This window comes from Janthinobacterium leeuwenhoeki, from assembly GCF_051380795.1.
Classification (GTDB): domain Bacteria; phylum Pseudomonadota; class Gammaproteobacteria; order Burkholderiales; family Burkholderiaceae_D; genus Janthinobacterium.
The window spans coordinates 1-54,628 of the sequence record NZ_JBNYXT010000014.1; the positions used below are offsets into that span (position 1 = coordinate 1).

General features: G+C 61.3%; 54 protein-coding genes, 2 tRNA genes and 1 pseudogene (1 of these 57 cut by a window edge). 28 read left to right on the forward strand and 29 right to left on the reverse strand.

Annotated elements, in window-relative coordinates; all coding sequences use genetic code 11:
* Nucleotides 1-278 precede the first annotated feature (278 nt).
* From ACQ4WS_RS13035 to ACQ4WS_RS13045, 3 genes are all read right to left on the reverse strand, one after another.
* Nucleotides 279-2,033 carry a GspE/PulE family protein gene (locus ACQ4WS_RS13035; RefSeq protein ID WP_436476849.1) on the reverse strand — a complete coding sequence of 585 codons (1,755 nt, stop codon included), beginning with the start codon at nt 2,031-2,033 and terminating at the stop codon, nt 279-281.
* 47 nt (nt 2,034-2,080) lie between these two features.
* Nucleotides 2,081-2,869: a class I SAM-dependent methyltransferase gene (locus ACQ4WS_RS13040; protein ID WP_436476851.1), complete on the reverse strand. Its 789-nt coding sequence runs from the start codon at nt 2,867-2,869 to the stop codon at nt 2,081-2,083.
* Nucleotides 2,870-2,964: 95 nt separating this feature from the next.
* Nucleotides 2,965-3,477 carry a glycine zipper 2TM domain-containing protein gene (locus ACQ4WS_RS13045; protein ID WP_034785134.1) on the reverse strand — a complete coding sequence of 171 codons (513 nt, stop codon included), beginning with the start codon at nt 3,475-3,477 and terminating at the stop codon, nt 2,965-2,967.
* Between the two features lie 400 nt (nt 3,478-3,877).
* Here ACQ4WS_RS13045 and ACQ4WS_RS13050 point away from each other — a divergent pair, with 400 nt between their 5' ends.
* The 5 genes from ACQ4WS_RS13050 to ACQ4WS_RS13070 all read left to right on the forward strand — a co-directional run bounded on the left by ACQ4WS_RS13050 (nt 3,878) and on the right by ACQ4WS_RS13070 (nt 9,205).
* Nucleotides 3,878-4,276 (forward strand): barstar family protein, encoded by a 399-nt coding sequence (locus ACQ4WS_RS13050; protein ID WP_436476853.1) that lies wholly within the window; start codon nt 3,878-3,880, stop codon nt 4,274-4,276.
* A gap of 156 nt (nt 4,277-4,432) precedes the next feature.
* Nucleotides 4,433-5,041 (forward strand): phosphoribosylglycinamide formyltransferase, encoded by a 609-nt coding sequence (gene purN, locus ACQ4WS_RS13055; RefSeq protein ID WP_071075772.1) that lies wholly within the window; start codon nt 4,433-4,435, stop codon nt 5,039-5,041.
* A 21-nt stretch (nt 5,042-5,062) separates the two neighbouring features.
* Nucleotides 5,063-6,382: an RsmB/NOP family class I SAM-dependent RNA methyltransferase gene (locus ACQ4WS_RS13060; protein WP_436476856.1), complete on the forward strand. Its 1,320-nt coding sequence runs from the start codon at nt 5,063-5,065 to the stop codon at nt 6,380-6,382.
* Between the two features lie 122 nt (nt 6,383-6,504).
* The gene (locus ACQ4WS_RS13065) at nt 6,505-7,863 is read left to right on the forward strand and encodes a mechanosensitive ion channel family protein (protein ID WP_436476858.1); all 1,359 of its coding nucleotides are present in this window, start codon (nt 6,505-6,507) and stop codon (nt 7,861-7,863) included.
* Between the two features lie 172 nt (nt 7,864-8,035).
* Nucleotides 8,036-9,205, forward strand: coding sequence for a DesA family fatty acid desaturase (locus tag ACQ4WS_RS13070; RefSeq protein WP_436476860.1), 1,170 nt, complete (start codon nt 8,036-8,038; stop codon nt 9,203-9,205).
* Nucleotides 9,206-10,016: 811 nt separating this feature from the next.
* Here ACQ4WS_RS13070 and rpmG read toward each other — a convergent pair.
* The 3 genes from rpmG to radC form a co-directional block, all read right to left on the reverse strand.
* On the reverse strand, nt 10,017-10,184 hold the full coding sequence (gene rpmG / locus ACQ4WS_RS13075) for a 50S ribosomal protein L33 (RefSeq protein WP_010400929.1): 168 nt from the start codon (nt 10,182-10,184) through the stop codon (nt 10,017-10,019).
* A gap of 22 nt (nt 10,185-10,206) precedes the next feature.
* The gene (gene rpmB, locus ACQ4WS_RS13080; RefSeq protein ID WP_010400928.1) at nt 10,207-10,443 is read right to left on the reverse strand and encodes a 50S ribosomal protein L28; all 237 of its coding nucleotides are present in this window, start codon (nt 10,441-10,443) and stop codon (nt 10,207-10,209) included.
* 247 nt (nt 10,444-10,690) lie between these two features.
* Nucleotides 10,691-11,365: a RadC family protein gene (gene radC, locus ACQ4WS_RS13085; protein ID WP_436476862.1), complete on the reverse strand. Its 675-nt coding sequence runs from the start codon at nt 11,363-11,365 to the stop codon at nt 10,691-10,693.
* 120 nt (nt 11,366-11,485) lie between these two features.
* On the opposite strand from radC, the gene ACQ4WS_RS13090 reads away from it, so the two are divergent.
* The 6 genes from ACQ4WS_RS13090 to ACQ4WS_RS13115 all read left to right on the forward strand — a co-directional run bounded on the left by ACQ4WS_RS13090 (nt 11,486) and on the right by ACQ4WS_RS13115 (nt 16,886).
* A complete protein-coding gene (locus ACQ4WS_RS13090) occupies nt 11,486-11,941 on the forward strand; it encodes an FKBP-type peptidyl-prolyl cis-trans isomerase (protein ID WP_070224501.1) in 456 nt (151 codons plus the stop codon).
* A 10-nt stretch (nt 11,942-11,951) separates the two neighbouring features.
* Nucleotides 11,952-12,899 (forward strand): 4-hydroxy-3-methylbut-2-enyl diphosphate reductase, encoded by a 948-nt coding sequence (gene ispH / locus ACQ4WS_RS13095; protein ID WP_436476865.1) that lies wholly within the window; start codon nt 11,952-11,954, stop codon nt 12,897-12,899.
* A 297-nt stretch (nt 12,900-13,196) separates the two neighbouring features.
* The gene (locus ACQ4WS_RS13100) at nt 13,197-14,126 is read left to right on the forward strand and encodes a branched-chain amino acid ABC transporter permease (RefSeq protein WP_436476867.1); all 930 of its coding nucleotides are present in this window, start codon (nt 13,197-13,199) and stop codon (nt 14,124-14,126) included.
* 21 nt (nt 14,127-14,147) lie between these two features.
* Entirely contained in the window at nt 14,148-15,365 is a 1,218-nt protein-coding gene (locus tag ACQ4WS_RS13105; RefSeq protein ID WP_436476869.1) for an ABC transporter permease subunit, read from the forward strand.
* 13 nt (nt 15,366-15,378) lie between these two features.
* The gene (locus tag ACQ4WS_RS13110) at nt 15,379-16,152 is read left to right on the forward strand and encodes an ABC transporter ATP-binding protein (RefSeq protein ID WP_071075779.1); all 774 of its coding nucleotides are present in this window, start codon (nt 15,379-15,381) and stop codon (nt 16,150-16,152) included.
* Between the two features lie 11 nt (nt 16,153-16,163).
* A complete protein-coding gene (locus tag ACQ4WS_RS13115) occupies nt 16,164-16,886 on the forward strand; it encodes an ABC transporter ATP-binding protein (protein WP_436477022.1) in 723 nt (240 codons plus the stop codon).
* Nucleotides 16,887-17,009: 123 nt separating this feature from the next.
* On the opposite strand, the gene ACQ4WS_RS13120 is transcribed toward ACQ4WS_RS13115, so the two are convergent.
* Nucleotides 17,010-18,032 (reverse strand): PEP-CTERM sorting domain-containing protein, encoded by a 1,023-nt coding sequence (locus ACQ4WS_RS13120; RefSeq protein ID WP_436476871.1) that lies wholly within the window; start codon nt 18,030-18,032, stop codon nt 17,010-17,012.
* A gap of 170 nt (nt 18,033-18,202) precedes the next feature.
* Here ACQ4WS_RS13120 and ACQ4WS_RS13125 point away from each other — a divergent pair, with 170 nt between their 5' ends.
* Nucleotides 18,203-18,592 carry a transposase gene (locus ACQ4WS_RS13125; protein ID WP_436476873.1) on the forward strand — a complete coding sequence of 130 codons (390 nt, stop codon included), beginning with the start codon at nt 18,203-18,205 and terminating at the stop codon, nt 18,590-18,592.
* A 275-nt stretch (nt 18,593-18,867) separates the two neighbouring features.
* Here ACQ4WS_RS13125 and ACQ4WS_RS13130 read toward each other — a convergent pair whose 3' ends face one another.
* Nucleotides 18,868-19,431 (reverse strand): phasin family protein, encoded by a 564-nt coding sequence (locus ACQ4WS_RS13130; protein ID WP_436476875.1) that lies wholly within the window; start codon nt 19,429-19,431, stop codon nt 18,868-18,870.
* Nucleotides 19,432-19,780: 349 nt separating this feature from the next.
* Between ACQ4WS_RS13130 and ACQ4WS_RS13135 the strand changes: the two genes are divergently transcribed.
* The 3 genes from ACQ4WS_RS13135 (at nt 19,781) to ACQ4WS_RS13145 (ending at nt 22,692) form a co-directional block, all read left to right on the forward strand.
* A complete protein-coding gene (locus tag ACQ4WS_RS13135; protein ID WP_436476877.1) occupies nt 19,781-20,707 on the forward strand; it encodes a DMT family transporter in 927 nt (308 codons plus the stop codon).
* 15 nt (nt 20,708-20,722) lie between these two features.
* On the forward strand, nt 20,723-21,442 hold the full coding sequence (locus tag ACQ4WS_RS13140) for a nitroreductase (RefSeq protein WP_436476878.1): 720 nt from the start codon (nt 20,723-20,725) through the stop codon (nt 21,440-21,442).
* A gap of 176 nt (nt 21,443-21,618) precedes the next feature.
* On the forward strand, nt 21,619-22,692 hold the full coding sequence (locus tag ACQ4WS_RS13145) for a serine hydrolase (protein WP_436476880.1): 1,074 nt from the start codon (nt 21,619-21,621) through the stop codon (nt 22,690-22,692).
* 66 nt (nt 22,693-22,758) lie between these two features.
* Here the strand turns inward: ACQ4WS_RS13145 and ACQ4WS_RS13150 are convergent, their stop codons facing one another.
* Nucleotides 22,759-23,538, reverse strand: a complete 780-nt coding sequence (locus tag ACQ4WS_RS13150; protein WP_046685991.1) for an IclR family transcriptional regulator — start codon at nt 23,536-23,538, stop codon at nt 22,759-22,761.
* Nucleotides 23,539-23,691: 153 nt separating this feature from the next.
* On the opposite strand from ACQ4WS_RS13150, the gene ACQ4WS_RS13155 reads away from it, so the two are divergent.
* The 8 genes from ACQ4WS_RS13155 (at nt 23,692) to ACQ4WS_RS13190 (ending at nt 30,532) form a co-directional block, all read left to right on the forward strand.
* On the forward strand, nt 23,692-24,075 hold the full coding sequence (locus ACQ4WS_RS13155) for a diacylglycerol kinase (RefSeq protein WP_436476883.1): 384 nt from the start codon (nt 23,692-23,694) through the stop codon (nt 24,073-24,075).
* Nucleotides 24,076-24,205: 130 nt separating this feature from the next.
* A complete protein-coding gene (locus tag ACQ4WS_RS13160) occupies nt 24,206-25,210 on the forward strand; it encodes a sulfate ABC transporter substrate-binding protein (protein ID WP_436476885.1) in 1,005 nt (334 codons plus the stop codon).
* Between the two features lie 53 nt (nt 25,211-25,263).
* Entirely contained in the window at nt 25,264-25,830 is a 567-nt protein-coding gene (locus tag ACQ4WS_RS13165) for an RBBP9/YdeN family alpha/beta hydrolase (RefSeq protein ID WP_436476887.1), read from the forward strand.
* 42 nt (nt 25,831-25,872) lie between these two features.
* On the forward strand, nt 25,873-26,511 hold the full coding sequence (locus ACQ4WS_RS13170) for a peroxiredoxin (RefSeq protein WP_436476888.1): 639 nt from the start codon (nt 25,873-25,875) through the stop codon (nt 26,509-26,511).
* Nucleotides 26,512-26,782: 271 nt separating this feature from the next.
* Nucleotides 26,783-27,592 carry a sulfate ABC transporter permease subunit CysT gene (cysT, locus tag ACQ4WS_RS13175; protein WP_070224513.1) on the forward strand — a complete coding sequence of 270 codons (810 nt, stop codon included), beginning with the start codon at nt 26,783-26,785 and terminating at the stop codon, nt 27,590-27,592.
* Nucleotides 27,589-28,515, forward strand: coding sequence for a sulfate ABC transporter permease subunit CysW (gene cysW, locus ACQ4WS_RS13180; RefSeq protein ID WP_436476890.1), 927 nt, complete (start codon nt 27,589-27,591; stop codon nt 28,513-28,515). The genes cysT and cysW overlap by 4 nt, the downstream gene beginning before the upstream one ends.
* A 1-nt stretch (nt 28,516) precedes the next feature.
* Entirely contained in the window at nt 28,517-29,587 is a 1,071-nt protein-coding gene (locus ACQ4WS_RS13185) for a sulfate/molybdate ABC transporter ATP-binding protein (RefSeq protein WP_436476892.1), read from the forward strand.
* A 12-nt stretch (nt 29,588-29,599) separates the two neighbouring features.
* On the forward strand, nt 29,600-30,532 hold the full coding sequence (locus ACQ4WS_RS13190; protein ID WP_436476894.1) for a CysB family HTH-type transcriptional regulator: 933 nt from the start codon (nt 29,600-29,602) through the stop codon (nt 30,530-30,532).
* Here ACQ4WS_RS13190 and ACQ4WS_RS13195 read toward each other — a convergent pair.
* From ACQ4WS_RS13195 to ACQ4WS_RS13220, 6 genes and pseudogenes are all read right to left on the reverse strand, one after another.
* Nucleotides 30,529-30,882: an MmcQ/YjbR family DNA-binding protein gene (locus ACQ4WS_RS13195; RefSeq protein ID WP_436476895.1), complete on the reverse strand. Its 354-nt coding sequence runs from the start codon at nt 30,880-30,882 to the stop codon at nt 30,529-30,531. The two genes, ACQ4WS_RS13190 and ACQ4WS_RS13195, sit on opposite strands and share 4 nt — an antisense overlap.
* Nucleotides 30,879-31,490, reverse strand: coding sequence for an immunity protein Imm33 domain-containing protein (locus ACQ4WS_RS13200; protein ID WP_436476896.1), 612 nt, complete (start codon nt 31,488-31,490; stop codon nt 30,879-30,881). The genes ACQ4WS_RS13195 and ACQ4WS_RS13200 overlap by 4 nt, the downstream gene beginning before the upstream one ends.
* A gap of 151 nt (nt 31,491-31,641) precedes the next feature.
* Complete coding sequence (locus ACQ4WS_RS13205; protein WP_436476898.1) at nt 31,642-34,062, reverse strand: TonB-dependent receptor plug domain-containing protein; 2,421 nt, start codon at nt 34,060-34,062, stop codon at nt 31,642-31,644.
* 336 nt (nt 34,063-34,398) lie between these two features.
* Nucleotides 34,399-34,743: pseudogene (locus ACQ4WS_RS13210) on the reverse strand (aldo/keto reductase); the annotation flags it as partial.
* A gap of 274 nt (nt 34,744-35,017) precedes the next feature.
* Nucleotides 35,018-35,983, reverse strand: a complete 966-nt coding sequence (locus tag ACQ4WS_RS13215; protein WP_436476899.1) for a GGDEF domain-containing protein — start codon at nt 35,981-35,983, stop codon at nt 35,018-35,020.
* A gap of 456 nt (nt 35,984-36,439) precedes the next feature.
* Nucleotides 36,440-37,489, reverse strand: coding sequence for a quinone-dependent dihydroorotate dehydrogenase (locus ACQ4WS_RS13220; RefSeq protein WP_436476901.1), 1,050 nt, complete (start codon nt 37,487-37,489; stop codon nt 36,440-36,442).
* Nucleotides 37,490-37,693: 204 nt separating this feature from the next.
* On the opposite strand from ACQ4WS_RS13220, the gene ACQ4WS_RS13225 reads away from it, so the two are divergent.
* Nucleotides 37,694-41,005 carry a S41 family peptidase gene (locus ACQ4WS_RS13225; protein WP_436476903.1) on the forward strand — a complete coding sequence of 1,104 codons (3,312 nt, stop codon included), beginning with the start codon at nt 37,694-37,696 and terminating at the stop codon, nt 41,003-41,005.
* Nucleotides 41,006-41,080: 75 nt separating this feature from the next.
* On the opposite strand, the gene ACQ4WS_RS13230 is transcribed toward ACQ4WS_RS13225, so the two are convergent.
* Genes ACQ4WS_RS13230 through ACQ4WS_RS13240 form a run of 3 tightly spaced genes read right to left on the reverse strand, consistent with a single transcriptional unit; the run spans nt 41,081 to nt 43,190 of the window.
* The gene (locus ACQ4WS_RS13230) at nt 41,081-41,803 is read right to left on the reverse strand and encodes an arginyltransferase (protein WP_436476905.1); all 723 of its coding nucleotides are present in this window, start codon (nt 41,801-41,803) and stop codon (nt 41,081-41,083) included.
* Between the two features lie 60 nt (nt 41,804-41,863).
* Nucleotides 41,864-42,580: a leucyl/phenylalanyl-tRNA--protein transferase gene (gene aat / locus ACQ4WS_RS13235; protein ID WP_436476907.1), complete on the reverse strand. Its 717-nt coding sequence runs from the start codon at nt 42,578-42,580 to the stop codon at nt 41,864-41,866.
* Between the two features lie 31 nt (nt 42,581-42,611).
* The gene (locus tag ACQ4WS_RS13240) at nt 42,612-43,190 is read right to left on the reverse strand and encodes an NUDIX hydrolase (protein WP_436476909.1); all 579 of its coding nucleotides are present in this window, start codon (nt 43,188-43,190) and stop codon (nt 42,612-42,614) included.
* A 185-nt stretch (nt 43,191-43,375) separates the two neighbouring features.
* Between ACQ4WS_RS13240 and ACQ4WS_RS13245 the strand changes: the two genes are divergently transcribed.
* A tRNA-Met gene (locus ACQ4WS_RS13245) sits at nt 43,376-43,452 on the forward strand.
* A 141-nt stretch (nt 43,453-43,593) separates the two neighbouring features.
* Nucleotides 43,594-43,670, forward strand: a tRNA-Met gene (locus ACQ4WS_RS13250).
* A gap of 47 nt (nt 43,671-43,717) precedes the next feature.
* Here ACQ4WS_RS13250 and ACQ4WS_RS13255 read toward each other — a convergent pair.
* Nucleotides 43,718-44,518: a helix-turn-helix transcriptional regulator gene (locus ACQ4WS_RS13255; protein ID WP_436476911.1), complete on the reverse strand. Its 801-nt coding sequence runs from the start codon at nt 44,516-44,518 to the stop codon at nt 43,718-43,720.
* 110 nt (nt 44,519-44,628) lie between these two features.
* Here ACQ4WS_RS13255 and ACQ4WS_RS13260 point away from each other — a divergent pair, with 110 nt between their 5' ends.
* Entirely contained in the window at nt 44,629-45,825 is a 1,197-nt protein-coding gene (locus ACQ4WS_RS13260; protein ID WP_436476913.1) for an MFS transporter, read from the forward strand.
* Here ACQ4WS_RS13260 and ACQ4WS_RS13265 read toward each other — a convergent pair.
* The 7 genes from ACQ4WS_RS13265 to ACQ4WS_RS13295 form a co-directional block, all read right to left on the reverse strand.
* Nucleotides 45,822-48,128, reverse strand: coding sequence for a xanthine dehydrogenase family protein molybdopterin-binding subunit (locus tag ACQ4WS_RS13265; protein ID WP_436476915.1), 2,307 nt, complete (start codon nt 48,126-48,128; stop codon nt 45,822-45,824). The genes ACQ4WS_RS13260 and ACQ4WS_RS13265 overlap by 4 nt on opposite strands.
* Nucleotides 48,125-48,601 carry a (2Fe-2S)-binding protein gene (locus ACQ4WS_RS13270; protein ID WP_436476917.1) on the reverse strand — a complete coding sequence of 159 codons (477 nt, stop codon included), beginning with the start codon at nt 48,599-48,601 and terminating at the stop codon, nt 48,125-48,127. Before ACQ4WS_RS13270 ends, ACQ4WS_RS13265 begins: the two co-directional genes overlap by 4 nt.
* A gap of 151 nt (nt 48,602-48,752) precedes the next feature.
* Nucleotides 48,753-49,538 carry an anti-sigma factor family protein gene (locus ACQ4WS_RS13275; RefSeq protein WP_436476919.1) on the reverse strand — a complete coding sequence of 262 codons (786 nt, stop codon included), beginning with the start codon at nt 49,536-49,538 and terminating at the stop codon, nt 48,753-48,755.
* Nucleotides 49,535-50,056 carry an RNA polymerase sigma factor gene (locus tag ACQ4WS_RS13280; protein WP_436476921.1) on the reverse strand — a complete coding sequence of 174 codons (522 nt, stop codon included), beginning with the start codon at nt 50,054-50,056 and terminating at the stop codon, nt 49,535-49,537. Before ACQ4WS_RS13280 ends, ACQ4WS_RS13275 begins: the two co-directional genes overlap by 4 nt.
* Before the next feature lie 19 nt (nt 50,057-50,075).
* On the reverse strand, nt 50,076-50,447 hold the full coding sequence (locus ACQ4WS_RS13285; RefSeq protein ID WP_436476923.1) for a COG4315 family predicted lipoprotein: 372 nt from the start codon (nt 50,445-50,447) through the stop codon (nt 50,076-50,078).
* A gap of 57 nt (nt 50,448-50,504) precedes the next feature.
* Nucleotides 50,505-51,422, reverse strand: a complete 918-nt coding sequence (locus tag ACQ4WS_RS13290; RefSeq protein ID WP_436476925.1) for a DNA-3-methyladenine glycosylase family protein — start codon at nt 51,420-51,422, stop codon at nt 50,505-50,507.
* A 67-nt stretch (nt 51,423-51,489) separates the two neighbouring features.
* Nucleotides 51,490-52,497, reverse strand: coding sequence for an XdhC family protein (locus tag ACQ4WS_RS13295; protein ID WP_436476927.1), 1,008 nt, complete (start codon nt 52,495-52,497; stop codon nt 51,490-51,492).
* A 100-nt stretch (nt 52,498-52,597) separates the two neighbouring features.
* On the opposite strand from ACQ4WS_RS13295, the gene ACQ4WS_RS13300 reads away from it, so the two are divergent.
* The gene (locus ACQ4WS_RS13300) at nt 52,598-52,738 is read left to right on the forward strand and encodes a hypothetical protein (RefSeq protein WP_162835767.1); all 141 of its coding nucleotides are present in this window, start codon (nt 52,598-52,600) and stop codon (nt 52,736-52,738) included.
* 31 nt (nt 52,739-52,769) lie between these two features.
* On the opposite strand, the gene ACQ4WS_RS13305 is transcribed toward ACQ4WS_RS13300, so the two are convergent.
* The 3 genes in view from ACQ4WS_RS13305 to coaBC are tightly spaced (at most 25 nt apart) and all read right to left on the reverse strand, a layout consistent with a single transcriptional unit that may run on beyond the window.
* The gene (locus ACQ4WS_RS13305; RefSeq protein WP_436476930.1) at nt 52,770-53,873 is read right to left on the reverse strand and encodes a M48 family metalloprotease; all 1,104 of its coding nucleotides are present in this window, start codon (nt 53,871-53,873) and stop codon (nt 52,770-52,772) included.
* Nucleotides 53,874-53,883: 10 nt separating this feature from the next.
* On the reverse strand, nt 53,884-54,333 hold the full coding sequence (gene dut / locus ACQ4WS_RS13310; RefSeq protein ID WP_099762451.1) for a dUTP diphosphatase: 450 nt from the start codon (nt 54,331-54,333) through the stop codon (nt 53,884-53,886).
* Nucleotides 54,334-54,358: 25 nt separating this feature from the next.
* Nucleotides 54,359-54,628 carry the end of a bifunctional phosphopantothenoylcysteine decarboxylase/phosphopantothenate--cysteine ligase CoaBC gene (gene coaBC, locus ACQ4WS_RS13315; protein ID WP_436476932.1) on the reverse strand. The gene runs 951 nt beyond the window's last position, so 270 of the gene's 1,221 nt are visible here — the last part of the coding sequence; the start codon falls outside the window, past its right edge — the gene reads right to left on this strand; it ends in the stop codon at nt 54,359-54,361.

The following is a 54,628-nucleotide window of genomic DNA, read 5'->3' on the forward strand; positions in this document are numbered from 1 at the left end:
GGCGCCAGAAATAGGTCACCCTTGGAAAAAGCGCATGCCAACACTCGACGCCACGGGGAAGCCACCTCAGGCAAGGTTCTGAATGCGAAAAAATCCCTCCGTTTCGCTGAACCCGGGAGACATTTCTACTTGGGACAAAAGGGGACATTTCTATTTAGCGTTGACAGGCATTTGTTAGGCATTTGTTAGACAGGGATTTGTTAGCGGGATTTGTTAGCGCGTGTTAGCGCGTTGTTAGCGCATTCCTGCGGAAAGTCCTGTGAGGAAGTACAGGCCTGTCAATGCAGGGCTGCCGTGAGCTTCAGCACTTCGTCGATGCTGGTCGTGCCATCGATGATCTTGCGCGCGCCGGCGATGCGCAGCGGCGTCATGCCGTCGAGGATGCTCTGGCGGCGCAGCATGTGCAGGTCGGCGCCTGCCTTGACCAGCTGGCCGAACGTTTCCGTCACGTTCAGCAGCTCATAAATGCCGGCGCGCCCCAGGTAGCCGCTGTGCCGGCACAGGGCGCAGCCGACGGGGTGGTATGCGGCCTGCGGCCGTTCCAGCTGGCCGCCCGTCAGGCGCTGCCATGCGGCGGCGTCCGGGGCGGCGCCCGGCTGTTTGCAACCAGGGCACAGGCAGCGCAACAGGCGCTGCGCCAGCACGCCGGCCAGGCATGCTTCCAGCAGATAGGCGGGCAAGCCCAGTTCCAGCAAGCGCATGACGGCCGAGGGCGCGTCGTTGGTGTGCAGGGTCGACAGCACCAAATGGCCCGTCAGCGCCGCCTGGATGGCCATCTCGGCCGTGGCCAGGTCGCGGATTTCTCCGACCATGATGATGTCGGGATCTTGCCGCATCAGCGCCCGCACGCCATCGGCAAACGACAGTTCGATGCCGGCCTGGGTTTGCACCTGCATCTGGTTGAAGGCCGGTTCGACCATTTCGATGGGGTCTTCCACCGTGCACACATTGACTTCGCTGCCGGCCAGCGCCTTCAAGGTGCTGTACAGGGTGCTGGTCTTGCCCGAGCCGGTGGGGCCCGTTACCAGCACGATGCCGTGCGTGCGCGCTGTCAGCTGGCGCCAGCGTTCGGCGTCCGCGGGCGGAAAACCCAGGTCAAACAGGCTCTTGACGGCCACTTCCGGGTCGAAGATGCGCATGACGAGCTTTTCGCCGAAGGCTGTGGGCAAGGTCGACAGGCGCAGCTCGATTTCCTGGCCCTGCGCGTTGCGCGTCTTGATGCGACCATCCTGCGGGCGGCGTTTTTCCACCACGTCCATACGCCCAAGCAACTTGATGCGCGCCGTCATGGCCAGCAATACCACGGGCGGCAATTGGTAGGCCTGGTGCAGGCGGCCGTCGATGCGCAGGCGCACCAGGCCCGCGTCGCGCTTCGGTTCCAGATGGATGTCGGAAGCACGCTGTGCAAACGCGTATTGCCACAGCCAGTCGACGATGCGCACGACGTGCTGGTCGTTGGCGTCGAGACTGGCCTTGTTGCGCCCCAGTTCCACCAGTTGTTCGACATTCTGGCGCAGCGCCAGGTCTTGCGTGGACGCTTGTCTGGCCACCTTGACGGAACTGGCCAGGCTGAAGAATTGCGCGATGGCGTCGGCGATGTGCAGCGGGTTGGCGATGACCAGGCTCAGCTTGCGCGGCGCCAGCTTGCCCAGTTGCGCCTGCCAAGCCAGCGCGTAGGGCTGGGCCGTGGCGATGACGATGCGCTCTGGCGTGCTTTCCACTGGCAGGATGTTGAAGCGGGCCGCATAGCCGGCCGTCATGACGTCGGCCACCTGGCTGAAGTCGATGCTCAGGGGATCGATGCGCACATACGGCAAGCCGGCGCGCTGCGCCAGCCACGCGCACAGGGTGTCGAGGGTCAGCCCGGCATGGGCGATGCTGCACAGCGGATGCAAGGGTGGTACCGGCAGCAGGGCGGCCTGGGCGCCGATGGCGGCCGCTTGTGCCGCGTCGAGCAAGCCGTCTTCCTGCAGCCAGGTCAGCAGTTGCGGCAGTTGCAGCGGCGTGTCGGAGGCAGGAGGGGAAATGGGCATGGCCGGCGCCTTTCAGGGCTGCCGGCATTGCGTGGGCGTACCGGCGCTTACAGGGTGCTGACGATGCCCTTGACCCAGGTCTTGGCGGGCAGCTTGGTCTCGGCAACGATCTGCTTGGCCCGTTCCAGCAGGGCGGCTTGCGCTTCGGCATCGAGTGACACCTTCGTCTTGAAAGCGATCGCCACCACGTTCCCATCATGCACTTCTGGCAGGCAGATCACCTGTGCAAACGCAAACTTCATCGCCTTGATGTTCTTCGCGTAGCTGGGATGGTCGCCAAACAGGTTCACCGTCATGATGCCGTGCGGCGCCAGGCAGGCGCAGCAGGCGGTATAGAAATCGGCACTGTCGAGCACGGGACCGCGCGCCGTGGCGTCGTACAGGTCCACCTGCAGGGCGTCCAGGGTGCCGTGGTTGGCCTCGTCGTTGACGTAGTCAAGCGCATCCATCTCGCGCACGTGCAGGCGCTCGTCGTTGGGCGGCAGCTTGAACATCGAGGCGCAGATGGTGATGACGGACGGGTTCAGTTCGATGGCCTCGACTTGCGCCTGCGGAAACTGGCGGTAGCAGAACTTGGTCAGCGCGGCCGTGCCCAGGCCCAGCTGGGCCAGGCGCTGCGGCTGCCCGATCCACAGCATCCACGCCATCATCTGCTGCGCGTATTCGAGCTCAGGCCAGTCCGGCTTGCGGATACGCATGGCGCCCTGCACCCATTCCGTGCCGAAATGCAGATAGCGCACGCCATCCATTTCGGACAGGGTGACAGGGGCATAGCGGGGCTTGCGCGCGGGGCGCGAGGATTCGACTTGTTCGATGGATTTTCGTTTGATAAGCATAAGGCGGCCTGAAAGTGTGCCGCATTATAGCCCGTGCCGAGGCGCCATAAAAAATGCCAGCCGCTGGGGCTGGCATGCTACGGGCTGCTTGTTGCTTACTGCTGTGCAGGTTCAATTGACACGCGCAAGCGGATGCGCTCGCCCGGATCGTAAGACATGATGCTCGTGTAGTTGCGGCCGCGGTAGTCGTAGGTGACCTGGTAGCCATTGTTGCGCGACTCCCAATGGTCGACCTGGCGGCATTGCTTGACGGCTTGTTCCTGCATGCCGCCCTGGTAATTGTTCTGGTTGTCGACACGGTCGCCGACGACGGCGCCGGCAATCGCGCCAGCGGCGGCGGCTGCCGTGCGACCATTGCCGCCACCGACCTGGCTACCGAGCAGGGCGCCGGCGATACCGCCGACGATGGAGCCGCCAGCGCTGCGCTGTTGCGGCGGCGCCTGCACTTGCACGTATTCCGTGCGGCATTCCTGGCGTGGACGGTTGATCTGTTCCACTTGCGGCACGACGCGCACGACCTTGCCGAAATCTTCAAAGTCGGCGGCCTGGGCGAGTGGCAATGCGCCGATACAAAGGGCTGACATCATCAATTTGGCTTGCAAGTTCATTTGTAACCTCATTATGTAGAGAATCTTTCAGGGTATTTTTTACAACTTGGGACTATAGTAATCCCGCCAGACGGGGGCAAGTGTTTCGCATGGCAACAAAATGTAACAGCCCAAGCCCCTTGCCCCACAGTCTGTAACATGCACTTTCAATCGATACATGATGTTGGATGACTTGAAACTAGCGGTTTGTAACAAATCTTGCGTTTGACATCATATTCGGGTTGATTCATGCAGGACAACACGTTACCCTAGTACGCGTATGGCTTATATAAAATCGCACTGAATCGCATAAAAGTTGATACAGATCGAATCACCGCGTGCGCATTGACCCGCGTGCGGGGATGCAATAAGAAGAGCAAATAGAACAAATCCATACATAACAGGTCGATTTGAGGGAAAAATGAGTTTGTTACTAACCGTGCCGCCCAACCTTGTCCAGTCCATCCGTGCCTTTCGCGTGACCGAATTGCAAGACGAGGCGATCCGTCTCGGGCAGCACTTTTTATATGCGCATTGCAACGCTGGACAGACCAAACAACAAGTCATCGGCATTATTGCAGAAGCATTCCTGTTTCCGAAAAACCTGGCGAAAAATTTCGATGCCCTGCGCCTGTGCCTGACGGACACCATGTCCAGGGCCGGCACGCAGACGGGTTTCCTGGTGGTGCTCGAGCAATTGCCAAATACGCAAAAATTCGACAAGGAAGCGCGCGAGATCCTGCTCGACGTGTTCCGCGACGCGGCCGACTACTGGGCCGAGAAGAAAGTCCCGTTCCGCGTCTTCTATTCGTTCGAGTAAATACTTACTCTTGCTGCGACGCCACCAGACCGGTCTGCCGCGCAGGTGAGAACCGGCATCTTCGGGCGGCAGGGGCGCGCCGGCGCTCATGTTGCGCCGCAACAATAATACCGGCCTTTCTAGATTCGCATCGCCATAGCGGGTACAATGCGCGCTATGAAAAATATCGTTATCCTCATTTCCGGACGCGGCAGCAACATGGAAGCGGTCGTGCGCGCGGCGCAAGCCGAGCAATGGCCAGCCCGTATTGCCGCCGTCATCAGTAACCGGGCCGATGCCCAGGGACTGGTTTTTGCCGCGGAACATGGGATAGCGACGGCAGTCGTTGCCAACAAGGATTATGCCAGCCGCGAACAGTTTGATGCGGCGCTGCAAGCCGTGATCGACGGCTTTGCCCCCGACCTGGTCGTGCTGGCCGGTTTCATGCGTATCCTGACGCCGCCCTTCGTAGAACATTACGCGGGGCGCATGCTCAATATCCACCCGTCGCTGCTGCCGCTGTTCCCGGGCATGGCGACGCACCGCCAGGCGCTCGAGGCGGGTGTGACGGAACACGGCGCGACCGTGCATTTCGTAACTGCCGAGCTCGATCATGGCCCGGCCGTGGCGAGCGCGAAAGTCCCCGTCTTGCCCGGCGACACAGAAGACAGCTTATCGGCGCGCGTGCTGGTACAGGAACATCTGCTTTACCCGCGCGCCATCCGCCTGTTCATTGACGATAAACTGTCAGTCGAGCATGGCCAGGTCCGCGTGGACCCTCAATAAAATATTATAGGAAGAATAACAATGAGATTGCCACCAGCGATACTTGCCAATGCTGAAGAAGTATTGCGCGAAATTTTACGTTTCACGGCCCCGGCCGACACCACCCTGTCGCGCTACTTCCGCGACCATCCGCGCCTCGGTTCGCGCGAACGCGGCGCCATCGCCGAAGGCATTTATGCCGTGCTGCGCAACAAATCGTTCTTCACGGATTTCGCCGAAGCGGGCAGTGGCCCGACCATGCGCCGCCTGACCATCCTCGGCCTGGCAGAAGCCGTCGGTGCGGACTCCCTGGGCGGCTTGACGGAAGAAGAAGTCGAATGGCTGGAACGCATCACGCAAATCGACCGCAGCCTGATGCCGTCGAACATGCGCGCCAACATGCCGACCTGGTTGTTCGACAAGCTGATCGCCCAGTTCGGCGAAGCGGAAACCATGAAGCTGGCCGATGCGCTGAACGCGCCGGCGCCGCTGGACTTGCGCGTCAACTCGCTCAAGGCCACGCGTGAAGACGTGATGCTGGCCCTGGCCGAAGCACCGATTCTCAGCACGCCGACGCCCTATGCGCCACTGGGTTTGCGCGTGATCAAGAAGCCTTCGCTGCAAAACATGCCTTTGTTCCAGAGCGGCGCCATCGAAGTGCAAGATGAGGGCAGCCAGATACTGTCGCAAATCGTCGGCGCCAAGCGCGGCGAGATGGTGGTCGATTTCTGTGCCGGCGCGGGCGGCAAGACGCTCGCATTGGGCGCGCTGATGCGCAACACGGGCCGTTTGTACGCCTTCGACGTGTCGGAAAAGCGTTTGGCCAAGCTGAAGCCGCGCATGGCCCGCAGCGGCCTGTCGAACGTGCACCCGGTGCAGATCGCGCATGAGCGCGATGCCAAGATCAAACGCCTGGCTGGCAAGATCGACCGCGTGCTGGTCGATGCGCCGTGTAGCGGCCTGGGCACCCTGCGCCGCAATCCGGACGTGAAATGGCGCCAGCAGCCGAACTCCATCGTCGAATTGCAAGCCAAGCAGGCCGCCATCCTGGCCGGCGCGGCGCGCCTGGTCAAGGGCGGCGGCCGCCTGGTGTACGCCACCTGCAGCTTCCTGAACGAAGAAAACGATTTTATCGCCGAGCAATTCCTGGCGGCCCATCCGGACTTCACGCTGGTGCCGATGAGCAAGGTACTGGCCGAACAGAAGATCGAGCTGGAAATGGGCGACTACCTGAAATTGCTGCCGCATCTGCATCAGACCGACGGCTTCTTTGCCGCCGTGTTCGAGCGCAAGGTCATGCCGAAAAAAGTCTACGCCGATGAAAAACCGGCCGACGACGTTGACGCTGAACCAGCCGAATAAGGCTGTCACGGGCCGCCGCTGCACCCTGCAGTGGCCGCTTTCAATGCCGCCAGCCCGCCTGGCGGCATGGGCTATATGCCCATCCGTACCACTTCTGTCCCACCTTCCGGACCTCTTGTGCCATGAATGAAACCCCGCTGCTCAATCTGATCACTGACTTTGTCGACGACTTCCGTCAACCGGCCATCCTGTGGCAGGCGCTGGTCATCGTCGCCTGCCTGGCGCTGAGCTGGCTGCTGGTGCGGCAGTTGCGCGTCTTCCTGCATCGGCGGGCGGAAGCGGCCGCCGTTCCGGCCACGCCGGAAACCTTGCAGCGCACGGATAGTTTCATCCGTATCCTGACGCCCGTGCTGGCGGCCATGCTGCTGGGCATTGCGCAGCATTTCCTGGTCAAGTTGCAGTCGGTGAATCTGCTCAGTATTGCCATTCCACTGTGCACCTCGATGGCGCTGGTGCGCTTCGGCTTTTATGTGCTGCGCCGCATTTTTGCCCGTCATGGCGACATCAGTCCCACCATGCTGCTGCTGGAAAAAATATTCACGGTCGTGGTGTGGGCCGGGATGGCCTTGTATATCACGGGCCTGTGGCCGGAACTGCATACCTTCCTGGAAAGCATCGTCGTGCCGCTGGGACGCAACAAGGTGTCCGTGGCTGCCATCTTGCAAGCCGCTATTTCGGTGGCCGTGCTGCTGGTGCTGGCCATGTGGGCCGGCACCTCGCTCGACGAGCGCCTGATGAAAATGCAGGGCCTGCACACTTCCTTGCGGGTGGTGATGTCGCGCATGGGCCGCGCCGTGCTGATCCTCGTTTCCGTGCTGGTCAGCCTGTCTCTGGTGGGCATCGACCTGACGGTGCTGTCCGTGTTTGGCGGCGCCTTCGGCGTGGCGCTGGGTTTTGGCTTGCAAAAGATCGCCGCGAACTTCGTCTCCGGTTTCATCATCCTGCTCGACCGCAGCCTCACCATCGGCGACATGATCACAGTGGGCCAATTCACGGGCAAGGTCACGCAAATCAATACGCGCTATACTGTGTTATTGGGTGGCGATGGCGTTGAATCCATCGTGCCGAATGAAATGCTGATTTCCGGCGGCGTGCAGAACATGTCGCTGAGCAATCGCATGGTCTGGCTGTCGACGGCCGTCTCGGTGGGCTATGAAACGGATATCGATGTCATCTTCCCCTTGCTGGAAGCGGCGACGGCCAAGGTGCCGCGTGTGTCGCAAAGCAATCCGCCATCGGCCACCCTCGTGCGTTTCGGCGCCGACGGCCTCGATGTGCAGATCGGCTTCTGGATCGCAGATCCGGAAAACGGCACCGGCGGCGTGAAGTCGAATGTGAACCGCGCCATCTGGCGCACTTTGCAGGAACATAAGGTCACTGTACCGTTTCCGCAACGTGAATTGCGTATTGTTGCTACGCCTCCTGTCCCGCTCGCGGGTGCGGCAGAGGGTGAGTCCACGCCATCCGGCACACAGCCTTAACCCCGCTGCCTGCCTCTGATTTTGCCTGATCGCACCCATTAGGGCGTACAATCACGCCTAAAATTAACTCTGCCGGACCTCCAGAGTCACTGGAGCGACCGTGCGCACGCCCTGACCACTTGGAGTAGCAGTAATGACATTGAGTTCCGTTTTACACGACGTTTTGCAGTTCATGGCAACTGGCATTACCGATCTGTCCGCATGGCAAGTTTTCCTGTACACCATGGTGGTCACGCATATCACGATCGCCAGCGTCACGATTTACCTGCACCGCCACCAGGCCCACCGTGCGCTGGAATTGCACGCTATCCCCAGCCATTTCTTCCGTTTTTGGCTGTGGTTGACGACGGGCCAGGTCACCAAGGAATGGGCGGCCATTCACCGCAAGCACCACGCCAAGTGCGATACGGAAGAAGATCCGCACAGCCCCGTGACGCGCGGCATCAAGAAAGTCTTCTGGGAAGGCGCCGAGCTGTACCGCGCTGAATCGAAGAATATGGAAACCATGGCCAAGTACGGCCACGGCACGCCGACGGACTGGATCGAGCGCAATCTGTACACCAAATACAGCTGGCTGGGCGTGGTGTCCTTGTTCGTCATCAATTTCGTGTTGTTCGGCGTAATCGGCATTTCCGTGTGGGCCGTGCAAATGATGTGGATACCGATCACGGCAGCCGGCATCATCAACGGCATCGGCCATTACTGGGGCTACCGCAACTATGACTGCGCCGACGCGGCCACCAACATCATTCCCTTCGGCATTCTGATCGGCGGCGAAGAGTTGCACAACAATCACCATACGTATGCGACGTCGGCCAAGCTGTCGTCGAAGTGGTATGAAATCGATATCGGCTGGGCATATATCCGCGCGCTGGAAATGCTGGGCCTGGCCAAGGTGAAGAAATTGGCACCGGAACCGAAGTTCTCGCACGGCAAGCTGGAAGCGGACTTCGAGACCTTGCAGTCCGTCATCGCCAACCGCTACGATGTGATGGCCAAGTATGCGAAATCGATCAAGCACGCGTGGAAGGAAGAGCTGGAGCACCTGAAGCACAAGGCGGAACTGGAAAAGCGTTTCCTGAAATCGTCGCGCAAGCTGATGCAGCGCGAACCGGGCAAGCTGGCCGATGCGCACCATGAGCAGTTGTCGGAATTGTTCCAGCACAGCAAGGCGCTGGAAACCATGCACCACATGCGCGTGGAGCTGGGCGCCATCTGGGAGCGTTCGCACTTTACGCGCGAGCAATTGCTGCAAAAGCTGCAAGACTGGTGCACGCGCGCCGAAGCGTCGGGCATCAAGTCGTTGCAAGAGTTTTCATTGCGCTTGCGCAGCTATGCGTAATTAACACTGCGCCATATCAAGGCCCTGGATTCCAGGGCCTTTTTTTCGGTGCGCCAGGCATGGCGCGACGCGCGCGAGCGCGGCTCGACTGACTGTGGTGGTTAGTTGAGTGACTTGGAGGTGAAAGTCCTCTGCACACCCGGCAAGGGGAAGTGCTAGCTGAACGGCAAGGGTGTCCGTCGCAAGGCGGAATCTGAAGGAAGCCGCAGGCAAAATGCTGGTCTGACGCACAGGAAGCGGATTAGGCGGCGTAGCGGGGTAAGCAGTCCGATATCTGTAAAGCCCGATACTTGCACGGAACGCTATGACGTAGATCCGACAGACATAAGCATGAAGGTCGCGCGAATTACCCTGGGAGGCCCATCAATCTGCCTCGTGCTACCGGCATCGCAAGGTGCCGGGATGGATTGGTGGGAGTCAGCAGAGGCCATATTAGCCGCTCGGAACCGGAGTGGTGAAGGGCCGAACCTGACATGAGTGGACAGTCACGCGTGCTCTCTGAGCGGGCAGGGCGCAAGCCTCTGATAAAGGAGGGCCTTGGTCAATGGACGAGACCGGAAGTCTTTGCCGTAACCGAGGTGCTTGCAGACCGACAGGCGACACGACGCACGAAACCAAGCTCGCTGGGGCAACCCAGTAGTCAGGAAACGCCGGATACGTGATCCGTACGTCCGGTGTTGTGGGAGGACGGCGGGGGCAACCCCGCCTCCTACCCGATCCCCGCGTAAAGCGGGCGAGAATACGGGCGAGAAAATCAGGGCGAAAAAAAACCGCTCATCGGAGCGGCTCTTTTTACAGAACACAATATCAATTACTTGATTTTGGTTTCTTTGTACGTTACGTGCTTGCGTGCTTTAGGATCAAATTTCATGATCTCCATTTTCGCAGGCGTCGTACGCTTGTTTTTGGTAGTCGTGTAGAAGTGACCCGTACCGGCGGTCGATTCTAACTTGATTTTGTCGCGGCCTGATTTTGCCATGATAGCTCCCTTATTCTGCTAATTAGACTTTTTCGCCACGAGCGCGCATATCGACCAATACGGCGTCGATGCCGACTTTATCGATGACGCGCAGACCGGCGTTGGACAAACGCAGGGAGACCCAGCGGTTTTCAGATTCAACAAAAATACGACGATTCTGCAAGTTAGGCAAAAAACGACGTTTGGTTTTGTTGTTTGCATGGGAAACATTGTTGCCGACCATCGGCTTCTTCCCAGTGACTTGGCAAACACGTGCCATGGCGCACTCCTTAAAGATATTCCAAATTGGAAAAACGAGAGTATATCCAAAATAAGCAGATTTATCAATGACTTGCGAAAAACAATTGTGTCATGTTGTATTGAAATAATTTAACAATTTATCTTTTACCCTTCTTCATAGGGGAAAGCACTGGTAAACAGTGCTGTTTACTGTTAGATAAGCGTCCCGCTGCTGTCACGTATGTCCTTGTTTACACATGGTTAACTGCTGCCTAGCCAGCCCCGGCCTAGATCTGGCCGTGTTCCGCAAAGGAGTGCACTTGCCGCCCGGCCACGACGAAATGGTCGAGGACGCGCACGTCCACCAGCGACAGCGCCTGCACCAGCGCGCGCGTCAGCAATAAATCCGATTCGCTCGGTTCCGGCGTGCCGGAAGGGTGGTTGTGGGCCAGCATGACGCTGGCCGCGTTGTGCAGCAGGGCCTGCTTGACCACTTCGCGTGGATACACGCTGGTATGGGTGAGGGTGCCGCGAAACATTTCCTGGGTCGTGATCAGGCGGTTCTTGACGTCCAAAAACAACACGTGAAACGCTTCATGCGCCAGGTGGCCCAGGGTCAGGCGCAAATAATCTTTCACGGCGTGTGGCGAATTGAGGGCTTGCCCCGCCTGCAAGTCCTCGATGATGGCGCGCCGCGCCAGTTCCAGTACCGCTTGCAGCTGGGCAAATTTGGCGCTGCCCATGCCGTGCACGGCGGAAAAACTCTCGAGGCTGGCGCCGAACAGTCCCCGCAGGGAGCCGAAGTGCTCGACGGTGTCGCGCGCCAGTTCCACGGCGCTCTTGCCGCGCACGCCAGTGCGCAGGAACACGGCCAGCAATTCCGCGTCCGACAGCGATTGCGCGCCATCCTCGATCAGGCGTTCGCGCGGCCGTTCGCCGGCCGGCCAGTCCTTGATGCCCATGCTGTTCTCCTGTTTGGCACCGGTGCGTGCCCCGGTACGGCCTTCTTTGACAAAGCCATGGGGCAGGCGCGGCCAGTGTGGCTTACAATATCGTTTTGCACCAGTTACTTGAAAACTACTATGTCCAACGAGCAACCAGCAGTCGTTACCGAAGCGGCTTACCTCACCCTGCATTATCGTCTTGCTACTGTTGACGGTACTGATATTGTCACTACCTTCAGCGGAAATCCCGCGACCTTGATGCTGGGACAGGGCCAACTGGCGCCATTTCTCGAGCAGCGCTTGCTGGGCTTGCCTGAGGGTACGCACCAGACGTTCGAACTGGCCGCTGGCGAAGGCTTTGGCGAGCGCAATCCCGAGCTGGTGCAGTCCGTTTCGCGCGCAACCCTGGACGAGAACTCGGTGCCGGGCGCCGACTACAAGATCGGCGACCTGGTCGACTTCGCCGCGCCGGGCGGCGGCCGCTTTGCCGGCGTGCTGCGCGAAATGCGCGAGGACTCGGCCCTGTTCGACTTCAACCATCCGCTGGCTGGCCAGCCGCTGCGTTTTGAAGTCAAGCTCATTTCGGTGCTGTGAAGGAATAGCGATGGATAAAGAACTGTTACTGGCCCAGCCACGGGGTTTTTGCGCTGGCGTCGACCGGGCGATCGAAATCGTCGAACGCGCCTTGCAGCAATTTGGCGCACCAATCTATGTGCGCCATGAAATCGTCCACAACGCCTATGTGGTGGCGGACTTGCGCAACAAGGGCGCCATCTTCATTGACGACCTCGATGACGTTCCTGCTGGCAATACGCTCGTGTTTTCCGCGCATGGCGTGTCGAAAGCCGTGCGCGCCGAGGCGGAATCGCGCGGCCTGAGCATTTTTGATGCGACTTGCCCGCTGGTCACCAAGGTGCACATGGAAGTAGGCAAGATGCGCCGCGAAGGCCGCGAGATCATCATGATCGGCCACGATGGCCATCCCGAGGTCGAAGGCACGATGGGCCAGGCCGATATGGGCATGCATCTGGTGGAAACGCTCGAAGATGTGGCGAGACTGCAGGTCGCCAATCCGGAGAGCCTGGCCTATGTTTCGCAAACAACGTTGTCAGTTGACGACACTAGCGACATTATTGCGGCCTTGAAAGCGAAATATCCGAATATCGCCGAACCGAAAAAAGGCGACATTTGCTACGCCACTACGAACCGCCAGGAAGCCGTGAAATTCATGGCCCCGCAAGTGGAAGTGGTGATCGTCGTCGGCAGCCCGAACAGCTCGAATTCGAACCGCTTGCGCGAAGTGGCCGAGAAGATGGGCACGCCAGCCTATATGGTCGACAATGCCTCGCAAATCGATCCCGCCTGGCTGGAAGGCAAGCTGCGCGTGGGTGTGACGGCTGGCGCCTCGGCGCCCGAGGTGCTGGTGCAAGCCGTCATCGACCGCCTGAAAGAGTGCGGCGTGAAGAGCGTGCGCCCGCTAGACGGCGTGCAGGAAGCCGTCACGTTCCCGATGCCGAAAGGCCTCGATGGCATCAAGCGCGACGTCGCATGAGGCAGCTTGGCTCTTGAGTATCGATGAGGAGTTGCCTCAAAACCGAATTTAATTCGGAAATGATTGATTTATTCCAAGTTTAGTTTTTGCAAAAGATCGTTATGATTGCCTCAAGCTTGAATGTGTTGTCGTTATGACTAAGCATGGTGCACGCACGTTTTGAGTGCGTGCACCATGCTGGTGAGAACGGTCCAGGGATGGCACTGCAGGAATTCTTCCTCCGGTGCCGTTTTTGTATCAGCGACCCATGTTCTGGCGGAAGTTGTTCCCGAAAAATGCATATTTGATAGGGCAATCATGGATACATTCATCCAGCAGATCATCAACGGCTTGGTGTTGGGCAGCATGTATGCCTTAGTCGCCCTTGGTTACACGATGGTGTACGGCGTCTTGAACCTGATCAACTTCGCCCACGGCGACGTGCTCATGATCGGCGCCATGGTGGGCTTGAGCATCCTCAAGCTGCTGGGCATTTATGTACCGGACTGGCCCGGCTATTTGAAACTGGCCACCGCCATCCTCGGCGCCATTCCCATCTGTATTCTGGTCAACATCATCATCGAGCGGGTCGCCTACCGCCGCCTGCGCAACGCCCCCCGTCTCGCCCCCCTGATTACCGCCATCGGCGTCTCCATCCTGCTGCAAACCTTTGCCATGATGATCTGGACGCGCAATCCCTTGCCCTTCCCGCAATTGCTGTCGACCGACCCCATCAATATAGGGGGCGCCGTGATTTCGCAAACGCAAGTGCTGCTGCTGGCCCTGGCCGCGCTGTCGATGGGCGCATTGGTGTTGCTGGTGGAAAAAACGAAAATGGGCCGCGCCATGCGCGCCACGGCGGAAAACCCCCGCGTGGCCGGTCTCATGGGCGTCGATTCCGACAAGGTCATCGTGGCCACCTTTGCCATCGGCGCCGCGTTGGCGGCCGTGGCCGGCGTGATGTGGGGCGCCAACTATGCATCCATCCAGTTCTCCATGGGCGCCATTCCCGGCTTGAAGGCCTTCTGCGCGGCTGTGCTGGGCGGCATCGGCAATATCTATGGCGCCATGCTGGGCGGTATCTTGTTGGGCATTATCGAGAGCCTGGGCGCCGGCTATATCGGCGACATCACGGGCGGCTTCCTGGGCAGCCACTACCAGGATATCTTTGCCTTCGTCGTGCTGATCATCGTGCTGACCCTGCGCCCGTCCGGCATCATGGGCGAACGCGTGGCCGACCGTGCCTGATGTGAAACTGGGAGATTAATCATGGCATTACTCGATTTCGACGCAAAAAAGAATCCCGCCAAGGCCTACGCCGGCATGCTGGGCCTGGCCGCGCTGCTGATGGTGTTCCCGTTTTTTGCCGCGCAGTTCGGCAACTCGTGGGTGCGCATCATCGACATGGCCTTGCTGTACATCATGCTGGCCCTGGGCCTGAACATCGTCGTCGGCTTCGCCGGCCTGCTTGACCTCGGCTACATTGCCTTCTATGCCGTGGGCGCCTACCTGACGGCCCTGCTGGCCTCGCCGCAGTTTGCCATCCTGCTCGAATCGGTGGTGAATCAATATCCGCTGCTGGGCGAGACCCTGGTGCAGCTGATGGGGCCGGAAATCCGCGAAAACGGCATCCATTTGTCGATCTGGATCATCGTTCCGCTGGCCGCCTTTGTTGCCGGTCTGTTCGGCGCCTTGCTGGGCGCGCCCACCTTGAAGCTGCGCGGCGACTACCTGGCCATCGTGACCCTAGGTTTTGGCGAGATCATCCGCATCTTCATGAACAATTTGAACGATCCCATCAATTTTACAAATGGGCCGCAAGGCATCAATTTGATCGACCCGATCCGCATCTTCGGCGTCAACCTGGCTGGCGAGGCGGGCACCAACAGCACCGTCGTGGTGGCCGGCTTTTCCATGCCGTCCGTGAATGCCTATTACTTTTTGTTCCTCTTCCTGTGCATCGCCGTCGTGTTCGTCACCAAGCGCCTGCAGCATTCGCGCCTGGGCCGCGCCTGGGTGGCCATCCGTGAAGACGAGATCGCCGCCAAGGCCATGGGCATCAATACGCGCAACGTCAAATTGCTGGCCTTTTCCATGGGCGCCTCGTTCGGCGGCGTGGCTGGCGCCATGTTTGCCTCGTTCCAGGGCTTTGTCTCGCCGGAATCGTTCTCGCTGACGGAATCGATCGCCGTGCTGGCCATGGTAGTGCTGGGTGGCATCGGGCATATTCCCGGCGTGATTCTTGGCGGCGTGATCCTCGCCTCGATACCGGAAGTGTTGCGCCACGTGGTGGAGCCGGCCCAGCAGGCGCTGTTCGGCCGTGTGGTGATCGAGGCGGAAGTGCTGCGCCAGTTGCTGTACGGCCTGGCCATGGTCTTGATCATGCTCAACCGTCCTGCCGGCCTGTGGCCATCGCCGAAGCACGAAGACCGGCCCGACCACGACGTCGACCAGCCGAACAAATCCACCGGCGTCGTGTCCGCTTAAACGAGGAAGCACCATGAGCGAACAGATCATTCTCAATATCGCTGGCGTAAATAAACGTTTTGGCGGCTTGCAAGCGCTGACCGACGTGGGCATTACCATCCGGCAAGGCCAGATCTACGGCTTGATCGGCCCGAACGGCGCCGGCAAGACCACCTTCTTCAATGTCATCACCGGCTTGTACCAGCCCGACACGGGCACTTTCGAGCTGGCCGGCAAGCCGTATTCGCCGTCCGCGCCGCACAAGGTGGCCAAGGCGGGCATCGCCCGCACCTTCCAGAACATCCGCCTGTTTGGCGACATGACGGCGCTGGAAAACGTCATGGTGGGGCGCCACGTGCGCTCGCACCAGGGCGTGTTCGGCGCCATCTTCCGCCACAAGGCGGCGCGCGAGGAAGAGGCATCCATCCGCCAGCGGGCCATGGAGTTGCTCGATTTCGTCGGCATCGCCCAGTTCGCCAGCCGCACGGCGCGCTTCTTGTCGTATGGCGACCAGCGGCGCCTGGAAATCGCCCGCGCGCTGGCCACCGATCCCACCCTGCTGGCGCTCGATGAGCCGGCGGCCGGCATGAATGCGACGGAAAAGCTGGCCCTGCGCGAGTTGCTGGTGAAAATCAAGGCCGAAGGCAAGACCGTGCTGTTGATCGAGCACGACGTGAAACTGATGATGGGACTGTGCGACCGCATCACCGTGCTCGAGTATGGCAAGCGCATCGCCGAAGGCTTGCCGGCCGAAATACAACAAAACCCGGCCGTCATCGAGGCTTATCTGGGGGGATCGCACGCATGAGTAACCAAGGCTTGAACAAGACTGTATTGAAAGTGGCCGGCCTGCACGTGGCCTACGGCGGCATCAAGGCCGTCAAGGGTATCGACCTGGAAGTCAACGAAGGCGAGCTGATCGCCCTGATCGGCGCGAACGGCGCCGGCAAGACGACGACCCTGAAAGCCATCACGGGCACTTTGCCTGCTTGCAAGATCGAAGGCACGATCAGCTACCTGGGCGAGTCGCTCAAGGGCACGAAATCATTTCACCTGGTGGAAAGGAAGCTGGCCATGGTGCCGGAAGGGCGGGGCGTGTTTACCCGCATGTCGATCCGCGAAAACCTCATGATGGGGGCCTACACGCGCACGGACAAGGCGGGCGTCGAGGATGATATCGCCCGCTGGTTCGACGTGTTCCCGCGCCTGAAGGAAAGGGCGGCGCAGATGGCCGGCACCCTGTCTGGCGGCGAGCAGCAGATGCTGGCCATGGCACGTGCCCTGATGAGTCATCCGAAGCTGCTGCTGCTCGACGAGCCGTCGATGGGGCTGTCGCCCATCATGGTCGAGAAAATCTTCGAGGTGATCCGCAAGGTCTCGTCCGAAGGCATCACGATCTTGCTGGTCGAACAGAATGCCCGTTTGGCCCTGCAGGCGGCGCACCGCGGCTATGTGATGGACTCCGGGCTCGTCACCATGGGCGGCAATGCCGCCGCCATGCTCGATGACCCGCGCGTGAAGGCGGCGTATCTGGGGGAGTAACCGCGTTCAGGAAGCATGCGGGCATAAAAATCGTTGCCGGCGTCCATTTTGCCGGCTCGCCTCGCTTCGTTCTAGGTAACGTCCGACAGGCTGCCAGTCAGAAAGCTAATTGTGACAGGCCGATTAAGCTTGCTGGCCGCCCTTGCGCTTCTTCCGAACACGCGCCGCCAAGAAGCCACCACCGATCAACCACATGGCCATGGTGGAGGGCTCTGGCACCGGCGACACCCCGACGACGACCGGCCCCACGTCCCAACCAAGGTAGCTGTAGCCCTCAACCTTGCCATCAATGACATCCGCCAGCGAATGGTCAGCCAGATCGCCATTAAATCTGAACTCGTCGGTGCGCACGAAGCCAAGGTCATAGTTGTAGACGTGGACGGTGTTGGCGCCTTCGAGGAAGTATAAATTCGATTCTTCGTAGCCGATCATGTTACCCAGCTTGCTGGTCAGGGACGCATCACTCCAGCCAACTGCACCACCTGCGAGTGACGTCTTGGTGGAGTCGAACGCCAGCGTGCCGGTGAGGTAGTTGTAGTAGCTTAAAGTACCATCGACATCGAGCCACACCGATTTGTCATCACCCATGGCTAACAGATTGTTGTTGCCCAACAGGCTTTGACCCGCCTGAGGACCGCCTGTCAGCGTCAAAGGGTAGGCCTCGCGAGAGATTTCGCCCCATCCCTTGTCCACATAGAAATCCGTCCAGTAGTTTTTGTTGGGCACGTTTGGATTGACGAAGTTGACGTCCCAGTCTTCGGAGATGTCCCGCGCGCGGGTCAGGTTGGTCGAGTTGCCAATCACATCACGAGAGGTGAGCAAGGCCTTCCACAGGTTGTCGCTGGTGACCTTGTTGTTGCCATCACCGACGACCTGCCCGGGGAACATCGCGTAGAGCTGCTGGTGGGGACGTACGTCATAGCCTTTGGCCGGATACCACTCTTGGGGATAAATCGTGGCACCGTCCTGAGCGTAGCGGGCTCCCTCCATCCAACGGGAGACCTGCGTCCAGTTGTAGTTCGTCGCGGCTTGCGCCTGCATCAGGCCACTGGCGGCCAACGCAACGAACGCCAGAACTATCTTGGCTTTCCTTATCATCATCATATTTATCTTAATCATAGAAATAATTATTTTAGCAACTAACATGGTATAATTGTATCATTTTAGTCCTCATTCCGCAAATGCATGATATTCGGCAAGCCGTTGCCATTGATAATGGCTGGGGTCCGCAGGTAGGTGTCGATGGTGGTCCAGGCAATGCGTTACGCGCCGATCCCAAAGGACGACAGGGTATCAAGCGCAGCTGCTGACCGCTGTTGCGCAATCGCGACAACCTGGACGACGAGCGCACCGTCGAACTGAATGAACTGCTCGCTGCGCACGCCCCCTTGGCCACAGTCTATCGAATGAAGACCGAACTCAAGGAACTCTGGTATGTGCCGTCCTTTCGAGAAGGCACGCGCCGTTGGAAGCGCTGGCTAAGGCTGGCGTCCGATAGCCAGATTGCGCCGGTCATCCAGTTCGCCAAACGACTACGCAAATACCTGCAGGGCATTTTGGCTTCGGCAATCTATCCGATGAATTCGTCTATCCTGGAGGGTATCAACAAACGCATCAAAGTCATCAAGCGGATGGCCTACGGTTTCCGGGACTCAGCCTATTTCTTCCTGAAAATCAAGGATGCGCTCCCTGGTAAACCGCGATGAGGCATAAAAAATGCCCCAGCTGGGCTGGGGCATAATGGCATCCGTCGGGGAAGTACGGGATGGATGCCTGGAGGAGCTGGTACTAAAGTAACCCCCAATAAATTATTGTGATTTCTGACTTCCATAACCGGCGCTCTGCGGCGTTGCTCACTGCTAGCAGTGATCGCACTGCGTCGCAGCGAGCTGCCTTGCATAGCATCCGGTTCTGTTTGTCATAAATTCACACTAATTTCCCGAGGATTACTTAGCGGACCGCCGTAGCGGTCGCGCAGGAATTACTTGGCAGTGCGCGGAACGGCTTTCTCAGCCGCTTGCGTGAACTGGTTCACGGCCGAAGTCAGGTTCGCTTCGATGGTTTCGACGGCTTGCTTGCTGGTTTTCGAGAATTGCTCGTAGCCTGCATTGGCGTTGCCGATGGCGCTTTTCAGCATGGCGACGGCGTTTTCCGAACCGGCTGGCGCGTTCTTGGTGACTTCTTCCACCAGGGACAGAACTTTGCGGTTGGTTTCAGCGATTTGCGATTCAGCAGCTTTGCTGAATTCGGCTTGCGTGCCGGACGTGATGGCAGCCAGGTGACGGCCGTAAGCGATGGCTTTTTCGGCGCTAGGCTGGGCTTGAGCGGCGCTCAGCGAGAAGAATTCTTGTGGATCTTTTGCCGACAGCAATTGCTTGGCGGCGGCGGTCGATTCTTCCAGCGTTGCCTTGGCAGCGGTCAGGTTCAGTTCGACGATCTTTTCGATGCCTTCGAAGGCTTTGCCCGTCAACGACGAGAACAGGGCGAATTGGGCTTCCAGGTTGGCTTTGGTAGCGGACGAAAATTGCTCAGGAATTGAAAACATATAAATCTCCAAAAAATCTAACTGGTTAATTTGATGCTGCGTGTACCGTTTGGGAAAGCAGGTGAACCTAAATTTTTCAAGCTGAACAAGAATTGTGCAACGCAACAAACCCTATTCTACGGTGAAAAAAAGCGAAGTCAAGCGATTCTTGTGCGATGCAACAATTGAATAGATTTGCATCAAAAGTCATTGTTTCCAAAGGGAAATATTCGATTTCTACGTGTCAATGGTTTGCACTTAAACTATCGTTTCCAGTGGCTACGGGGACGATCGCGGCGCAGCATGCTAGACTTTGTCTCCCGCACTGGCGCAGCGCCCCGGTGCCGATACTGTTTCCCGAGTTGATACCATGTCCAATCTTCCCGCCGCGGCTGGCGCCAGCGGCAAAGCCCCCAAAGCTTCTTTCCTGACGACCTTGGCGCCGATGGCATTGCCCGGCTTCTTCGTGTTGTTATGGAGCACAGGTTTTATCGTGGCCAAGTTTGGCTTGCCCTACGCGCCACCGCTGACCTTTTTGCTGCTGCGCTTCCTGGGCGTGCTGGTGATCTTGCTGCCGCTGGTGCTGCTGTTGCGCGCGCCGTGGCCGGTGGGGCAGTTGCGCCAGATCGCCGTGGCCGGCATCTTGATGCAGGCCGGCTACCTGGCCGGCGTCTGGTGCGCCATCAAACTGGGTATGCCGGCCGGCCTGTCCGCGCTGATCGTGGGCATGCAGCCTGTGCTGACGGCTTGCGCCGCGCCCCTGATCGGCGAATCCGTGCGCCCGCGCCAGTGGCTGGGCCTGTTTTTTGGCTTGCTGGGCGTGGCTCTCGTCGTGTATGCGAAGATCAACCTCGTGGGCCTGACCGTGGAAAGCGTGCTGCTGTGCGTGTTCGCGCTGCTGTCGATGACGGCCGGCACCATGTATCAAAAACGCCACTGTCCGCAATTCGACTTGCGCACCGGCACGGTGGTGCAGTTTGCGGCCTCCATCGTGGTGGTCTTGCCGTTTGCCCTGTATTACGAAGGGCTGGACCTGCATTTCAGCCATGTGCAATGGACGGCGAATTTTGTTGGCGCCTTGCTGTGGTCGGTACTCGTGCTGTCCATCGGCGCCATCTTCCTGCTGTTCGCCCTGATCCGCCGCAGCGATGCCACGAAAGTGACGGGCTTGCTGTACCTGACGCCGCCTACGACGGCCGTGATGGCCTGGCTGATGTTTGGCGAAGCGTTCAATATGCTGGGCATCGCCGGCATGCTGGTGGCCGTGGTCGGCGTGGTTTTTGTCGTCAAGAAATAGCAGGAGAGCAGGGCAGTGAGCAAACAAGCATCTGAAACACTGTCGGCGCAGCAAGCCGTCGACGCCGTCATCGTGTCGCGCCGTTCGATTCGCGCCTTCCTGCCCACGCCGGTGGCGCAGGACGATATCGCGCGCATCCTGGAAGTGGCGGCGCGCGCCCCCTCCGGCGCCAACATGCAGCCGTGGAACGTGTATGTACTGTCGGGCGAAGCGCGCCTGCGCCTGTCGCGCCGCATCCTGGCCGCCTATGCCGCGCCGAAAGCGCCCGATGCGCCTGCGCGCACGGCCTCATATATCTATTACCCGCGTCAGTGGACGGCGCCGTTCATCGAGCGCCGCCGCAAGATCGGCCTCGACCTGTACCAGTTGCTGGGCCTGGAGCGGGGCGACACGGCCGGCATGGCGGCCCAGCATGGACGCAATTTCCAGTTTTTCGACGCGCCCGTGGGCCTGATCTTTACCATCGAGCGGGTGCTGGAACAGGGTTCATGGCTCGACTACGGCATGTTCTTGCAAAACATCATGCTGGCGGCGCGCGCGCGGGGACTCGATACGTGCCCGCAAGCGGCCTTCATCCATTACCATGACATCATCCGCGACGAACTGGGCGTGCCAGCCAGCGAAATGGTGGTGTGCGGCATGGCCCTCGGCTATGCCGATCCGGACAAGGTCGAGAACCGCTTGAGCACGGAACGCGAGCCGCTGGCCGGCTTTGTTAAATTCATGAATAAATAGATACGCCAGCGATCTGCACAAGCAATCAGTTGATTAAGGATGAGTTTGTTTGCTGATCGCCAACGATTTGTATTTCGTTGCTGCAATAAATACTGTCTTAACTGTTAAATAGGCTTGCGATTACTCTGCATTTCGCTACACTGCAATAAGGCAACAGCTTCACGGGGAATTATCGAATGGCTAAGTTTAAACTTGCGCTGGGTATCCTGGCTTCCCTGCTGTTTGCACTGGCGCCGGCTGCGGCCGTGCAGGCCAGGGAAGCGAACGGCAAATCCTCAGCCGCGAAGAAACACAACACCAAGAAAGTCAAAGTCGTGCTGCGCAAGGGCGCGGCAGCCGCGCCGCGCGACAAGACCGTGCGCCGGGTCGTCATGGTGCGCGGCAAGCGCAAAGTCATCTATCAAAAAGTCACCAGCGTGGCCGTGCCCATGGCCGCACCGATGCCGACCATGGGCGACCTGGCCGGCCTGAACCTGACGCGCGATCCGCTCGACCTCAAGTCGAGCGTGGCGCTGGTGCTGGACCAAGCCAATGCGGAAGTGCTGTTTGAAAAGAATTCGAATGTGGCCCTGCCCATCGCCTCCATCACCAAGATGATGACGGGCCTGGTGGTGGTCGAAGCGCGCCAGGACATGGATGAAGTGCTGACAATCACGGACGAGGACGTCGACCGCGCCAAGTTCAGCAGTTCGCGCCTGAAAGTGGGCTCGCAATTGACGCGCGCGAATATGCTGCACATCGCCCTGATGAGCTCGGAAAACCGCGCCGCCTCGGCGCTGGGCCGCAATTATCCGGGCGGCTTGTCCTCGTTTGTCGACGCCATGAACAGCAAGGCGCGCCAGCTGGGCATGATGGATACGCATTACGTCGATTCCAGCGGCTTGTCGAAAATGAACGTGGCCAGCGCGCGCGACCTGGGCAAGCTGGCCATGGCCGCTTTCCGCCATCCGCTGCTGCGCGAATACTCGACGGACCCGAAAGCCATCGTCGAAGCCAGTGGCCAGCCCATGCAATTTGGCAATACGAATCACCTGGTGGCCAACCCCGGCTGGGAGATCGGCTTGCAAAAGACGGGTTTCATCAATGAGGCGGGACGTTGTTTGATGATGCAGGCTGTCATCGAAGGACGGGCCGTGATCATGGTCTTTCTCGATTCCAAGGGGAAACAGTCACGCACGGCCGATGCGGGACGCATGCGCAAGTGGCTGGAAGCATTGAAACCCGCCAACATGAGCCTGCCCGGCGGTTAATTAAGTTGAATGCGAATGTCCAGGGCCGCGTTGACCGGGGTCTGAGCGTCGGGTCAGACCCCAGCTTTAATCCTGTGGGATAAAACCCAAGGTCACGGAAATCTGGTTCGCCGTTTCCACCAGGTCCACCAGCCACTCATCCTGCAGGCGGTCGGCTGGCGCGGAAATCGACAGGCCGGCGATCAGCTTGCCAGAGTCGTCGCGGATGCCGGCGGCCATGCAGCGCACGCCCAGTTCCAGCTCTTCATTGTCGCGCGCATAGCCGCGCTCGCGCACCAGGCTCAGTTCGCGTTCGAGCTTTTGCAGATCCGTGATGGAATTCTTGTTGTGTCCGGCCAAGCCCGTGCGCGTGGCGTAGGCGCGGATGGCTTTCGGCTCATCGACGGAGAGGAATAATTTACCCGTCGAAGTCAGGTGCAGCGGACCGCGGCCACCGATGGCGCGCACCACCTGCATGCCCGAGCGCTCGGAAAAGGCACGGTCGATGTAGACGATCTCGTCGCCCTGGCGCACGGACAGGTTGATGGTTTGCTGGGTTTTCTTGTGTAGCTGGCGCATGAAGTCCAGCGCCGCTTCGCGCACGCTGAGGCGGCTTTTCACCACATTGCCCAATTCCAGCAGGCGCATGCCCAGCCGGTATGTGCCCGGTTCGATGCGGTCGACAAAGCGTGTCAGCACCATGTCGTTGAGAATACGGTGCGCCGTCGAGGGGTGCAGGCCGGAAACTTTCGACAATTCCTTCAGGCTGACCGGGTCGGAATATTTCGCCAGGGCATCGAGCAGGGCGACCATGCGTTCGATCACCTGTATCGTTGTCTTCGGGGCAGCGACCGGTTCAATTTTCATGATGGATTTGGTGCAATGCAGTATTCATGCTTCTTTATACCATAATGTGAAAAAATAGTGAAATGTTCCGAGATATTCAGCGAATAAATTGTCACAATTCTCATGTTGGCCGTCATAATTGATGGCTGGACGTACTTTGAACCATGGAAAACTATGCAACCTGTCAATGAATTCAAGAGCAAGAGCGGCTTGAAACGGATTTTTTCCGCCTTTTTCTACTCGCTCGACGGCTTGAAGGCGGCCTGGCGCCATGAACATGCGTTCCGCCAGGAACTGGGCTTGTTCGTCGTCGGCACGCTGATCGCCTTGCTGCTGCGCATCTCCGCCTTTGAAAAACTGGTGCTGATCGGCGTGTTGCTGCTGGTCTTGATCGTCGAATTGATCAATTCCGCACTGGAAGCCGTGGTCGACCGCATCTCGCTTGAGCTTCATCCTCTGTCGAAAAACGCCAAGGACTTCGGCAGCGCAGCCGTGCTGCTCACTTGCCTGCTGGCATTCGCCACCTGGGCAGTGGTGCTGTTCAACCGTTTCTATTAACTGCTTTATCCCCGTTGCGCGCCGCCCATATGCGAAAAACGCATATCAAACGGCGAAACGCTTCGTTCTCTTTGCGGCCGTTGCGCCGTAATCTGGTGGCTCTGAAAGTTCAACCACACGGGGATCTTAGATGCTGTCGAAAAAAATCATCATTGCCGCCGCCCTCAGCGCGTTTGCCATTCTGCAAACGGCGCAGGCTGCCGATATCACCCTGCTCAACGTGTCGTATGACCCGACGCGCGAGCTGTACCAGGATGTGAACGCGGCATTTGCCAAGGAGTGGAAAGGCAAGACGGGCGACAACGTCAAGATCAAGCAATCGCACGGTGGTTCCGGCAAGCAGGCGCGCGGCGTCATCGATGGCCTGGAAGCGGACGTCGTCACCTTGGCCCTGGCCTACGACATCGACGCGCTGGCCGAGCACAAGCTGCTGGCCGCCGACTGGCAAAAGCGCTTGACGCACAACAGCTCGCCCTACACCTCGACCATCGTGTTCCTGGTGCGCAAGGGCAATCCGAAAGGCATCAAGGATTGGAACGACCTGATCAAGCCGGGCGTCTCCGTCATCACGCCGAACCCGAAAACCTCGGGCGGCGCCCGCTGGAACCATCTGGCCGCGTGGGGCTACGCGCTGCGCCAGCCGGGCGGCAATGAAGCCAAGGCCAAGGATTTCCTCGGCAAACTGTACAAGAACGTGCCCGTGCTGGACTCCGGCGCGCGCGGCGCCACCACCACCTTCGTCGAACGGGGCATCGGCGACGTGCTGATCGCCTGGGAAAACGAGGCCTACCTGGCCGTCAAGGAACTGGGCCCGACCAAGTTCGACATCATCACGCCGTCCGTCAGCATCCTGGCCGAGCCGCCCGTCGCCGTCGTCGACAAGTTTGCCGACAAGCATGGCACGCGCAAGGTGGCCGAGGCTTACCTGAACTACCTGTACGCGGACGAAGCGCAAGACATCATCGCCAAGAACTACTACCGTCCGGCAACGGACAAGGCGGCGAAGAAATACGCGTCCCAGTTCGCCAAGGTCAAGCTGTTTACCATCGAGCAAGTGGCGGGCGGCTGGACGACGGCGCAAAAGGCGCACTTTGCCGACGGCGGCATCTTCGACCAGATCTACCAGCCTAAATAATATCGGATGGTAATCGGAGACGATTGCCATACTGTTACTAAAAGGGATCCATCATGGCGCTGCGCAGCTTTTCCGATTACCGGGTACTGATCGTGCCGGGCTTGCATAACAGCGGCCCCGGGCATTGGCAGAGCCGCTGGCAGCGCCTGTATCCCCAATTCGAGCGGGTCGAGCAGGATGACTGGAACGCTCCCGACCTGGCTACCTGGTCGGCGCGCCTGGACCAGGTGCGGCGGCAAGATGCGCGTCCGACCCTGATCGTCGCCCACAGCTTCGGTTGCCTGACGACGGCGCACAGCCTGGCCCGGGATCCGCAGGGCGTGGCCGGCGTGCTGCTGGTGGGGCCGGCCGATCCCGACAAGTTTGGCGTGGCGCAAGCCTTGCCGCAAAAGCGCTTGCCTTGCCCCGGCATATTGATCGCCAGCCAGACCGACCCCTGGATGACGGCCGAACACGCGGCGCAGTGGGCACGGCGCTGGAATTGCAAGTATATTGATGGCGGTGCGCTGGGCCATATCAACGCCGAGTCGCGCCTGGGGGACTGGGTCTATGGCCAGGCGCAACTGCAAACGCTGTTTGATCTGGCGCAAAGCGATAAGCGCCACCGTCAGGCAGCCTGATACGACGAATATCCGGCCACACAATTTTTCAAGGAGATCACGATGACTTTACGCCTGGGCGATGTCGCCCCTGATTTTGAACAAGACAGCTCGATCGGCACGCTCAAGTTCCACGAGTGGGCTGGCCATTCCTGGGTAGTGCTGTTTTCCCACCCGGCCGACTTTACTCCCGTGTGCACGACGGAACTGGGCTTGACAGCCAAGCTCAAGCCGGAATTTGACAAGCGCAACGTGAAGGCCATCGCCCTGTCCGTGGACGCGGCCGAGTCGCACAAGAGCTGGATCAAGGATATCGAAGAGACGCAAAACACCGTGGTTGGCTTCCCCATCATCGCCGACGTCGACAAGAAAGTGTCGGTGCTGTACGACATGATTCACCCGGAACAGTCCGTCACTGCCACCGTGCGCTCCGTCTTCATCGTCGACCCGAACAAGAAAGTACGGCTGATCCTCACGTATCCGCTCAGTACTGGCCGCAATTTCAACGAAATCCTGCGCGTCATCGATGCCCTGCAACTGACGGACGGCTACACCGTGGCCACGCCCGGCAACTGGAAAGATGGCGACGACGTCATCATTCCCTTGACCGTGCAAGACCCGGACGTGATCAAGCAGAAGTATCCGAAGGGCTTTACGGCCGCCAAGCCCTACCTGCGCTTGACGCCGCAGCCCAACAAGTAATTCCGGGGTCAGACCCCAGCATTTGTCTCGGGTATAAATATGTCTAAGAAGCAAAAACGCACCTCGCCGGTGCGTTTTTTTTCGTCCGCCGATTCTGCTGGCAAGTATGCAAAATCCATCTAAGCAAATGAGAAATGGTTAGTTCTTTTTATAACGATTGCATGTGATTATTGCGCCCTATAACTCAAAAATGTAATAAGAAGGGGTTTCTATGTCTGCAGCATCAGCATCAGCAGCACCGCTCAAGGCGCGCGGAGCGCCGTTTCGGGTCATGCCGGGGTTTAAGCTGTCACTGGGCTTCACGCTCTTTTACCTGGCCTTGATCGTTCTCATTCCGCTCTCGTCGGTGTTCCTAAAAACCTTCACCATGACATGGGACGCCTTCTTCAGCGCCGTCACGTCCGAGCGCGTGATGGCGTCCTATCGCCTGACGTTTGGCGCCTCGCTGATCGCCGCCCTGCTCAACGTGGTGTTTGGCGGCATCCTGGCCTGGGTGCTGGTGCGCTATAAATTCCCCGGCAAACGCATCATCGATGCGCTGGTCGATTTGCCGTTCGCCTTGCCGACGGCCGTGGCCGGCATCACCCTGACGGCCCTGTATTCGTCGAACGGCTGGTTCGGCCAGTTCATCGAAGGCGTGCTGGGCATCAAGGTGGCGTTTACGCCACTGGGCGTGGTGGTGGCGCTGACCTTCATCGGCTTGCCCTTTGTCGTGCGCACCGTGCAACCGGTGCTGGAAGACGCGGAAAAGGAACTCGAAGAAGCGGCCGCCAGCCTGGGCGCCAATTCATTGCAAACGTTTATCCGCGTCATCTTCCCCACGATTTTGCCCTCGCTGCTGACGGGCTTTGCGCTGGCCTTCGCCCGCGCCACGGGCGAGTACGGTTCCGTGATCTTTATCGCCGGCAACATGCCGATGGTATCGGAAATCACGCCGCTGTTCATTATTACCAAACTGGAGCAATACGATTACGCAGGCGCCACAGCCATCGCCGTGGTGATGCTGGTGGTCTCCTTTTTGCTGTTGTTGACGATTAACCTGTTGCAAGCATGGACGCGCGGAAAGGCGAAGAAATCATGAGTACGAATACGACTGCCGTCGCTGGCGTGGACAGTGCGCGGCCGACAGCGCGCCGCTTCGAGCCGAATGTCGGCCCCGTGGTGCTGGAACCTTTATGGGTGCGCACGGTATTGATCAGCATCGCCTTGCTGTTCCTGACGACCTTTTTGATCGTGCCCCTGGTGGCCGTGTTTGCGGAAGCGTTCAAGAAGGGCTGGGAAGCGTATATCGCCGCCATCATCGATCCGGACGCGATTTCCGCCATTAAGCTGACCCTGATCACGGCCGCCATCGCCGTACCGCTGAACCTGGTGTTCGGCGTGGCCGCTTCCTGGTGCATCGCCAAGTTCGAATTCCGCGGCAAGAGCATTTTGCTGACCCTGATCGACTTGCCGTTTTCCGTTTCCCCGGTGATTTCCGGCCTGATCTATGTGCTGATGTTTGGCGCCCAGGGCTGGTTCGGCCCGTGGCTGCAGGCGCACGACATCAAGATTTTGTTTGCCGTGCCCGGCATCGTGCTGGCCACCATCTTCATTACCTTCCCGTTTGTGGCGCGCGAACTGATACCGCTGATGCAGTCGCAGGGCAGCGAGGAAGAAGAGGCCGCTATCGTGCTGGGCGCGTCGGGCTGGAACACTTTCCGCAGAGTCACCTTGCCAAATATCAAGTGGGGTCTGCTGTATGGCGTGATCCTGTGTAATGCCCGCGCCATGGGCGAGTTCGGCGCCGTGTCCGTGGTCTCCGGCCATATCCGCGGCGAAACCAATACCATGCCGCTGCAGGTGGAGATTCTGTACAACGAGTACAACTTCGCCGCCGCGTTTGCCGTCGCCTCCCTGCTGGCCCTGCTGGCCTTGGTGACCCTGGCCTTGAAAGCTTTCATTGAGTGGCGTTTGAACGAGAGCGACGCCGACGATTCCGCCTTACGTTCCACGGAGCACTGATATGACCATCGCAGTTAACAACATCCACAAGCGTTTCGGCGATTTCGTCGCCCTCGACAATATCTCGCTGGACTTTCCTGCCGGCGAATTGACGGCCCTGCTGGGCCCGTCCGGTTGCGGCAAGACGACCTTGCTGCGCATCATCGCCGGCCTGGAACATCCGGACAGCGGCCAGGTGCTGCTGGACGCGGAAGATGCGTCGAACCGCCACGTGCGCGAGCGCCAAGTGGGTTTCGTGTTTCAACACTATGCGCTGTTCAAGCACATGACGGTGTTCGAGAACGTGGCGTTTGGCTTGCGCGTGAAGTCGCGCAGCGAGCGTCCGTCGGAAGACCAGATCCGCCGCAAGGTGAAAGATTTGCTGGAACTGGTGCAGCTGGACTGGCTGGCCGACCGCTATCCGCCGCAGCTGTCGGGCGGACAACGCCAGCGCATCGCCCTGGCGCGCGCGCTGGCTGTCGAGCCCCGTGTGCTGCTGCTCGACGAGCCCTTCGGCGCACTCGACGCCAAGGTGCGCAAGGAATTGCGCCGCTGGCTGCGCCGTCTGCATGACGACTTGCACGTGACCAGCATTTTCGTCACGCATGACCAGGAAGAGGCGCTGGAAGTGGCCGACCAGGTGGTGCTGATGAACAAGGGTACCGTCGAGCAACAGGGTTCCCCGGAGCAAGTCTACAACCATCCGGCCTCGCCCTTCGTGTATGGCTTCCTGGGCAACGTCAACCTGTTCCACGGCCGCGTGCACGACGGCGTGATGGCGACGGGCGACGCCAGCTTCGAGGTGCCTGATTACGCGGGCGTGAGCGACAGCAAGGGCACGGCCTATGTGCGTCCGCATGACCTGGAAATCGACCGCTACACGCAGGGCGCCGAAGGCATCATCGTGAAACTGAGCCGCGCCCATGCCATTGGCCCCCTGGCCCAGCTGGACTTGCAGCGCGTCGATAACAGCGAGCTGATCGAAGCGGTGATGTCGAACGAGCGTTTTACCCATTTGCAGCTGAAGGAAGGCGAAACGCTGGTCGTGCGTCCAAAGCGCCTCCACGTCTTTGTCGAACCCACCCGAACTTAATACAGGATAGTCATGAACTTTCAACAACTGCGTTCGATCCGCGAAGCGGCGCGCCGCGGCTATAACCTGACGGAAGTGGCGAACGCCCTGTTCACGTCGCAGCCGGGCGTGAGCCGGCAGATCCGCGAACTGGAAGACGAGCTGGGCGTGGTGATTTTCGAACGCAACGGCAAGCGCTTGACGGGCTTGACTGAGCCGGGCAAGGGTATCCTGAAGATCGTCGACCGTTTGCTGATCGAGGCGGAAAACCTGCAGCAGGCCAGCCTGGAATACAGCGGCCAGACCATTGGCACCCTGTCGGTGGCGGCCACGCATACGCAGGCGCGCTATGCGCTGCCGAAAGTGGTGCAGAGTTTCCGCGCCGCTTACCCCGACGTGCGTATTGCGCTACAACAAAGCGCACCCGAGCACATTGCGGAATGGGTACTGTCCGGCAAGACCGATATCGGCATCGCCACGGAAGGCCTGAGCCAGTTTCCCGACCTCGTGTCGTTCCCATGCTACCGCTGGAGCCATCTGATCGTCGTGCCGGATGGCCATCCGCTGCTCGAACATACACCGATTCGCCTGGAAGACCTGGCGAAATATCCCTTGATCACCTACGACAAGGGTTTTACAGGACGGGGCCATATCGACGATGCGTTCGCGAAGGCGGGCGTGGCCACCGACATCATCCTGACGGCCATGGATTCTGACGTCATCAAGCAATATGTGGCGCTGGGCCTGGGCGTGGGCATCGTCGCTTCGATGGCCTTCGAGCATGGCCGCGACAAGGGGCTAAGGGCCGTGGAAGCGTCGCATTTGTTCGCCAGCAACACGACGCGCCTGGCCGTGCGCCGCGGCGCCTACCTGCGCGCCTATGCCTACGAATTCATCCTGCAACTGGCGCCGGACCTGACGCGCGCAGACATCGACCGCGCCATGGCGGGAGAGGAAGCGCTCTAGGCGATGGCCGCCCTTTGCGCGCGCGTCAGGCTGGCCACGGCGCGCGCGTAGCTATCGCTTACCAGTTCGGCCAGGTAATCGGACGGGAAGCGCGCCACGTCCACGATGGTGACCCAGTGAAAGCGGCCCATGTAGCGGGCCGGTTTGACGCCTGGCATGTCCGTCAGTTCGATAAAGCGCTCGGCGCTGACGCGCAGGCTGAAGCGCCATTGTTCCGGCGCGCTGGTCTTGAAGTACGCAAATTTTTTCCCCGCCACTGCAACCACGAGGATATTCGACGGCGCACCGTACAGCACGGCTTGTGCGCCGGGCAGGGCCGTGCAAAATTCCTTCAGTTCATCCGTTGTCATTCGTCAACCGCCATGAATTGTTGCGTGTCGTGGTCGAAGGCATAGGCCGCGCCGGCCGGAGCATCGAGCAGCGCAATACAACGCTCGTCCACGCTGAGCACGGCGCCTAGCGAGACGCGGGCCACGTTGGCGCTGTCGTTCATGTAATCATCGCTCTCGTCGTTGGCCGTGAAGCGCCAGCCGCTGTCGTCGCCTTTGTCCGGCTCCTCGCGGTACAGATAGCCGACGGGCGCGCCATCTTCCAGCACGCGTTTTGTAACGAAGCACAGGGCCGCGTAGCGCTTGACGAGGTTATCGTCATCGTCGTGCTGGGTATTGATGATGTGGCGCGCCGCGAAGGCGATGGGGTCTTTGGCGTGCAGATCGGCGATGTAGCCGGGCATGTTATCGAGCTTGCCGGTGAAATGCCCATGCGGCTCGATCGTCTCCACCAGTACCCACATGCGCTCGGCGCCTGGCGCCTGCGGATCGTCGCTGTGGAAGGCGAAGATCAGCTTGACCACGTCGCCGGGGCGCACCTGGGCGATGGCCTCGGGCGGTGATTTATAGAAGGTGTAGGGGTGGCGCGCCGCCAGTTCTGCGGCGTCGGCCAGATGCCAGCTGGGCATGGTTGCTTATCCGTGATCAAAAAGAGTAGCACCCATGGTAGCCGATTGCCACCCAGGATGGCCACCCGTACGCCAGTGCTTTATTGGATGTCATAGGCCGCAATAAAAACGGGAGGCAGATTGCCTCCCGTTCTGCGTTGCTACTTTTCTGTTACCAGCTATAACCCGCCTTGGCGTAGTAATAGCGGCCGTTGAAGCCGTTCGGCGCGAAGATGCTGTACGGCTGGGTGCCGTTGACGTTCAGGTTGCCGTTGCTGGTCACTTGCGCCGGATAGCGGTTGGTGACGTTGTCGATGCCGGCCACCAGGCGCCAGTTCTTGCCCAGTTTCACGGAACCGGACACGTCCAGCACCCATTGCGGGTCATACGTCTGGTCCAGCTTGACATCGTTTTGCGGCACGGTGAAGCTGCCGTAGCGCGTCACGACGCCGTGCGCATTCCAGATGCCGAAGCCGTAGTCGGCGGCCAGGCTGAACTTGTCCTTCGGCGACGCCACCGTGATGCGGTCGATACTCTGGCGGTCGATCAGTTTCAGGTTGTTGGCCGTCAGGATGGCCGGATTGTCGGCGATTTTCTGTACCGTGCTCTTGTTATGGTTGTACGCCACGGTGAGATCCAGGCGGTCCTTGTCCTGCAAGTCGATGCGGTAGGTGCTGACGATGTCCACGCCTTCCGTGCGCGTGTCGACGGCGTTGGTGAAGTAGCGCGCCGCGCCCACGGTCGAGCCTTGCGTCGCCAGTTCGCCCTTCAGCTTGTCGTTCAGCGCCAGGTTGGCCGAGAACAGGATGCGGTTGTCGATGTCGATGCGATAGGCGTCCACCGTCGTGGTGAAGTTGCGGCTGGGTTGGAACTGCAGGCCCAGGCTGTAGTTGCGGGCCTTTTCCGGTTTCAGGTCTTGCGCACCGAGGGAGCGCGCCTGCGGCGTATTCACGGCAAAGGTGCCCGTCTCGATGGCCGTATTGTTGCCATTGATGACCTGGAAGTTGGTGGTGGTGATGGTGTAGTACTGCTGCGCCAGCGATGGCGCGCGGAAGCCGCTCGACACGGTGCCGCGCAGCGACAGCGCATCGCTGAATGAATAGCGGGCCGAACCCTTGGCCGAGGTGGTGCTGCCGAAGTCGCTGTAACGCTCATGGCGCAGGGCCACGCCGCCAGACAGTTTCTTCGTCGCTTCCGCTTCCAGGTTCACATAGATCGACTCGTTATGACGCGAGTGGCTGCCCGCGTTGGCAGGACGGAAGCCGGCAAAGCCTTGCGAGCCGCCGCCCGTATACGACGCTGCGTCGCCGGCGCCGATGCTGTACTTTTCATGGCGCGCTTCGGCACCCACGGCCACCGTCAGCGGGCCCGTAAAGTAAGCGACGGGAAATTCGCGCGCCGCATCGAGGTTGAATACCGTCTGTTCGTTTTTCAGCGAGCCGGCATAGAAATGCGTGGGGCTGTTCGCGCCCAGCGACTGGTTGACCGTGTTGTCCAGGTCCAGTTCGAACTTGTTGCTGCCGTAGTTCAGGCTGGCATCCCAGCGCCAGCCGGCCGCTTCGCCGCGCAAGCCCGTGACGATGGACTGGTCCGTCAGCGTGCTGTTTTGCAGCGGCAAGAAGCCTTCCGGATAGATCGGCGTGCGCTGCGAATACGCCTTGGTGACAGAGTTCTGGATCAGCGCCGTGCGCCAGGTGGCGGCGGCCGAGGTGTCGCGCTTGCCGTAGTTGCCGAAGGCGTACCAGTCCACATTGTCATTGATGTGGTATTCGCTGTTGAGGAAAATCGTCGCCGGCTTGCTTTCCGGGTCGCCGTAGCGCTGGTTGACTTTGCCGTAGCGCGGCTCCAGCGGATTGCGGAAATCGGCGCCGGCACGGTTGGTCGGATCGCGTTCCGCCACTTCCGCCGAGATGCGCACCCAGCCGTCGTCGCCCAGTGCGAAGCCGGCCGAGCCCTTGATGGATTTTTGCTTGCCGTCGCGTTCCTGCGTCTGGCCATAGCCCACTTCGATATCGCCGCCGGCCGCACCTTTTTTCAGGATGATGTTGATCACGCCGGCAATCGCATCGGAGCCGTACTGGGCCGCCGCGCCATCGCGCAGCACTTCCACGTGGTCGATGGCGGCCAGCGGAATGGCGTTCAGGTCGACGGGTGCCGAGCCGCGGCCCAGGGAGCCGTTGACGTTGACGACGGCCGAGGTATAGCGGCGCTTGCCGTTCACCAGCACCAGGGTCTGGTCGGGCGACAGGCCGCGCAATTGCGCCGGACGCACGGCGTCGCTGGCGTCGGCGCCAGTGGCGCGGGCAAAGTTCAGCGATGGCAGCAGACGCGCCAGCACGGTGGCCAGTTCGCCCGAACCGGTGCTTTGCAGATCGCGCGAGGTGAGGATGTCGATCGGCGATTCGGAATCGATGGTGCGGCGGTTCTTGGCGAAGGTGCCGGTGACCACCACCGATTGCAATTCACCTTCGGCCGGCAGCTCTTGCTGCGCTTGCGCCTGCATGGGCAGGCTGAAGCAGGCGATCAGGCTGGCGGCGATCACGGTTTTGACGGGCAGGGCGGGATGCTGGGAGCGGGCAGTGCTTGAACTCATCGACGATATCTCTTCAGTTGGTGGTTGCGCGAACCATGGCGGTCCGGTGATGCAATCAGATTAACAGTGGGCACGTGGCGTGCTTACGAATCGTTCTGTCTATCGATATGCAATAAATATCTGAAACACGCCAACATGGCGCGAGTAGTGCATATGGCCTCGTTTCCAGCATACGACCGGGCACGGCCGGGCCGCAATGCTGCACAGCAGTAAATTGCCGGCTGTTGTATAAATACGACTATCTGTGATGAGCGTGGGTCGTCTGGCGCGACGTTGCCTTGTACTGCGCCGCCAGAGGGATGGCGTTGACTGTCCCGGATTGGGCGCGCTGGCGTGGATGTAGCGGGGGCTCCAGCCGGCCGGGAAGCGCGTCAGGCGGCCCTTGGCCTGCGGATCGTCGAGGTATTTCGCCGACAGATGGCCGAACGCCAGCGGGCTGTAGGCCAGCAAGCCGACATGTTCCCGGTGGCAAGTTTCGTCAAGCAAGCTCGTCTCGAAATGGCGCGCCGTCAGGTTGTACAGGTTCTGGATGGATGCGATGCGCGGCAAGCCTTTCAGTTCCGCCTGCTTGATGTATTCGCACACGCCCCACGACGATTCGTTCGACACGCCGATGTGCCCGATCTTGCCTTCCTCGACCAGCTTGTCCAGCACGGCCAGGGTGTCTTCGATGGCGGCGCAGCAGTAGCCGCCCGCACCGGCTTAGCGTACTATTTTTCCCTTTTCCTATTTCCCCGCCCATCAGGACTTGGGTATTTTTTGCACTAATCCCGGCAGCTCCTCAAGCGCGGAGGGCGCATCAAGCTCGACTGCTGCGGCCCAGCCAACCGACTGTGTGTGGAGATCACGCCCGCTCAGGGGCAGGGGCAGGCCAACTTCCAAGGCTCATGGGTCAGCAACGACAACCGCGACCGCTACGTAATCCCGAAGGGCTACTAGCCTCTATCAATGTGGCCTATTTCTTCTTCTTGAGTGTCTTGTGCTCATACATTGCAGCATCTGCTTCCTGCAACATGTCTTCGACCGTTGCATGCTTGAGCACGTCATAGGCAACTGCACCATACGAAAGCTGTATGGAATAAGGCAGGCCAAGGTTAGCACAGCGTGTTTGAAGGTTGCCCACGAAACGAGCAACCAGTTCTTGAGTCACGGCATTGGAGGAATTCGTTGCTAAAACAACAAATTCATCGCCGCCGAGTCGGGCAAAAATGTCGGATGTGCGAAACGCCTCTGCTATTTGTTCCGCAAAGATTTTCAACGCCCTATCGCCCTCCGAATGTCCATACGTATCGTTGATTTCTTTGAACTTGTCCAGGTCGAAGAAAATAAGCGTAGCTGGGAACTGTTGACGCTTGCACATCTCGAGACTATGCCGAGCGAGCGTTAGGAATCCTCGTCGATTCGATATACGCGTCAGTTCATCAAGAATTGATAGCTGAACGGCGATAATTTCGCGCTCTATCATTTGGGCAAGATCAACAAGCATCTGTTGATCTTCGGCCGAGAATTCGCGTGGAGCACGATCAATGATGCACAGCGTCCCAACCGCCATCCCATTGAGTGGCCGCAGTGGCTGACCAGCATAGAACCGAATGTGCGGCTCGCTCGTTACAAGAGGATTGTCAAAGAACCGCTCATCCTTCAACGTGTCTTCAATAACAAACGTTCCTTTCTCTAAAATTGCATGCCCGCAAAAGGAAATATCGCGTGACGTTTCAGACGCATCCAATCCAAAGCACGACTTGAACCATTGCCGGTTTTCATCCACAAGACTTACCAGGGCAATAGGGACGCCAAACAAACGTCGCGCCATTCTAGTCACCCGATCAAATCGTTCTTCCGGCAGTGTGTCAAGAATGGCTGCAGACCTCAATTGGAATAGACGCTCTTGCTCGTCAGCTGGAATCTTTGGTATTTCCATCTTTTTCTCCAACGTCTAAATGTTTAAAATGCAATTTTACGACGTAAAACGAATGGCCGAAGACATTAATTTTCTACCTCACGAAACTATAGTCCGGCCCGTCGTTTTCATTGGACGGGCCACGTGGCCGCTGCTAGCGTCTATCCTTGCGGCACTCTCCTGTCAACTCCATTTTCCCAGTGTCCACTTCATCGGATCGAACTGCTTTTTCTGGAACGACAGTGTCAAATTCTGAACGGAAGCGATCAAAGGTAGGCAGATGGGCATCGTAGGCCAGTTGGATAACTAGAGGAACACGCGGATTTTTTTACATCTTTGCTAGAAAACCGCCATTCCATCTCCGCCGTGTCGATGAAGTTGATGCACCGTTTCAGCGCGTAATCGAGCTGGCTGTGCGCTTCGGCTTCACTATTCTGCTCACTTCCAGGCTGCTGGCACCCAGTTTGACCTTGTTGATCATTTCGCCTGTTTGCCGCGCAGCGCGCGGGCGCAATCCTTGATCAAGGCCGGACCGGCGTAAATCAGGCCGCTGTACAGCTGCACCAGTTGCGCGCCCGCCTCGAACTTGGCCACGGCGTCGCTGCCCTGCATGATGCCGCCCACGCCGATGATGGGCAGCGCGTCGCCCAGTTCCGCCTTCAGCAAACGGATGACATTGTTCGACAGTTCGAACACGGGCGCGCCCGACAGGCCGCCCGCTTCCGCGCCGTGCGGCATGCCTTCCACGGCGCTGCGCGACAGGGTGGTGTTGGTGGCGATGACGCCATCGATACGGTGGCGCGTGAGCGAGTCGGCGATGCTTTTGACTTGCTCACCATCCATGTCCGGGGCGATTTTCAGGGCCAGCGGCACGTAGCGTTTGTGCTTGTCCGCCAGGCGCGCTTGCGCCTCTTTCAGTTGCGACAGCAGGGCGTCGAGTTCGGACGCGCCCTGCAGCTGGCGTAAATTCTTGGTGTTCGGCGACGAGATGTTGACCGTCACATAGCTGGCGTAGGGGTAGACTTTTTCCAGGCACAACAAGTAGTCGTCGGCCGCCCGTTCGATGGGCGTGTCGGCGTTCTTGCCGATGTTCAGACCCAGTACGCCGGCGCGGTTCTGGTAAAACTTCGACGCCTGCACGTTGGCCACGAAGGCGTCCACGCCGCCATTGTTAAAGCCCATGCGGTTGATGATGCCCTGCGCCTGCGGCAGGCGGAACATGCGCGGTTTCGGATTGCCCGCCTGCGCGCGCGGCGTGACGGTGCCCACTTCGATGGAGCCAAACCCCAGATCGGCCAGCGCATCGATGTAGGCGCCGTCCTTGTCCAGGCCAGCGGCCAGGCCGACCGGGTTGGGGAAGGTGATGCCCATCACCGTGCGCGGGTCAGGTGCAGGTTTGCCGGCCAGCTTCGTCAGGCCCAGCGCGCTAGCGCGTTTCAGGGCGGGCAGGGTGAGATGGTGGGCCGCTTCGGCATCCATCGAAAACAGCAGTGGGCGGGCGAGGGAGTACAGGAATTTTTCAGACATGGGGGCGCTTTGAGTAGGTGTGCGGGCCGCCGGGAAAGGCTGGCGGCGCGCGAAATAAGTGGCGTATTTTACCGTGTTCCACGCGGCTGCCGGGTGTATAGTTCTTGTTGGCCTGATGCAATATTGATTCGTTACCAATTCGCATTCGACCTGGGACTTTCCTGTTTTTTCCCTGTTTTCTTTACTTCATAAGTGAGACATCGATTGAAAAAGACACGCATCCTGACCGCCATCGCGGCCGCCAGCGCACTGCTGCTGAGCCACCCGGCCCTGGCCCTGCCGAATACGCAAGACACCCGCATGCTGAGCGAACCGGCCGTTTCCAGTCGCCACATCGCCTTCATCTATGCGGGCGATTTATGGCTATCGAACCTCGATGGCGGCGGCGCGCGGCGCCTCACCTCGGACCTGGGCGACAAGTCCCATCCCGTCTTCTCGCCCGATGGCAGCCAGATCGCATACAGCGCCAACATCGACGGGAATGTCGACGTGTATGTGATCGCGGCGGCGGGCGGCGTGCCACGCCGCCTGACTTTCCACCCGGGCGTTGATCTGGCGCAATCGTTCACGCCCGATGGCCAGGCCGTGATGTTCACCTCGCCGCGCGCCGCCTTCAACAACCGCTTCCAGAAGCTGTTTACGGTGCCCGTGGCGGGCGGCGTGGAAACGCAGCTGGAAATCCCCAACGCCTCGCGCGCCGCGTATTCGCCCGACGGCAAGCGCATCGTTTACAACCCCCTGATGCCGGCCTTCAAGCAGTGGAAGCGCTACCGGGGCGGCACCAATTCCTGGCTCTGGCTATTTTCGTCCAGCGACAAATCCATCGAAAAAATCCCCCAGCCCACCACGCGCTCGAACGACGTCGACCCCATGTGGCTGGGCGATACTGTCTACTTCCGCTCCGACCGCAACGGCGAATTCAACCTGTTCGCCTACGACGTGAAGACGAAAGCCGTGCGCCAGCTGACGCGGCACGCGGATTTCCCCGTGCTCAACGCCTCGGCCGCGAACGGCACCATCGTCTACGAACAGGCCGGCTACCTGCACGCGTTCGACATCGCCAGCGGCCAGGCGCGGAAACTCGCCATCGGCGTGGCCAGCGACCTGGGGCAGACGCGCCCCCGCTGGGTCAAGAATGCGAAATATATCCGCGACGCTTCGATTTCGCCGTCGGGCGCGCGCATCGCCTTCGAATACCGGGGCGAGATCGTCACCATCCCCGCCGACAAGGGCGACGTGCGCAACCTGACGCAGACGGCCGGCGCCCACGAGCGCACGCCCATCTGGTCGCCCGATGGCCGCTCCGTCGCGTACTTTTCGGACGAGTCGGGCGAGTATGAATTGCATGTGCGGGCGCAGGATGGCAAGGGCGCCGTGCGCAAGTTCAAGCTGAATGGCAGCGGCTTTTATGACAACGCCGTCTGGTCGCCCGACAGCAAGAAGATCGCGTTTGCCGACAATGGCTGGAGCCTGTACGTGATCGACGTTGGCACGGGCAAGGTGCAGAAGGTTGCCACGGAGCCGATGTATGGCGTCGACAAGAGCATGCGCGCCGCGTGGGCGCCCGATTCGCGCTGGCTGGCCTACACCCTCAATTCGCCCACCTACACGCGCAGCGCGTATATCTATTCCGTCGAGCAGAACAAGTCGATGCCCGTGACCGATGGCCTGTCCGACGTGGCCCAGCCCGTGTTCGACAAGAGTGGTAAATACCTGTACTTCTTCGCTTCGACGAATGCAGGGCCCAGCAACAACTGGTTCTCGCAGCAGAATGAAGACAACCTGGTGACGCGCACCGTATGGATGGCCGTGCTGCGGCGCGACTTGCCGTCGCCGCTGATCAAGGAAAGCGACGAGGAAAAGGCCGCCAACGCTGACGTCAAAAAAGACACGGCGAAGGCGGAGCCGGAAGCGAAAAACGAAGCGAAGATCGATCCGAAGACGGGCCGCGACGACCCGAAAGTGACCGTAGCCCCAGTGGCGCCAATCAGCATCGATTTCGACGGCATCGCCACGCGCATCGTCGATTTGCCGCTGCCGGCCGCGCAGTTCTCCAGCCTGACGGCAGGCGCTGCGGGGCAGATCTTTTTGCTGCGCGAAAGCGATGGCAAGAAGGCCGTGCAGCGCTTCGACCTGAAGGAGCGCAAGGCGGAAACCGTGGTGGCCGAAGCGGACGATTTCGAAGTGTCGGCCGACGGCAAGAAGCTGCTGTATCGCCAGAAGGACAACTGGGCCATGGGTAGCGCCACGGGCAAGCTGCTGGCGCCAGGCGAAGGCAAGATCAAGGTCGACGCCATCGAAGTGAAAGCCGATCCGCGTGCCGAGTGGACGCAGATTTTCAATGAAGTCTGGCGCATCAACCGCGATTATTTCTATGACCCGGGCATGCATGGCGTGGACTGGAAGGCCATGCGCGACAAGTACGCCGTCTTCCTGCCCGAGCTGTCCAGCCGCGCCGACCTGAATCGGTTGATTCAGTGGATGTGCAGCGAACTGGCCGTGGGCCACCACCGTGGTGGTGGCGGCGACGATTTTATCGAAGCGAAGAAGGTGCCGGGCGGCTTGCTGGGCGCCGATTATGAAGTGAGCAACGGCCATTACCGCTTCAAGAAGGTGTATGGCGGCTTGAACTGGAATCCGGCCCTGCGCGCGCCGCTGACGGAGCCGGGCCTGAACGTCAAGGCGGGCGAATACCTGCTGGCCGTCGACAGCCGGCCTTTGACGCCACCGACGAATCTTTATAGTGCTTTCGAGAACACGGCCGGCAAGGCCATCGACTTGACCGTGGGGCCATCGGCCGACGGCAAGGGTGCGCGCACCATCACCGTGGTGCCCGTGCCGACGGAAGATGCCTTGCGCAACCGCGACTGGATCGAAGGCAATATGCGCAAGGTCAATGCGGCGACCGGCGGCAAGGTGGCGTATGTGTACGTGCCCAATACGGCGGGCCTGGGCCATACCTACTTCAAGCGCTATTTCTTCCCGCAGGCGGACAAGCAGGCCATCATCGTCGACGAGCGTTTCAACGGCGGCGGCAGCGTGGCCGATTACTACATCGAGATCCTGCAGAAGAAGGAAATCGCCTGGTGGACCATGCGCTATGGCGCCGACATGAAGACGCCATCGGCCTCGATCCAGGGGCCGCGCGCCATGCTGATCGACGAGACAGCCGGCTCGGGTGGCGACCTGCTGCCGTGGATGTTCCGCAAAAATAACATGGGCCCGCTGATCGGCAAGGCCACCTGGGGCGGCCTGGTGGGCATACTGGGCTTTCCCGTGCTGATGGATGGCGGCTTCATCACGGCGCCGAACCTGGCGTTCTGGACGCGCGAAAATGGCTGGGGCGTGGAAAACGAAGGCGTACCGCCCGATATCGAAGTCGAGCAAACGCCGGCCGACGTCATCGCCGGCCGCGATCCGCAGCTGGAAAAGGCGATCGAGGTGATCCAGGCCGAATTGGCGAAGAACCCGCCCGCGCGGCCTGCACGTCCGGCGTTTCCGGACAAGAGCAAATAAAACGGAAACCCCCGTTGCAAAGACTGGGGTCGGACCCTGAGGGTCCGACCCCGGCCCTTTACCGTTGGGTTTAATTTACAGGATCACCCACTGCCCCTTGATGCGCGCTTCCAGCGGCTTGAAGTTGATTTTATACGCCATCTTCGGGCTTTGCGCGATCCAGTAGCCCAGGTAGATGTAGGGCAGGCCCAGCTCGCGCGCCTGGGCGATTTGCCACAGCACGTTGTAGGTGCCGTACGAGGCGCCCGGCACGTCGGGATCGAAAAAAGTGTAGACGGACGACAGGCCATCGGCCAGCACGTCGATGATGCTGACCATGCGCAGGATGCCTTCGGCATCGCGAAATTCCACCAGGCGCGTGTTGACCCGGCTTTGCAGCAGGAATTGCGCGTACTGATCGCGGCTGTCCTGGTCCATGCCGCCGCCCGCGTGGCGCTTGCTCTGGTAGCGCAGATACAGTTCGTAGTGCTCGTCGAGGAAGGACAGGGTGGCCACGCCCGCCTGCAGGTCGGCGTGCCGGCTCCAGGCGCGGCGCTGGTTGCGGTTCGGCGTGAAGGACTGCGTCACGACGCGCACGGGGATGCAGGCCTGGCAACCGTCGCAATACGGCCGGTAGGTGAAAATGCCGCTGCGGCGAAAGCCGTTGCGCACCAGTTCCGAATACACGTCGCTGTTGATCAGGTGCGAAGGGGTGGCCACCTGCGAGCGGGCCTGGCGGTCGTCCAGGTAGCTGCACGGGTAGGGCGCCGTCGTGTAGAACTGCAGGGTGGCAAACGGTAGTTCGTTCAGGTGCGTCATGCTGATCCTGTCTGGTCTGTCCGCGGCAATGGAAGTCTGCGTGGAGATATCATAGCTTTTTTACGCCGGTGGTGCAGCTTGCCAATCCGTGATTTGCGTTGCTTCAATGGCGCTGCGTACATGGGCCAGGAAGCGCGCGCGTGAAATGGGCGCCGCGCCCAGCGATGCCAGGTGTTTTGTTTCCTGCTGGCAGTCAATCATGGCCACGCCGCGCGCGCGCAGAAAGCGCACCAGCTGCGCCAGCGCGATCTTCGAGCCATCCGTCACGCGGGCGAACATCGATTCGCCGTAGAACATGCGCCCGATCGACACGCCATATGCGCCGCCCACCAGTTCACCATCGAGCCACAGTTCCGACGAGTGCGCGTAGCCCAGCTTGTGCAAGCCCGTGTAGCCGGCGATGATTTCGTCGGAAATCCAGGTACCCGGGCCATCCTTGCGCGGTGCGGCGCAGGCGCGCATGACGGCGTCGAAATCGCTGTCGAAGCGCAGCTGCCAGCGTCCATCCGTGGCGGCGCTGCGTTCGACCTTGCGGATCGCCTTGGCCAGGCTGTCGGACACCTTGAAGTCCTCCGTCATCAGCACCATGCGCGGATCGGTGCTCCACCAGAGTATGGGCTGGCCTTCGGAAAACCAGGGGAAGATGCCGCGCCGGTAGGCGTCGAGCAGGCGCGCGGGCGACAGGTCGGCGCCGGCCGCCAGCAGGCCGGGCGCCTCGTCGGTCAGGGCGCGCGAGACGTCGGGGAACGGGGTGTGGATGTCGAGCCAGGGAATCATGCGGCGTCAAAGGTGGCAAGTGAAGGGGGGCTTACTCTGCATCCGTGCGCGCCATCGGGCGCGTGATGTCGCCCGTATGGACACCGTAGCTGCCGCCTTCGCGCATTTTCACGCGGTCGGCAAAGAACAGCTCCAGGGTGGCGCGGATGGTGGGGAAGGCCAGGTCATCCCAGGGAATCTGCGCTTCCGTAAACAGTTGCACGTCCAGGCTTTCGATGCCGGGCGCGAAATCGAGGTCGCGCAAACGCGCCAGGTAGAACAGGTGTACCTGGTGCACGCGCTGCACATTGAGCAGCGAAAACAGGGGGCCCAGTTCGATGTTGGCGCCCGCTTCCTCCACCGTTTCGCGCTCGGCCGCGTCGGACGTCGTTTCATCATTTTCCATGAAGCCGGCAGGCAGGGTCCAGTAGCCCAGGCGCGGCTCGATGGCCCGCTTGCACAGCAAGATCTGCAGCTGGCCATCTTCTTCCCACACGGGGATGGAGCCGACCACCATTTTCGGGTTCTGGTAATGGATGGCGTCGCAGTTGGCGCAGACATAGCGCGGACGGTTGTCGCCTTCCGGGATGGACAGGCTGACAGGGTGGGCGCATTCGGAGCAGAATTTCATGGGCGGGCGTGGGAAAATGGAAGTCTAGTGTAACGCTTACTGTACACCGATTGTGCGCGGCGTGGCGTGACGGGCGGACACAATGCCAGCCGGCAATTGGTCGAGGTTTTTAATTAAATAGCTCTATTGCAGCCGAAGTCGAGATAGCTATTGCCTAAGCCACCCATTTGCCCTTATAATTCGAGTGCGGGGTGGAGCAGTCTGGCAGCTCGTCGGGCTCATAACCCGAAGGTCACAGGTTCAAATCCTGTCCCCGCAACCAATACCGGAAAGCCGCTGATTCTTGCAAAAGATCAGCGGCTTTTTCCATTGCTGGCCAACGACAAACGCCGGCAGGCGGGGCACGCATGCATTGTCAAATCATGCCCTTTACGCCGCGCAACAATCTGGTATATAATTCTTGTGCGGGGTGGAGCAGTCTGGCAGCTCGTCGGGCTCATAACCCGAAGGTCACAGGTTCAAATCCTGTCCCCGCAACCATTTCGAAGCCGCTGGCTCCTCGCAAGAGGGTCAGCGGTTTTTTCGTTCTACGGCGCTTTTTCTTGGGGCAGCTGGCGCGCATACACGACCAGCCGCAGGTGGCGGTCCGCATCGATGGTCAGCGAGGTGTGTTCGTACGCGACTTCCTCGCCGTTGATTGCCAGGCGGCGCACGCCGGCACATGGCGCATGCACGTCGTGGCGGCGCCACCATAGCTTGAATTCGGGCGAGACTTTTTCCAGTTCTTCCACCAGCGCGTGGATATCGGCTTCCTGCGTGGCGCGCGCATAGTCGCGGCGAAAGCTCGACAGCATCAGCGGCGCCTGCTCTTCCCAGCCGGCGAAGCGTGAGCGCAGCAGCGGATCGGTAAACAATAGCCACAGCAGATTGCGCCGCGCGGCAGCATGCGCGCCGAAGCTAAACAGGGCGTCCGCGTCCGCATTGAACGCCAGCACGTCCCAGCGCAGGTTGAGCACATACGCCGGATGCGCCAGTTCGTGCATCAAGCGGCGTACCGGCGGCGGCACCACGCAATACGTCTTGCCTTCTTCGGCGGGCGGGCGCGCGTGCGCCAGCAGGAACAGGTGGCGGCGTTCGCCCGCGTCCAGTTTCAGTACTTCGGCCAGCTTGTCGAGAAAGGCGCTCGAGACGCCGATGTCGCGCCCCTGCTCCAGCCAGGTGTACCAGGTCAGCCCCACACCGGCCAGCGCTGCCACTTCTTCGCGCCGCAAGCCCGGCGTACGCCGCCTTCCGCCGCCGGGCAAGCCGACATCTTCGGGCGACAGCCGCGCGCGCCGCGCCTGCAGGTAGGCGGCCAGTTCGTGGCGGGTGCGGGCCAAAGTGCGCATGATGCTGCCTTTCCGGTGAAGCTGTTGCTATCAGTAATAGCATAAACAGTTAAATTGTAATTGTTTATATTGTATTCCAGAATGCCTGCTTTCTTCCCGAAAGCTTGCCCATGTCTGACTATTCTTCCTCCAGTGGCCTCGCGCCTGCCACTACCACGCTGCCTGCCACCGTCCACCTGATCGCCGTGGGCGCGTTCGCGCTGGGCATGGCGTCGTATGTGACGGCGGGCTTGATGCCGATGATCGCCGGTGCTTTTTCCATTTCCCTGGCGATGGCCGCGCAGCTGGTGACGGCGTTTACGCTGGCCTATGGCCTCGGTTCGCCGCTGGCCGTGGCCTTGCTGCCGGCGCGCGCGCAGCGCTCCGGCCTCTTGACAGCCCTGGCCGTGTTCGTGCTGGCGAACGGGGCCAGCGCGCTGGCGCCCGGATTTGCCAGTTTGCTGGCATCGCGCGCCATTGCCGGTATCGGGGCCGGCGTCTACCTGGCGCTGGGCATCGCGGCGGCGGCGGGCGTGTCGGCGCCCCAGCAGCGGGGCAAGGCCATCGGCGTGATCATGGGCGGCATGGCGGGCGGCACGGTGCTGGGCGTGCCATTGAGTTTGCTGCTGGCGCAGCAGCTGGGCTGGACGGCGGCCCTGTGGCTGGTCGCCATCCTCGGTGCACTGGCGCTGGCGGGCTTGCTGTGGAAGCTGCCTGCGCTGCCGGTGGCGCAGGCCATTTCGCTGCGCCGCAAGCTGGCCTTGCTGGCCGATGGGCAGGTGCTGGCCATCCTGCTGGTGTCGCTGCTGGCGGCCATTGCCAGCCTGGGCATGTACACGTTTATCGCGCCGCTGCTGGCGTGGTCCGCGCAGGGGGCAGCGATTTCCGCCACGCCCTTCCTGTGGGCCTGGGGCGTGGGGGGGATCGTGGGCAGCGTGCTGGTCGGACCATGGGCGGACAGGGTGGCGGCGCCGAAACTGACGTGGCTGATCTTGCTGTTGCTGGCGCTGGCCTTGTGCGCGCTGCCGCTGGCGGCCAGTTGGTCAGCCTGGCTGATGCTGGCGCCAATTGCGCTGTGGGGCGCGGCTGGCTGGGCCCTGCAAGTACCGCAAAACCAGCAGTTGCTGGCCGTGCGTGCGCGGCAGGGCGACGGCAACCTGGCCATCGCCCTCAACGAATCGGCGCTGTACCTGGGCAGCGCCGTCGGCGCCGCCACGGGCGGCTTGCTGCTCCTGCTCAACTGGCCCATGTGGCTGCTGGCGGCCGCCGCCGCCTTTGTCGCCGCCGCAGCGTTGCTGCTGCAGTTATTTCACGCGCGCCGGAATTAACGCTTCTTCGCCAGCTGCATGCCGACGGGCAGGGCGCGGATGCGCTTGCCCGTGGCGGCGAAGATGGCGTTGCACAGGGCCGGGGCGATGGGCGGCGTGGCCGGTTCGCCTACGCCGCCCAGCTCCATGTCCAGGGTGCCCGGCACCAGGTGCGTGTGGATCACGCGCGGCGCGTCGGCGGCGCGCAGCACGGCGTAGTCGTGGAAATTGCTTTGCTCGACCCGGCCATTCTTGAAACTGATCTCGCCGCTCATGGCCAGCGACAGGCCCATGATGCAGGCGCCCTCGATCTGCGAGCGCACGCGGTCCGGGTTGATCTGCGGTCCGCAATCCATGGCGATATCGACCCTGGGCACGATGACTTCGCCGGCCGCATTGATCTCCACTTCGATCACGGCCGCCACATAGGTCACAAAGCTGTAGGACACGGCCAGGCCCAGTCCCCGTCCCTTGGGCAGCTTGCGGCCCCAGCCCGCCTTGGCTGTCGCCAGCTCGATCACGTGGCGCATGCGGCCTATGTCGACCGGATACTTCGCCGGGTCTTCGCCATAGTTCCAGCCATCGGACAGGTCGGCCGGGTTGATCTTGCGCGCAGGGCCCAGCAGTGCCAGCAGGTAGTCGCGATGATCCTTCTTCGCCGCATGCGCCAGTTCCGCCGTGAACGACTGGATGGCAAACGCGTGCGGGATATTCGACACGGAACGGAACCAGCCGATGCGCGTGTGGGCCGGCACCTCGGGCACTTCGACGCGGATGTTCGCAATGGCGAACGGCACGTTGATGGCCGACATGCCCAGCTCGAACGGCGCCTGCTTGTTCGCGCCGGCGGCAAAGGTCGAGGTGATGGTGGGCGCGGCCGTGCGGTGCAGCCACGCCGTCGGCATGCCTTTCGCGTCGAGCGACGCTTCCAGCCGTTCGACGGACACCGTGTGCAGGTAGTCGTGCTGCAGGTCGTCGTCGCGCGTCCACGTCAGCTTGACGGGCGCGCCATCCATGGCTTGCGACAGCAGCGCCGCCTCGACGGCGAAATCGGGTTTCGATTTGCGCCCGAAGCCGCCGCCGAGCAGGGTCACGTGGACCGTCACGTTGTCGTACGCCAGACCCAGTGCCTTGGCTACGTTGCTGCGCGTCGCCTGCGGCGCCTGCACGCAGGCCCACACTTCAGCCTTGCCGTCGGCGATGCGCACGGTGGCGGCGGGCGGCTCCATGGTGGCGTGGGCCAGGTGGGGCAGATAGTATTCGGCACTGAATTTGCGCGCGGCGGGAGCGGCGGCCAGGGTGGCTACCGTCTTGCCCTGGTCACGCGCCGGGTTGGCCGGTTGGCGCACGGCCGCTTCCAGCGTCTTGCGGAAAGCTTTCGAATCGTAGCCGCCGTTCGGGCCATCCTCCCATTCCAGCACCAGCGCTTCGCGGCCCTTGATGGCGGCCCAGGTGTTGCTGGCGATGACGGCCACGCCGCCCAGCGGATTGAACATGGCCGGCGGCGGACTGCCCGCCAGTTCGACGATGCGCAGCACGCCAGGCACTTTCAGGGCCGCCGTCTTGTCCACGCTTTTCAGCTTGCCGCCAAAGACGGGCGGACGGGCGATGACGGCATACGCCATGCCGTCGAGGCGTGTGTCGATGCCGAAGTGGGTGTTGCCAGTGACGATATCGTGCAAGTCGATGCCGCGCGTGCTGGTTTGTCCGATGTAGCGCAGCTCGCCCGCCGTTTTCAGGCTGATGCGCGCGCGTGGCGGCACCGGCAATTTGGCCGCTTCTTCGGCCAGGGCGCCGAAGGACAGCGAGCGTCCGCTGGCCGCATGCACGACCGCATGGTTGGCGGCTTTGACTTCCGTCACGGGCACGTCCCAGCGCACGGCGGCCGCTGTTTCCAGCATCAGGCGTGCCGTCGCGCCCACGTGGCGCATGGCGCGGAAGGAGTGGCGCATGCTGCGCGAGCCGTCCGTATCCTGGCTGCCGTAGCGCGCTTCGTCGGCCGGCGCCTGCTGCACGCGCACCTGCGCCCAGTCGGCGCCCAGTTCATCGGCCGCCACCATGGGCAGGCTGGTGCGGATGCCCTGGCCCATTTCGGAGCGGTGCGCCACGATGGTGACGATGCCGTCGGCACCGACCGACAGAAAGACCAGGCTGTCGTCGACCACGCCGCCAGCCATATTGTCGCCGCCGTATTTGACGGCGTCGGCCGCCATCACGAGGCCGGAAGGGCCGGCCACCAGGGTCAGGCCGGCCAGCGCGCCGGCGGCCTTGAGCCAGTTGCGCCGTGCAGGCGACTGTGCGGCAGGAGTGTCATGCATGCTCATTTGGCCGCTCCTTTCGCGTTGATGCTGGTGGCGGCCTGCTTGATGGCCGCATGGATGCGCGTATAGGTGCCGCAGCGGCAGATATTGCCGCTCATCGCTTCGCGGATTTGCTTGTCGTTCGGCGCCGGCGTCTTGTGCAGCAGGGCCGTGGCCGACATGATCTGCCCGGCCTGACAGTAGCCGCATTGGGGCACGCCGTGTTCTTGCCAGGCTTGCTGCAGGGCCAGTCCGACCTTGTCTTCGCCCACCGCTTCGATGGTGGTGATTTTCTTGCCGGCGGCGGCCGACATCGGCGTCACGCAGGAGCGGATGGCTTCGCCATCGAGGTGCACGGTGCAGGCGCCGCACAGGGCCATGCCGCAGCCGAATTTGGTGCCGGTCATGCCCAGTTCGTCGCGCAGGGCCCACAGCAGGGGCGTGTCTTCAGGCAGTGCAAGGTCATGCTGCTTGCCATTGATAGTCAGGGTCGTCATGTGTATTCCTCGGAGTGGGGATGGTGCGGGAAAGCGCGACGGTCATCCACCATACGGATGAGCGCATCAGTACGCGATGGTAGCACCAGCCGCCCTGCGCTGCAGGCGCGGGTCCGATGGCCGCCAGCGGCTGCCCCCAGGCCGGGCTGCTTCAGCGTGGCTGTTCCAGCTGCGCGTACACAGCGTCGGCGATCTTGCCCAGCGCCTGTTTGGGCAGGCTCGCCGAGAGGGCATAACCGAGCTGACCGTCGATCCAGTAAAACACGCTCAAGTCCTTTTCCTGCGTGTAGCGGAAAGCCGTTTCCTGCCTGCCGGCCCGTTCCCTGGCTACGTACAGGGTCAGGCGCTGGCCTTTGCCATCTTCATACATGAATTGCGCCACGGGGCCGTCGCCATCGCCGGGCAGCAGGCGCCCGCCGATCAAGTGGTAGCCGAGCGGCGACAGCGCGGGCGGCTGCAGTTTCGTGCCCAGGCGTTTCGACAGCCATTGCACCAGGTGCGCCTCTTGTTCGACCCCCACTTCCACTGGGTGGCGTACTTCGGGCGTGTAGACGGCATGGGCGATGGCGGCGCTGCGCGCCAGGGAGATCGGGTTGGCGCTGCTGGTCACGCTGTCGCTGCCGCGCAGCAGCCAGCCGCCCATGCCGCCCGCGATGAGCAGCATGATGGCCGCTGCCGCCTGCATGGCGGGGCGCTGCCAGGCGCCGTTCGCTGCCGCTGGCGATGCCGCCTGCCGCAGCGCCGGCGGCACGGCTTCGCCCAGCATGGGATCGAACAGGGCACGCAACTGCCGGTTCTGCTCGCGCCAGGCATCCACCCGGGCGGCATCGTCCGGATGCGCGCGCAGGTGGGCGTCGATGGCCGCGCGCTGCTCCTCGGGCAGGACGCCGTCGGCCAGGGCGTGCAATTGCGCTTCGCTGATGGCTTGCGTAGTCATTTCATCACTTTCAGGGTGGGGGCGCCATGGCTGCCGGCGGGGCGGCCGTCCAGCAGTTCGCGCAGCCGGTCGCGCCCGCGCGACAACCGCGACATGACGGTGCCGATGGGGATATCCAGGGTGGCCGCTACCTGCTCGTACGGCATCTGTTCGAGCGCGACGAGCAGGATGACTTCGCGCTGACCCAGCGGCAAACGGGCCAGCGCCGCATCCATTTCGACGATGGCGATGGCTTGCCCGGGGGCGTGCTCCGGCGCGGGCAGCAGGGCGTCGTCATCGAGTTCCTGCAGCGCCAGGCCGGGACGGCGCAATTGGTCCACGTGCAGGTTGTGCATGATGGAAAACAGCCAGGACCGCATCTCGCCACCGCGCTGCCACTGGCCGAACTTGCGCCAGGCCCGCTCCACGGTGTCCTGCACCAGGTCATCCGCGTGCACGGCGCCCACCAGCGCGCGCGCATAGCGGCGCAGGCCGGGCAGGCAGGCTTGCAGTGTGCGGCTGTCCTCTTGCGTGGTCATCGTGGCGGCGGGAAGAGGCTTACGGCTTGACGACGTGCCACACGTTCTTGAAGTTGTCGCCGGCCACGTCGCCCGGCTTCTTGTCTTCCTTGTACAGGTACAGGGGCTTGCCCTTGTAGGTCAGCTGCATGGCGCCGTTGTCTTCGCGCTTGATGCTGCCATACGGGGCGGCGGGTGCCGTCTCGGTGGCGATGACGGCGGGCCAGGCCACCAGGCAGCCGCCGCTGCAGGCGCTCTTGCCGCTGTCGGCGACATCCTTGTCGAACACATACACGGTCATGCCTGTGGCGTTGACCAGCATGCCGTTGGCGGTCATGACGTCGGCGGCGAAAGCCAGCGGGGCGGACAAGGCGGTGAAAAGGGCGGTAGCGGCAAAAGTGGTAAAGCGCATGATGGTCTCCTTGAGGTTTTGAGGGCTTGCAAGGGATAGACGCGTGCCGTCCGCCGTTTATTCCCGGTCAGGCAAAATATTTTTTCCTGGCGCGTGCAGGCTGGCCCACAGGTGGGCGGCCGCCATGCTGCGGTGCGGTGCGTACTGGCGCAGCCAATGCTCGGTGCGCGCCATGTCCGGCTTGACCTCTTCGCCGAGCAGCTTTTGCAGGGCGGCGCGGATGGCCACGTCGCCGTGCAGCGAGCAGTCGGCATAGCCGTAGCCGCGCAGCAGTGCGTAGTTGACGGTCCACGGGCCGATGCCCTTCACGGCCAGCAGTGCCTGCGAAATGGCTGCCACGTCGCCGGAGGGGGGCAGCTCCAGCGACAATTCTCCCTCGTCGACAAGGCGCGCCAGGCGCAGCACGGTTTCCGCCTTGGCGCGCGAGAATTTGCGGCTGGTCAGGTCGTCGATCGCCAGCCTGGCCACGTCGCGTGCTTCGGGATAGCACCACAAGCCACTGCCGTGCCGGCGTCCCGCCTGCAAAATGAAGGTGCGGCGCAGGGCAATGGCGAACGACAGGTTGATCTGCTGGCCGATGATGGCCCAGGTCAGCGCCTCGAACGGACTGGCCGATTGCACGATGCGCAGGCCCGGATTGAGGCGGACCAAAGGCGCCAGCAGCGGGTCGGCGGCGGCCAGTTGCGCGAACGGCTGCGGGTCGATGCGCAGGCCGAGGATGTTCAGGAGGGCGCCGTGCAGGGGCGTTTGAAGGTCGGTATCGCCATCGCCATCGATGTCTGCCTGGCAGATGGCAGCATCCTGCGTGAAGGCGACGTCCAGGACTACGGGTACGCCGGCCAGCAGGATGCCCTTGCGCAGGCCTGTCGGCGTGACTTGTTCGGCCACGGCTTCCGCATCACGGCTGTGGAAGGCGATGACATCGTCGCGGCGGTAGCCAGCGGGCAGGGGGAGGGTCCAGTGCAGCAGGGTCATGGTGGGCCAAAGTCAGGGACGCTATCAGGGAGGCGACGCGGGCGCACCGCGTTTCTTGCTTTTGCCTTTAACGCGCGCAGATGTCGGTGCCGGGCGGGCTCAGGGCCGCCGCGTGCTGGATCTGCAGGGCGTCGGGCACGCCATTTTTCACGGCCGTCAGTTCGGCCAGGATGGAAATGGCGATTTCGGCCGGCGTCTTGCTGCCGATGTACAGGCCGATGGGGCCGTGCAGGCGCGCCAGTTGCTCGGCGCTGACGTCGAATTGCAGCAGCCGTTCGCGGCGCTTGGCGTTATTCGCGCGCGAGCCGATGGCGCCCACGTAGAACGCAGGCGATTTCAGCGCTTCCATCAGGGCCAGGTCATCGAGCTTGGGATCATGCGTGAGGGCGACGACGGCACTGCGGCTGTCGAGTTTGAGTTCCAGCACGAGGTCGTCGGGCATGGCGTGCAGCAGGGGCACGCCCGGCACGTTCCAGCCGCCCCTGTATTCCTCGCGCGGGTCGCAGACGAGGACGTGGTAATCCATGGCCGTGGCGATTTGCGCCACGAAGCGCGACAGCTGGCTGGCGCCGATGATCAGCAAGCGCCAGCGCGGGCCATGCTGCGTGGTGAGTACGCCATTTTCCAGGGCCAGCCCGGCGCCCGGCGCGGCGCGCTGCAGGGTGACGGCGCCAGTACGCAGGTCGAGGCGGCGCTCGACCAGTTCATGCGCTTCCAGGCGCGCCAGCAGTTCGGCCACGCGGCTGCCTGCATGCAGCGGTTCGATGGCCAGTTCGATGGTTCCGCCGCAGGGCAGGCCGAAGCGGTGCGCTTCGTCGGCGCTGATGCCGTAGCTGACGATGTCCGGCTGGGTGCGCACGATGCCATGCACGCGCACGGTGTCGATCAAATCATCCTCGATGCAGCCGCCGGAGACGGAACCGACCACCGTGCCATCGTCGCAGATGGCCAGCGTGGCGCCCACGGGGCGGGGGCTGGAACCCCAGGTCTTGATGACGGTGACGAGTTCGCAGCGGTGGCCGGCGGCGAGCCAGGCGGCGCTGGTTTTCAGAACTTCAAGGTCGATGCTGTCCATGGCGCGCGCTGGTTACATGCCGCATGTGTGCGGCAAAGTATGGAAAAGGTTTCAAGATTGTGGATATACTACCTGTTCCACCACCCTGCGGAGAATTTTCATGTCAAATGAAGTCAAGACGCAAGAAGAGGGTATTCCCAAGTTCGGCAAGCTGCTCATTGTCCTGTTTTTAGCCGTGGTGTTCTGCGGCGCCCTGACCTGGATCATGGGTACCTATTTCCCGAATTTCCCGGGCGCCTGAGCAAACCTGCTGCACCAGGCGCCTTTGGTATTTAAGGCTTCAGCGGCTTCTTCGCGGCCTGCTTGGCGCGCACGTCCGTCACGGCGCGGTTGATGGCCGCCATGCGCGAGTTGGTGCCCGGGTGCAGGGCCGTGTAGCCGTTGGCGACCGTGGCCGGCACTTGCGTGGCCAGGCGCTGCCAGAAACGGGCGGCGTTGTCGACGTTGTAGCCGGCGCGCGCCAGCAGGTAGATGGCCAGGGTGTCGGCTTGCACGTCGAGTTCCTGCGGCATGGCCTTGATGCCGGCGGCGCCCGTCAGCATAGCCACGTCGGGCTGTACGGCGCCCAGGCTGTCGATGATGCTGCCGGCCGTCCCTGCCGTGCGCTGGCTGCGCGCGTGGTCGAGGATGTTGTGCGCCATTTCGCGGGCGATCACGAAGGCGATGCCTTCGTCGTTTTGTGCCGTATTGAGCATGCCGCGCGTGAGCATGATGCGCGCGCCGTCCGAGTATGCGTTGACATTGTCCGCATTGCCCAGGGCAACGCGGAAGGCGCAGGCGCGCGTGACGGGAATTTTCAGGTCCTGCTGCTGGCCATCGCGGGCGATGGTCATGTTCAGGCTGGCGCTCTTCGAGGCCAGCGGGCCGACGATGGCGCCGAACGGGCCTTCCGCTTTCGGGCCGGCCGGCAGCGGCTTGCCTTCGGCGGCCAGCAAGCCGTCGCCCTTGCGCAAGCCGGCGCGCGCGGCGCCGCTGCCCGGCAAGACGCCGGAGACCTGCATCTGTTCGCCGTAGCCGAGCGCCGCCTGCGCCGCGTCGGCATAGATGCCAGGGTAGGAATACTTATTCTGCGCCGTGAAGCCCAGCAGGTTGCGCGCATACGTCTTGCACAGGTCCGCATTGTTGATCAGCAGGGGCGCCGAGACTTTCGACAGGCGGTCCTGCAGCGCCACCATCTTCACCAGCTCTTCCTGCGCCGCCTTTTGCTGCGCCGTCGGGGCGGGCGCATCGGGCGCCGGCACCACGTTGAACGGGCCGCTGACAGTCGTCGTCGGCGTGGTGCAGGCAGAGAGAAGGGTAACGCAAGCCACCAGCAGTGGCGAGGCCAGATGGCGCAGCGAAGTTGGGGCTGAGATCAGATGGCGGAAACCTGGCATAAGACAATCCTTAATGTTTGCCGGTGCTGCCGAAACCGCCAACACCGCGTTCGCTGTCGCCGAATTCCTCGACGACGTTAAAGCCCACTTGCAGCACCGGCACGATAATCAGTTGCGCCAGGCGTTCCATGGGGTTGAGCGTGAAAGCACTCTGGCCCCGGTTCCAGGTCGATACCATCAGCTGGCCCTGGTAATCGGAGTCGATCAAGCCTACCAGATTCCCCAAGACGATGCCGTTTTTGTGGCCCATGCCGCTGCGCGGCAAAATCATGGCGGCATATGACGGGTCGCCGATGTGAATCGCCAGGCCGGTGGGAATGAGCACGGTCTGTCCTGCTTCGATGGTGATGGCTTCGTCTATGCAGGCGCGCAGGTCCAGGCCGGCGCTGCCTGGGGTGGCGTAGGCTGGCAGCAGTTCTTGCATGCGGGCGTCGAGGATCTTGATGTCGATATTTTTCATTGAAGCTAAGTCGTCTAAAAATGGATTATTTGAGCAGCGAATTCTTGGCGAGCCGCTTCGAGATTTCCGAAATCAGCTGGCGCGCCAGGTTCAGTTTCGAGGCGCGTGGCAGCACGGTATGGCCTTCCTCGTCGAACAGGATGATGGTGTTGTCGTCCTGGCCAAACGTGTTCTGGCCGATATTGCCGACCAGCAGAGGGATGCCCTTCTTTTCGCGCTTGGTCGAGCCGAATTCCACCAGATTTTCCGATTCGGCGGCAAAGCCCACGCAGTAGGGATAGCCGGCCAGGTTGGT

Excerpts from the sequence above, each read along its gene's own strand:
- ACQ4WS_RS13240 (WP_436476909.1), bottom strand. The coding sequence starts at position 43,190 with ATGAAATTCTGCTCCGAATGCGCCCACCCTGTCAGCCTGTCCATCCCG.
- radC (WP_436476862.1), bottom strand. The coding sequence starts at position 11,365 with ATGGGCATCAAGGACTGGCCGGCCGGCGAACGGCCGCGCGAACGCCTG.
- ACQ4WS_RS13035 (WP_436476849.1), bottom strand. The coding sequence starts at position 2,033 with ATGCCCATTTCCCCTCCTGCCTCCGACACGCCGCTGCAACTGCCGCAA.
- ACQ4WS_RS13220 (WP_436476901.1), bottom strand. The coding sequence starts at position 37,489 with ATGTCTGAAAAATTCCTGTACTCCCTCGCCCGCCCACTGCTGTTTTCG.
- ACQ4WS_RS13165 (WP_436476887.1), top strand. The coding sequence starts at position 25,264 with ATGGCGCTGCGCAGCTTTTCCGATTACCGGGTACTGATCGTGCCGGGC.
- ACQ4WS_RS13045 (WP_034785134.1), bottom strand. The coding sequence starts at position 3,477 with ATGAACTTGCAAGCCAAATTGATGATGTCAGCCCTTTGTATCGGCGCA.
- ispH (WP_436476865.1), top strand. The coding sequence starts at position 11,952 with ATGGATAAAGAACTGTTACTGGCCCAGCCACGGGGTTTTTGCGCTGGC.
- purN (WP_071075772.1), top strand. The coding sequence starts at position 4,433 with ATGAAAAATATCGTTATCCTCATTTCCGGACGCGGCAGCAACATGGAA.
- ACQ4WS_RS13105 (WP_436476869.1), top strand. The coding sequence starts at position 14,148 with ATGGCATTACTCGATTTCGACGCAAAAAAGAATCCCGCCAAGGCCTAC.
- ACQ4WS_RS13185 (WP_436476892.1), top strand. The coding sequence starts at position 28,517 with ATGACCATCGCAGTTAACAACATCCACAAGCGTTTCGGCGATTTCGTC.
- ACQ4WS_RS13160 (WP_436476885.1), top strand. The coding sequence starts at position 24,206 with ATGCTGTCGAAAAAAATCATCATTGCCGCCGCCCTCAGCGCGTTTGCC.
- ACQ4WS_RS13170 (WP_436476888.1), top strand. The coding sequence starts at position 25,873 with ATGACTTTACGCCTGGGCGATGTCGCCCCTGATTTTGAACAAGACAGC.
- cysT (WP_070224513.1), top strand. The coding sequence starts at position 26,783 with ATGCCGGGGTTTAAGCTGTCACTGGGCTTCACGCTCTTTTACCTGGCC.
- ACQ4WS_RS13195 (WP_436476895.1), bottom strand. The coding sequence starts at position 30,882 with ATGACAACGGATGAACTGAAGGAATTTTGCACGGCCCTGCCCGGCGCA.
- ACQ4WS_RS13205 (WP_436476898.1), bottom strand. The coding sequence starts at position 34,062 with ATGAGTTCAAGCACTGCCCGCTCCCAGCATCCCGCCCTGCCCGTCAAA.
- rpmG (WP_010400929.1), bottom strand. The coding sequence starts at position 10,184 with ATGGCAAAATCAGGCCGCGACAAAATCAAGTTAGAATCGACCGCCGGT.
- ACQ4WS_RS13190 (WP_436476894.1), top strand. The coding sequence starts at position 29,600 with ATGAACTTTCAACAACTGCGTTCGATCCGCGAAGCGGCGCGCCGCGGC.
- ACQ4WS_RS13230 (WP_436476905.1), bottom strand. The coding sequence starts at position 41,803 with ATGACGCACCTGAACGAACTACCGTTTGCCACCCTGCAGTTCTACACG.
- ACQ4WS_RS13145 (WP_436476880.1), top strand. The coding sequence starts at position 21,619 with ATGGCTAAGTTTAAACTTGCGCTGGGTATCCTGGCTTCCCTGCTGTTT.
- ACQ4WS_RS13040 (WP_436476851.1), bottom strand. The coding sequence starts at position 2,869 with ATGCTTATCAAACGAAAATCCATCGAACAAGTCGAATCCTCGCGCCCC.
- ACQ4WS_RS13090 (WP_070224501.1), top strand. The coding sequence starts at position 11,486 with ATGTCCAACGAGCAACCAGCAGTCGTTACCGAAGCGGCTTACCTCACC.
- ACQ4WS_RS13060 (WP_436476856.1), top strand. The coding sequence starts at position 5,063 with ATGAGATTGCCACCAGCGATACTTGCCAATGCTGAAGAAGTATTGCGC.
- cysW (WP_436476890.1), top strand. The coding sequence starts at position 27,589 with ATGAGTACGAATACGACTGCCGTCGCTGGCGTGGACAGTGCGCGGCCG.
- ACQ4WS_RS13300 (WP_162835767.1), top strand. The coding sequence starts at position 52,598 with ATGTCAAATGAAGTCAAGACGCAAGAAGAGGGTATTCCCAAGTTCGGC.
- ACQ4WS_RS13155 (WP_436476883.1), top strand. The coding sequence starts at position 23,692 with ATGCAACCTGTCAATGAATTCAAGAGCAAGAGCGGCTTGAAACGGATT.
- ACQ4WS_RS13130 (WP_436476875.1), bottom strand. The coding sequence starts at position 19,431 with ATGTTTTCAATTCCTGAGCAATTTTCGTCCGCTACCAAAGCCAACCTG.
- ACQ4WS_RS13270 (WP_436476917.1), bottom strand. The coding sequence starts at position 48,601 with ATGACGACCCTGACTATCAATGGCAAGCAGCATGACCTTGCACTGCCT.
- dut (WP_099762451.1), bottom strand. The coding sequence starts at position 54,333 with ATGAAAAATATCGACATCAAGATCCTCGACGCCCGCATGCAAGAACTG.
- rpmB (WP_010400928.1), bottom strand. The coding sequence starts at position 10,443 with ATGGCACGTGTTTGCCAAGTCACTGGGAAGAAGCCGATGGTCGGCAAC.
- ACQ4WS_RS13050 (WP_436476853.1), top strand. The coding sequence starts at position 3,878 with ATGAGTTTGTTACTAACCGTGCCGCCCAACCTTGTCCAGTCCATCCGT.
- ACQ4WS_RS13100 (WP_436476867.1), top strand. The coding sequence starts at position 13,197 with ATGGATACATTCATCCAGCAGATCATCAACGGCTTGGTGTTGGGCAGC.
- ACQ4WS_RS13200 (WP_436476896.1), bottom strand. The coding sequence starts at position 31,490 with ATGCCCAGCTGGCATCTGGCCGACGCCGCAGAACTGGCGGCGCGCCAC.
- ACQ4WS_RS13255 (WP_436476911.1), bottom strand. The coding sequence starts at position 44,518 with ATGCGCACTTTGGCCCGCACCCGCCACGAACTGGCCGCCTACCTGCAG.
- ACQ4WS_RS13295 (WP_436476927.1), bottom strand. The coding sequence starts at position 52,497 with ATGGACAGCATCGACCTTGAAGTTCTGAAAACCAGCGCCGCCTGGCTC.
- ACQ4WS_RS13260 (WP_436476913.1), top strand. The coding sequence starts at position 44,629 with ATGTCTGACTATTCTTCCTCCAGTGGCCTCGCGCCTGCCACTACCACG.
- aat (WP_436476907.1), bottom strand. The coding sequence starts at position 42,580 with ATGATTCCCTGGCTCGACATCCACACCCCGTTCCCCGACGTCTCGCGC.
- ACQ4WS_RS13275 (WP_436476919.1), bottom strand. The coding sequence starts at position 49,538 with ATGACTACGCAAGCCATCAGCGAAGCGCAATTGCACGCCCTGGCCGAC.
- ACQ4WS_RS13120 (WP_436476871.1), bottom strand. The coding sequence starts at position 18,032 with ATGTTAGTTGCTAAAATAATTATTTCTATGATTAAGATAAATATGATG.
- ACQ4WS_RS13305 (WP_436476930.1), bottom strand. The coding sequence starts at position 53,873 with ATGCCAGGTTTCCGCCATCTGATCTCAGCCCCAACTTCGCTGCGCCAT.
- ACQ4WS_RS13065 (WP_436476858.1), top strand. The coding sequence starts at position 6,505 with ATGAATGAAACCCCGCTGCTCAATCTGATCACTGACTTTGTCGACGAC.
- ACQ4WS_RS13265 (WP_436476915.1), bottom strand. The coding sequence starts at position 48,128 with ATGAGCATGCATGACACTCCTGCCGCACAGTCGCCTGCACGGCGCAAC.
- ACQ4WS_RS13285 (WP_436476923.1), bottom strand. The coding sequence starts at position 50,447 with ATGCGCTTTACCACTTTTGCCGCTACCGCCCTTTTCACCGCCTTGTCC.
- ACQ4WS_RS13290 (WP_436476925.1), bottom strand. The coding sequence starts at position 51,422 with ATGACCCTGCTGCACTGGACCCTCCCCCTGCCCGCTGGCTACCGCCGC.
- ACQ4WS_RS13135 (WP_436476877.1), top strand. The coding sequence starts at position 19,781 with ATGTCCAATCTTCCCGCCGCGGCTGGCGCCAGCGGCAAAGCCCCCAAA.
- ACQ4WS_RS13150 (WP_046685991.1), bottom strand. The coding sequence starts at position 23,538 with ATGAAAATTGAACCGGTCGCTGCCCCGAAGACAACGATACAGGTGATC.
- ACQ4WS_RS13110 (WP_071075779.1), top strand. The coding sequence starts at position 15,379 with ATGAGCGAACAGATCATTCTCAATATCGCTGGCGTAAATAAACGTTTT.
- ACQ4WS_RS13215 (WP_436476899.1), bottom strand. The coding sequence starts at position 35,983 with ATGGAAATACCAAAGATTCCAGCTGACGAGCAAGAGCGTCTATTCCAA.
- ACQ4WS_RS13070 (WP_436476860.1), top strand. The coding sequence starts at position 8,036 with ATGGCAACTGGCATTACCGATCTGTCCGCATGGCAAGTTTTCCTGTAC.
- ACQ4WS_RS13280 (WP_436476921.1), bottom strand. The coding sequence starts at position 50,056 with ATGACCACGCAAGAGGACAGCCGCACACTGCAAGCCTGCCTGCCCGGC.